Here is a 47,618-nt window from a genome sequence, read left to right as displayed (position 1 = left end):
GGTAGTGCGTAAAAAAGAAAAATACTAATATTTGTTACCACAAATAGGTAATATCAAGGGTTGCGGTCTGTTTTTGTGCTTTCAACCTTTAGTTTGATAAATAAAATTTCTATAAAATGGCTGAACTAACGAACTGTTGGTTCAGTTTTTTTAATATAATCACACAATGCAGTACTCATGACGTAGATATTGATATAAAAATGCACTTGTTTTGGTATGAAATATTAACATTAAATACATATGTAGTTGAGTATTATTAATTATTGAATTTTTTACTTGACATTTAAGAAATACTTAAAGAAAATGTAACGTATATATAAAACTAGTCTGTTGCGGTTTTATTTTGCTCTTAATTTTGTGAAAAGTTAAATTGTTATTTTATAAATCTTATTTTTTGCATTTTGTTAAAAAATTGTTTAAACTTTTTAAGTATAGATGTTACTTTGTTTGACAATTGGTTATGAACTACTTACTTTATAAAGTAGTAGCTTCAAATTTTAATTTACCGTTATGTTGAAATTAATAATTTAGAAAAATGTACCTATTAAGAGGGGAAATCATTATGATAGATGGCCAAAAAATTAAAGATACTCGAAAAAAATTAGGCATTTCACAGCAAGATCTAGCAAAAGGAATCACCACTCAGGGAACGATCAGTCTACTTGAAAGAAACTCTACTTCACCTAGAGGAGATATCTTAGCGAAAATTATTGCACGCTTAGGTTTGAAACTGGAAGACGTTGTAGTTGATAATGAGGTCTTGGCAGCCCAACGGTTCTTGGATCAAGCAGATAAATATAGTATGAATAACGAATATGATAAAGCGCTTGAAACACTTGGTAAGATCGATAAGCTCAGTGATAATGAACAGGAAGCACATTATTTGTTCTTAAAGACCAATGCTAAGATGTGGCAAACACGTGATTTTGAGGATGCTTTATTTGGCTTTAATCGAATTTTACAGATGCGTAATAAACAGGTCGACATATTTACAGTTTTAGCGACCTGTGAGTTAGGCGTGGTTTATTTGGAGCGAAAAGAAAACGATAAAGCTAGTTTTTACTTTGAACAAGTACCAGCTTTGCTAGAAAATATTAATTTGGATGATTATGTATTCTGGACACTCTTTATCTGGAAAAATTTGACATTGTATTATTACCGTATGATGGATTTTGACAAATGTGCTGAGATTTTAGAGCAGGCGGAAGAATTTTCAAATCGTCACTTTACTCCAGTGTTTATTGATTCTTTGTATTATACTAATGCCTTGGTCTTGCATGATAAGCATGGTGAATGGACTAAAGATGCCATTAAGTATTTGTTGAAGTCATGGGCATTTTCTACATTTACTGATAATAAAGAAAATATTAAAAAGACAAGTGAAATTTTAGTTGAGATCGGTTATTTACCTGAGTAGTCTAAGTAAATGAGACGATTAAATTTGAATTCTGTCTTAAATGAAGAGCTTCTGTGGTTTAACGCAACCACAGGAGTTTTTTTGTTAAAATGTTTAGGTCAGTCCCCGACCAGTTGCATATGGACAAAAACTAGTTTATTATTCAAAAGTAGGGTCAATAATGGGTCGCTATGGCCGTATGGTTAGGCTAGCGAATCTTTGCTTGAATTAGCAAGCTTTTTGCTGATAGACTCGTCGGGATCAAGAAACTGAAACTGGGATAATTTTAGCCAGTGAGGTAGCTTAATTCCTTATTTTATAAATAGAGGAGCAATATATAATGACTTCAAAATATGCTGTGATTTTGGCTGCTGGACAGGGTACACGGATGAAATCGAAATTATACAAGGTTTTACATCCGGTTTGTGGTAAGCCAATGGTTGACCATGTGTTAACACAAATTGAAAAAAATGATATGGACCAGATCGTAACTGTGATCGGACATGGGGCTGACATGGTTAAAGATACTTTAAAGGAACGAACAAATTATGTTGTTCAAGCACAACAACTAGGTACTGGACATGCTGTAATGCAGGCTGAAAGTTTATTGGGCGATAAAGATGGGATGACTTTGATCGCCTGTGGAGATACACCGTTATTTACGGCTGAGACTTTCTCTGAGTTATTTCAGTATCATCAATCAAAAGGTGCGGTGGCCACAGTTTTAACTGCACATACAGAAGCTCCTTTTGGCTATGGACGGATCATTCGGAATGATTTAGGAATAGTTGAACGGATCGTGGAACAAAAGGATGCTACAAAAGACGAAGCTGCTGTTAAAGAAATAAACACGGGTGTTTATTGTTTTAATAACCGTGAATTATTTGAAGCTTTGCATAAAATCAATAATGATAATGCACAAGGGGAATATTACTTAACCGATTTAATGGAAGTTTTCCAAAAAGAAGGCAAGGTCGTTGCAGCCTATCAGATGAAAGACTTTGAAGAATCAATGGGCGTTAACGATCGTGTTGCTTTAGCCAATGCTTCTAAGGTGATGCGTTTGCGGATCAACCACACACACATGAAAAATGGCGTTACGATCGTTGATCCAGAAAATACTTATATCGATTCCGATGTCGAAATTGGTTCTGATACAGTGATCGAGCCAGGTGTTAGTCTGAAAGGCAACACAAAGATCGGTTCAGAATGTGTGATCGGTTCTCATTCTGAAATTATTGATTCGTCTATTGGTGATCATGTTAATGTCACTTCTTCGTTGATCGAAGGTTCTGTAATGCATGATAATTCAGACATTGGACCATACAGTCATTTACGTCCGCAAGCAAATATCGGTCAGGGTGCTCACATTGGTAATTTTGTTGAAGTTAAAAAAGCTACTATCGGTGAAAATACTAAAGTTGGACACTTAACATACGTCGGTGATGCTACGCTTGGTCAAGAGATCAATGTCGGTTGTGGTACGGTATTCGTTAACTACGATGGTATCAATAAACATCACACTGACGTGGGTGATTACTCCTTTATCGGTAGCGGCAGTAATGTGGTAGCTCCCGTAAAGCTCGGTGACCATGCATATGTTGCCGCCGGTTCAACGATCACACAAGACGTTAAACCGCATGATATGGCTATTGCTCGTGGTAGACAAGTTAACAAAGATGGCTACTATGACAAATATCCAGTCGCCAAAGCTGCTCAAAAAACTGCAGATGCTAAAAAAAATAATTAATAGTTTGGACATGGAGACTTGCTTTTAACGTGGGAAATGAATTATCATTAATATGATAGAAGAATATTAAGGACTGATGGAGGCTGTTATGTCTGAACAATATAACGATTCAAAGCTAAAAATTTTTGCTTTGAACTCAAATAAACCTTTGGCACAAAAGATTGCCGACGCTGTTGGGGTACCACTTGGAAAAACGTCTGTTGATCGTTTTAGCGATGGAGAGATTCGGATCAATATTGATGAAAGTATTCGTGGCTGTGATATTTTTATCGTACAATCGACGTCTGCTCCCGTAAATGATAACTTAATGGAATTATTGATCATGATCGATGCTTTACGCCGTGCAAGTGCACATACGATCAATGCAGTGATCCCATATTATGGTTATGCTCGTCAAGACCGGAAGGCTCGTTCACGCGAACCGATCACAGCTAAATTGGTAGCGGATATGTTAGAAAAAGCAGGCTGTGACCGTGTGATCGCACTTGATCTGCATGCGGCCCAGATTCAGGGATTCTTTGATATCCCAGTTGATCATTTGATGGGAGCACCTTTGTTGGCTGATTACTTCATGACTAAGGGTGTTGATAAAGATGCTGTGGTCGTTTCACCCGACCATGGTGGTGTAACACGTGCCCGTAAACTGGCTGAGTTTTTGAAAGCGCCAATTGCGATCATTGATAAACGACGTCCTAAGGCAAATGTGGCTGAGATCATGAACATTATTGGTTCTGTAAAGGGTAAGAAATGTATTTTAGTTGATGATATGATCGATACTGCTGGTACGATCACTTTAGCAGCTCAAGCATTAATGGATGCTGGTGCAACTGAAGTGTACGCTTCAGCGACTCATCCAGTTTTGTCTGGCCCTGCGATCGAACGGATCGAAAAATCACCAATTAAGGAGTTAGTAGTTACTGATTCCATTAATTTGCCTAAGGAAAAACAAATTGATAAATTAGTTCAGATTTCAGTGGGGCCATTGATCGGGGATGCCATTGAACGGATCCACGAGAATAAACCAGTTAGTCCACTATTTAAAAATCGTTTCCACGCGAATAATTAAGTTCAGACTTATAGACAAAAAAACACAAGGCAGGTAAAATTGCCTTGTGTTTTTTTGTCCAAGTTTTTATTGACGGCCACAATAACTTTTTATTAGTCGTCGACTCTTTTAACAAGTGTGTATTCTGAATTTTCTGCTTGTTTTGATGATTGTGCGGCTTGCTCATCAAAAATGAGGTACGGTTGACCGTCTTTTTCACGGACGACTACGATAGGTTTCTTTGACTTAGTATGATAGATCTGGGCGGAGACATAAGCCTTGTTAAAGTCATAGTCACTGGAAATCGATTGGCCAGGGTTAAAGAATACATTTTCACTCATTGAAACCACCTCACAGTTTATTTTCTAACTCTATAGTCTTATTTTAGCATGCTTACCATAAGAGGCAAAGTAATTAGGAGTAGCTAGATCATTATGTTGTTGTTTTTCTGATCTTGGTGATTTCTCCAGAAGAAAAAACTTGTCCATTATCTAAAATTAGCTCACCACTATCGGTTATGTCACAGGCGATACCCGTGATAGTTTCATTTCCGCGAGTAATTGTGACTTGCTGGTCTAAAGTACTACAATATTTACGGTAATCAGCGATGAAATCGTAGCTGTTAAAATTAGGATATAATTTGAAAAATTCATTTAAAAAGGCTCCGATAAAAGCATTGCGGGACAGCCCTTTTTTTTGTACAACTTGACGTAAGGAACCTGCTCTTTGCCTGATTTCAGGTGCGTACGTTTGAGGGTCAGTTAAATAATCAATTCCTATGCCAACTACTATTTGTTTTAGATGGCCAGTTTCCATGTCGGTAATTCCTTCAGTCAAGATGCCACTGATTTTTTTATCATGCCATAAAACATCATTGACCCATTTGATACTTGGCTTGGCATCTAGTTTCTTTTCGATTGCACGGCACAAGGCAGTGGCAGTCGCAGTAGTTAACAGTCCCGCGTCAAAATATTCTTGCTGGTTTTGTAATAAGATACTTAAATAGATCCCAGTTTGTTGTGGTGACATAAAAGCTCGGCCGTAACGACCATATCCTTTGGTCTGTCGGTCACTAACTATGATTTGTGGTTCGCTGGTGGACGGAAGTGCCCCTAGTTCCTTAGCTCGAGTGTTAGTGGACGTGATACTGTCGTGTAATTCAAAGTGTAGGGGAACTTTGGTCGTTAAATTTCTGCGAATGAAAGTTTCTGATAACATTGGCGGGTCTAATAACAAATACCCTTTATGAGGTTTACTCTCAATTTTATAACCAACAGACTCTAAAGAGCGGATCGCTTTCCAAATTGCCGTTCGTGAAAGTTCGAGCTGGTCTGCTATTTGTTGTCCTGAAAGATGGTTCGTATTTTTTTCTAATAATTTTAAGACACTATCAATGGTTTTCATAATTATTTTCAGTCCTTTTTTGTCGAAAATATCGTTAACTAGATATTACTTTTTTGTTTACTTTTTGGCAAATAAAAGAAAAGTAAAATCAGAGATGCTAACCTTTAAGTTAGTGGACAATCATGCTAAGGTTAACTAATTGAAAGGAATTGATCAAATGTTGGCCAAAAACAAAAAGAGTCTGATCATTTTTATCATTTTGTCGTTGATCGGTGCGGCAATTTATTTATTTACATTAAGTGATTCTTTTATGTATCAACGTGATATCGGTAAAATCACGCATGTTTCAGAGGGTAGTTCGCAACGTACGGAAGATGAGTTTAAAAACGTTGATCACCAACATGAACAAAAAATAACCATGATCATGCTAAACGGTAAGCAGAAGGGTAAAAAAATACATACACATAACTCTTGGTCGAATTCGGGAGCTTTTGATCAAAAATTCCACTCTGGGCAGCAGGTTTTTGTTGATCTGCAAAAACAAAACGGAAGAACAACGGCTGAGATCTCCGATTATAAACGTGATACTTATTTATTGATGCTAGGCTGGGTGGTTATTTCTTTATTGATTTTGACGATGGAATTTAAGGGGCTGAAAACTTTGTTCAGCGTTGTCTTAAATTTTGTAGTGTTTTTGCTGTTTATAGAACTAGATGTCAAATTGAACCTGACTAATTTTTTCTGGCTCTTTGTGCTAAGTGCCTTTATATTTACTGCCTTGTCGCTATTGATCGTGATCGGTTGGAACAAACAGTGCGCAGTAACATTTGCTTCGATCGTCATAGGGACCACAGGTGCTTTAATGATCGGAGTATTGGTGTTGAATTATACAGGTAATGACTTACACTATGAGGCTTTAGATTTTGCGACCCAGTCACCTAAACAATTATTTTTGTCAGCGACTGTGATCGGATTATTAGGGGCTGTGATGGATGCAGCGACAGACATTGTTTCGACTGTTTTTGAAATCAAACGAAGTCATCCACAAATTGACCAAAAACAATTATTCGGTTCTGGAATCGAAGTAGGGCGGGCAATTTTAGGACCGCTGATCAATGTTTTGTTATTGATTTTTTTTGCTGAAACATTTGCGATGGGTGTTTTGTTTTTTAGGACCGGAAATAGTATTGGTTATACATTTGAATGGACGATGTCGTTGGGCATAGTTCAGTCATTGATCAGTGGCATCGGGATCACGTTGGTGATTCCAGCTGCCAGTGCTTTTGCGGCGTGGGCATTTAGAAAGGAAGGTCAAGTTGAAAACAATTAGTATTTTAACAGTGATCCTTGCTTTTTTGATGGTGTTAGTTGGTGGTAAGCAAGGTTTTTCTGCATTTTTTTCAGTTTTAATAAATTTTTTACTGCTATTTCTAAATATTATGCTGATTTCTTCAGGCTTCCCTCCATTATGGACTTCTTTATTTAGTGGTATTTGTATCTTGGCAATTACTATTTACATGGGAAATTCTGATGAAAAATCGTCTAACGTCGCCTTTTTAGCAACACTAGCTGTTATGGTAGTTATGTTATTGTTGATCGTGCCACTTGACCACTTAGTACAGGTCAAAGGTTTTGCGAATGAACAATCAGAAGAAATTGAAGCTTTCAATTTATTAGTGGGCGTTGACTTTGAAAAAATTGCGATATCAACGACTATATTGAGTACTTTGGGCGCAATCGCAGAAGCGGCGATTGCTATTGCTAGTGGTTTGAATGAGGTGATCGAACAAGACCCTCAGATCACGCCGTTGAAGTTGCGGAAAAGTGGTCAAAATATTGGTTCTCAGATCATGGGCATGACTTTTAATACGCTTTTCTTTGGAATGTTCGGCGGAGATCTAGCTTTATTTATTTTATTAAATAAATTGCATAATAGTTTTGGCTATTATCTTAATTCTAAAATATTTGTTAGTGAGTGTATGTTGGTTTTATATTCCGCAATTGCGGTTATTTTAGTTATCATAGTAACGACCTGGTTGATGAGCCGAAAGGTTAGACCACAACGATCTGCCTAAGGTACTGGCAAGTGGGATAGTGGTATTTTTGTAGGAATTGTTTAAAAATGCAGTAAATAGCGTATCTAAGTAATTTTTTCTTTTTGGACAGAGAAAAAAAGTGTTTCATGATATAATTTTTAACAGAAGGTTTAAGTAAAACTTTGTATTTTTGAGATAGTTAATTAAAAAACGTGGTGTAAATAAAATAAATGACAAATTTTAAAAGCAAGCTCATGTACAAATTAGATATGATCACAGTGATAGTTACTGTAGTACTAGCAGTAATTGGGTATTTTATGAAAAAGCTTCTGATAGTATCGGATATTTTTTTTATGATCGGTTTGATCCTTTTATGTTTAGCGATCGCTGATATTTTATTACACGCGAGTTTAATGTCAGGATGGTTTCAACATCAACGCAAAGGTGAAACTAACGAAGAATACCAAGAAAGAAAAATTGATGTTCATGAAGTCGCTGATCGTAAAAACCGTCCGGTTCATTTTGATCGTTTTTCAGTCAATAGTTTGGTGATCTCTATCTGGTTGATCATCTGTGCAGTTTTAGTCACGGGTTAGTAGATAAACTAAAATAGCAACTCAGGGACTTTTTTCCCTGGGTTGCTATTTTAATTTGGTGCGACCACTTGGTCATTATGAATGTAACGATTGAAATCAGTATAGACCGGTGAAAAAAGATCGTTTTGTTTATCGCTGGCCAGCATTTCACGTGGAAAGAATAAACGTTCATCGCCAGAAACTTTACCAGTGATCGATTTAACTAAGGGGCTGATAGCCGATAACTCTACTAAGCTCTGATCTTTTTGCATTAATTCGATCTGGGTTCGTGGTTTTTGTGAATTTGGATCATATGCGTCATAAGGTAGGTCATAACTGTCGTTAGTATCCATATAATATTCAGACAAATAGCCAGCCTGTGTAACTAAATCCTGTAAGGTCGGTACAAATTTCTTAGTTTCAGGTGCCAGCCGGACAGATTTTAATGGGTGGCGGTCTAAGAACCGGGAAGCGAGGTCACTTAATACTTCATCGCTTGAGCTACGCCAGACTGTAAAACAAGTATTAAGAACACCATCATCTAGGTTTATATAATCATTAAGAGTGTAATTACCAGTCAAGAAAGGAACTAAGAGGTCGGTAGCTCCGTTTAACTGTAACTCATTTTTGGTATATAGGTATTTAGCTCGCTTTAACAAATGGCTTAAGATCACTTCCATCGAACGTGAAACTGGGTGGAAATAAACTTGCTGGTACATTTGGAAACGGCTGACAATATAATCTTCAACCGCATGCATCCCTGAAATATCAAAAGTGATCCCTTCTTTATAAGGACGCATGACCCGTAAGATTCGTGTTAGATCAAAGTTACCATAATTAGTTCCCGTAAAGTAAGAATCACGCAGTAAGTAATCCATACGGTCGGCATCGATCTGACTGGAGATCATTTGGACGACTTGTGGATTAGGATAAGTTTTTTGTATGACACTCGCTACTTTTTGTGGAAAGCTGGGACTCACTTTTTGCAAGACATGATTGACCTCAGTTTCTGGTGAAGTAATGATATCAGTTGTCATTTGTTCATGGTCAGTTTGAAAAATGTGTTCAAAGGTGTGTGAGTACGGACCGTGTCCTAAGTCATGTAACAAAGCTGCACACAAGGCGACGATTCGTTCGTCGTCATTCCACAGACCATCATGCGCATCTTTAGTTGGGTAATTTCTAGCAAATAAGTCACAGATCTGTCTAGTGATCTCATAAACGCCGACTGAGTGAGAAAAGCGCGAATGTTCAGCACCATGGAAAGTATAGCTAGTTGTTCCAAGTTGCTTGATCCGGCGTAAACGTTGAAATTCTTTAGCATTGATCAAATCCAAGATCACTTGGTGTTGGATATAAATATGGTTGTGGATCGGATCGCGGAGGACTTTCTCCATGGGTAATTTTTGTATGTTGTAATATGTGATGTCTAAGAACCCCCAGTCCTTGTAAACAAGCTAATAATAACCCCATTTTGTCACAAAAATGAAGAATAAAATCTAACAGAGCCTCACTTGTCTATTTATTCAATAATTTTTACTTTAATTATAACATAACTAAGTTGAAAGGCTTTTGTGCTCGTAATAAAAAATATATAATGTTTATGAAAGTTAAATTTCTTTAGGAAGGGCGCTTGAATTTGTTGCGAGAATTGATAATTTAGATCAGTTATTGTGAATTTAAATCAAGTCGTGATATAGATGCAAGAATAATCAGATAGAAAGGGTTGATCAAGACGACAACGCAAAAAACTAACGTAATGATCCATTTGGAAACACAAAGTATTCAAGAAGGCGAAGTTAATAATTTAGTGCAAGATGTTCCAGGACAATTTTTTAACATGGGACGTACGATTTATTTGAGATTTCAAGAAAAATTAAGTGGCCAAGATGCAGCGATGGTCACCTTTAAAATTAATGGTAACGGGGAAGTCCAACTCACGCGACAGGCAGGTCAAATGCGTTCACGGATGTTTTTTATCGCTAATCGGAAAATAGAAGCACGTTATCAAACGCCTTATGGTATGTTACCGTTAGAGACTGTAACTCCTAAAATGAGTGTCAGCGTATCTGAACATCCGGATAGTGGTCAAATTTCGATCGATTATGAGTTACTTTCAAACGGACGAAAATTAGGACAATATAAAATTAGATTGCATTTTACGGCTTAGTGCGGTAACATGAAGGATAAACTGTGGAAAGGACGTGTACCGGTTTGGAGCTAGAAAGATTCAAAGGTGCGAATAAAACAGAATTATCAATGATCGAAGTTGCACGGGCCATTTTAAACCAAAAAGGCGATGTAATGGGCTTTGCAGATTTGACAAATGAAATTCAACAATTTCTTGGAAAAAGCGATGAAGAGATCCGTGGTCGTTTACCACAATTTTATACGGATTTAAACATTGACGGTAGTTTCATTTCATTAGGAGATAATCTGTGGGGCTTACGTTCGTGGTATCCGTATGAATCGATCGATGAAGCACTTGTTCATTCTGACGATGAAGAGGATGAAGAACGTCCAAAACGTAAAAATCGTAAAAAGGTCAATGCCTTTCTCGACGATCAAACTGACGACGATGATGTGATCGATTATGATGACGATGATCCTGAAGATCAGGACTTTGATGCAGATGAAGACGCTGAAGATGATGAAGAATCTGCAGAACTAAAAGAATACGGTAAAGATTTAAGCGACATCGATGATTCAACTGATGACGAAGATTCTGATGAATTACCTGACGGGATCGAAGGGCAGCTTTCTGAGCTTAACGAGGATGAAGACGATGATGACGAAGAATAATTTGGACTAGTTTTTTTGGTTCAGCGAAAATTATCCTTGACGTAGCGGAAATTATTCTGTATTATACTTTCTGGGCGCTTCAGTTATAAGCTGAAGTCAAATGAACGGTAAAGATAAGCTCTCTATTCATAAAATGGATAGGGAGCTTATTTCTTTTTTAAATTTCCCCATTAAATTTTCAACGAAGAGGAGAGGCATTTGTAATGACCAAATATATTTTTGTAACTGGTGGAGTTGTATCATCCTTAGGAAAGGGTATTGTAGCTGCTTCTTTAGGGCGTTTGTTGAAGAACCGTGGTTTGAAAATAACGATTCAGAAATTTGATCCATATATCAACGTAGACCCAGGTACAATGAGTCCTTACCAACATGGTGAAGTTTTTGTAACGGATGATGGTACAGAAACTGATTTAGATCTTGGACACTACGAACGCTTTATTGATATTCGTTTGAACAAGTATTCAAACGTAACGACTGGTAAAATTTATTCCGAAGTTATTAAAAAAGAACGGCGGGGAGATTACTTAGGTGGAACAGTGCAAGTTATCCCACATATCACTAACATGATCAAGGAAAAAATCATGCGTGCCGGAACATCATCTGATGCAGATGTGGTAATTACTGAAGTTGGTGGGACTGTTGGTGATATTGAATCCTTGCCATTTTTAGAAGCTTTGCGCCAGATGCGCTCTGATGTCGGTCCTGACAATGTTGTCTATATTCACACGACTTTAGTTCCTTATCTTGGTGCTGCAGGCGAAATGAAGACGAAACCGACTCAACACAGTGTTAAGGAATTACGCGGCTTAGGTATTCAGCCTAATATTCTGGTATTACGGACTGAAAAGCCAATTTCTCAAGAAATGCGCAATAAAATTTCTAACTTCTGTGACGTTGAACCAGAAGCAGTGATCGAATCGTTGGATGTACCTACTTTGTACCAGATCCCAATGAACTTAAAAGCCCAGCACATGGATGATATCGTCTGTGAAAAATTGCAATTAGATACACCACAAGCTGATATGACAAAATGGCAAAGTTTGCTTGATAAAATTGAAGATTTGTCGGGTGAGGTAAAAATTGCCTTAGTTGGTAAGTATACTTCGCTTCCTGATGCTTACATCTCAGTTAATGAAGCTTTGAAACATGCTGGCTATAAAATTGGTAAGAATGTAAAAATTGATTACTTTGATGCCGAAAATCTTGATAAGAATAATGTTGCAGATAAGTTTGCAAGTTATGATGGTATCATTGTTCCAGGCGGATTTGGTGATCGTGGTTTGGAAGGCATGATCCAATCGATCAGATATGCTCGGGAAAATAATGTGCCTTTCTTAGGTATTTGCTTAGGGATGCAGTTAGCATGTATCGAATATGCGCGTGATGTTGCTGGTTTAGAGGACAGTAATTCAGCTGAAGTTGATCCACATTGCAAAAACAACATTATTGATTTAATGGCCGACCAGGAAAACCTTGAAGAAATGGGAGGAACACAACGTTTAGGCCTGTATCCATGTAAATTACGCAAAGGTACAAGGGCTTTTGTGGCCTATGACGGTCAAGATGTTATCCAGGAACGTCATCGTCATCGTTATGAGTTCAATAATGCATACCGGCAAATATTGGCTGATAATGGTTTGACCTTTGCTGGGACATCACCTGATAATCATTTGGTCGAAGTAGTTGAATTAACTGACCATAAATTCTTTGTCGCATCACAGTATCATCCCGAATTTTTGTCACGCCCACAACGACCAGAAGGCTTATTTGCAGAATTTGTTAAAGCAAGTGCACAATAATTTTTAATATTTAAAGTGAGACAAAAAATGTTGTGAAGCCGGTTTGTAACGGTGATTGAATTATTTTGGGTCGTAGCAAAGCGAAGGACCAGAATAATTCAATCGTTGTTACAGTAAAGCTTCAATTTTTTGGAACACGTTTAAGGGCCGTCGATTCAACTCATTTAATTTGGGATAGATCGATGGCCCTTTTAGAATCACACAGCTAGTTATGTCCCAACCCCATTTATTTGACCCAAAATTAGTTAAATTTGAGTGAGATCAAGTATTTATGATATGCTGGAATTAACGGAAGATCAGTTGATCAGGAAGGATGATTAAAATGCAAAAATCTGAAGGATTCGATAACATTGCTTTGAAAATTATTGATTATCAGGGAAAGCATCATATGAGTGATGCTCAGTTTGCTTTGGCAAGTCATTTTACCGTTGAGAAGATCCATGGGTTTAAATCAATGACTGGTAATTCACCGACCCCAGAAGAAGAAAAAGAGTTGCTAAAGTTTATAGGATCTAATTCTATTCATTCTTAATAGAAAAACGTATTTTTTTACAAAATTTAGTATAACTTCTTAAAATCAATTGAAACAATTATTGGTATCTTGTATTATGAAATAAGGCACTTTTTGTGTCTCTGTACGCTGAAGCTATTAAGTGAATAAGCGTGCTTTTTGATGATATAAGACTAATAATTGTTTTTATTTTGGTGAGGACTTGTAATAATGAAAAAAATGCTTGTAAAGGGTGGACAGAAAATGTCTGGTGAGGTCACGATCGGCGGTGCAAAAAATAGTACGGTTGCGTTGATCCCAGCTGCTATTTTAGCTGATACACCAGTAACTTTTGATTCTGTTCCAGATATCTTAGATGTTCATAATTTAATGTTGATTTTGAAGTCGATGAATGTGGATTCACATTTTAGGCATGGTATTTTGAAAATCGACCCTACTCAGATTCGACCTAATCCGCTTCCAGGCGATGTTATTCGTAGTTTACGTGCATCGTATTATTTCATGGGTGCTTTATTGGGGAAATTTGGTCATGCCGCTGTCGGTTTCCCTGGTGGAGATAATATTGGTCCACGCCCGATAGATCAGCATATCAAGGGCTTTGAGGCTTTAGGAGCTCGTGTTAAAAAGAAAAAAAATTCTGTTGAGATCACAACCGGCCCAGATGGTCTGCATGGAGCACGGATTTTTTTTGACTTAGTTTCAGTTGGGGCTACGATCAACGTTTTATTGGCTGCTGTAAAAGCAAAAGGGATAACTGTCATGGAAAACGTTGCGCGTGAGCCAGAAATTATTGATCTAGCGACTTTTTTGAATAATATGGGTGCCCATATTCGTGGTGCGGGGACTAATGAGATCAGAGTTGAAGGTGTTGATCATTTAGAAGCTCGCAATACGCATACTATTATTCCTGACCGCATTGAAGCTGGGACCTACATTGCCTTTGCTGCTGCGGTGGGTGAAGGTGTTTTGGTAAAAAACGTGATCACAGAACATTTGGATCCTTTTTTGGCGAAATTACGTGAAATGGGTGTTACTTTGGAAATCGATGAGGACAGTGTTTATATCCCAGGTAATGACCAACTGGCACCGATCTCGATCAAAACAGCACCATTTCCTGGTTTTGCGACAGATCTGCAACAGCCGGTCACGCCTTTATTGATGAAAGCTCGGGGAAAATCGACGATCATTGATACTCTTTATCCTAAACGTATTAAGCATATTGGCGAAATGAACCGTATGGGTGGTAATATTAAAAGCGAAAATGGTGTGATCACCGTTGGTCCTGCTGACAAATTAGCAGGTACAACTGTCGAAGCCGATGAGATCCGCGCAGGTGTTTCTTTGGTCGGACTAGCCATGATGTCTGAAGGTCTAACTACAATCTTGAAAGCCGATAATGTTTTACGTGGATATGATCGAATCGTGGAAAAATTTCACGGTTTACATGTAGAACTGAAAGTTGTCACTACATCTGATCAATTAGAAACGAAATAAAGGAGCACAAAAAATGCCAGAAAATTTAACTTTGGCTGATCTAGAAGACAAGACTTTAAAAGAAATATATAGCTTTGCTCGTCAATTAAAGATCCCTTACTATAGCCAAATGAATAAAAAAGAATTGTCTGTTGCAATTATCCGTGCACAAGCCCAAGAAGAAGGCTTTTATTATATGCACGGGGTATTAGACGTTGTTTCTCATGAAGAAGGCTATGGTTTTTTGCGCCCGATAAATTATGGTCACTCGCAAGAGGATATTTATGTTTCAGCCTCACAGATCAGGCGTTTTGGATTAAGAAGCGGTGATCTGGTGGAAGGAAAAGTCCGTGCTCCTAAAACTAATGAGCGGTACTATGGAATGATGCATGTTGATTCAGTTAATGGTAAAGATCCCGAGGTAGCTAAAACTCGTCCACATTTCCCAGCTTTGACCCCGCTATTTCCTGATAAGCAGATGCGTCTAGAAACGAAAAGTTCTCAGTTAGCGACTCGTGTGATCGATGCTTTTGCACCGATCGGTTTTGGTCAGCGTGGGCTGATCGTGGCCCCACCAAAGACTGGTAAAACTAATTTACTGGCGCAAATTGCAAAAGGGATCGCCAAGAATTATCCTAAAACGAAGCTGATCATGTTACTGATCGACGAAAGACCTGAAGAAGTAACTGACATGGAAAGAACCATCGATGGTGAAGTTGTTTATTCAACTTTCGACCAAAAACCAGAAAATCATGTACGGGTCGCAGAACTGGTATTACAACGTGCGGAAAGATTAGTAGAGGAAAAAGAAGATGTAGTGATCTTGTTAGATTCTTTGACTCGTCTGACTCGTTCGTATAATTTGGTGGAGCCACCAAGTGGAAGAACTCTTTCAGGCGGAATCGACCCTGCTGCTTTGTTTAAGCCGAAACGTTTTTTTGGCGCTGCCAGAAATATCGAGGAAGGCGGCAGTTTGACAATTTTATCTACAGCCTTAGTTGATACTGGGAGTCGTATGGACGATTTCATTTTTGAGGAATTTAAAGGTACTGGTAACCAAGAGCTTCAATTAGATCGCAGTTTAGCGCAACGGCGGGTCTTTCCAGCGGTTGATATTAAGCGTTCTAGTACGAGAAAAGAAGAATTATTATTAGATCCAGAAGTTTTAAACAGTATCTGGAAGTTACGTAAAGTCATGAGCGGTGAACCTGAAAATGATACGCCACAAATATTGAATATATTACGTAAAACAAAAAATAATCAAGAATTTTATGAGCAAGCTGCCAAGTGGGATCTGACACCCAAAGGTAAGGGCAATCGGCGATGATCAGATAAGCTTTTGACTATGTAATAAACGATTGCGTGGCAAGTTGTTTCATGTTAACATGTTAGTTGTTGTCATAATATGAACAATATAAAATCAACTCTGTCTCAGCAAATGACTCAGGGCAAAGGAGAGTATTAATAATGAGAAAAGGAATCCATCCAGAATATCATCAAGTAGTTTTCATGGACTCAGCTACAGGTTACAAGTTTGTTTCTGGTTCAACAAAAAATTCTGATGAAACTGTTGAATTTGAAGGCGAAACATATCCATTGATCCGTGTTGAAATTTCAAGTGATTCACATCCTTTTTATACAGGACGTCAGAAGTTCAATCAAGTCGATGGTCGTATCGATCGTTTCAACAAAAAGTATGGTTTTACACAAGAATAATCGATTTTATTCGCAATCGCACTCAATTCGTTTTGAATCGAGTGTTTTTTTTGTGCTTTAATTTCTCCTGATCAAATCAAGAGGATTGCGTATTGCTTTTGTTTATAACTGAATGACGATATGATTGAGTTGAATTTTTGATTTGAAGCAAAAGGGTGGTGAAATACATTATGGCAAAAAGGAAAGAGAATTTTTCTATTAGTATGGTTTTTTTATGGGTGTATGAGATCTTGATGTTGATCGCGTTGATTTTTAGCTTAAAAGATCTTTTGGTTGCTAGTGACAAAGGTGCCCCGTTTTTAACAGTCGTTGAGATAATTGCTGGGATCTTGTTAGGTTATCTACCAGTCTTTATTGCACGAAGATTTAAGATCGAGCTTCCACAGCAATTATTTTTATTTTTCGTAGTATTTTTATTTGGTTCAATTTACTTAGGAACTTTAAGACATTTCTATAGTTTACCTTTATGGGATAAAATGCTTCATTTAGTTAGTTCCAGCTTAGAGGTATGTTTAGGATTAGTTTTATTTGGCTTCCTAGTTTCTCCAGAAGTTCAAAGCCATATCTCACGTTCCTTTGTGGTTTTATATGCTTTTTGTTTTTCAGTATTTTGTGGCATTTTATGGGAATTTTACGAATTTACCTGTGATAGCTTTGGTATGAACTTACAACGTTACTTGATACATGGACAACCTAAAGTTGGTCGTGATGCGCTGATGGATACAATGGGTGACTTGATCGCCGATGTGGTTGGTGCTTTGGTTTTTTGCTTGTATCTCTATTTTAAATTTAGGAAACAGCCTGACTCATTACAGAATTTCTTTTTTAAGAAAAGATTGCATAATTAAAAAGCTCATAAAACTGTTGTTATTGACCTAAAAGTCAAACTTACAGGCAGTTTTATGAGCTTTTACTTATTTTTCCAAAAATTTGTTAGTGCACTTTTTAGTTCCTGACTACTATAAACTGCATGGTAATTTTTCCAATGGGGTGGATAAAATCTAGTGTAACGTTGCTGATCGAAACGAGCATCGACTAACATTACTATGCCAGTATCCGTTTCGCTTCTGATCACACGTCCAGCTGCTTGAAAAACGTTATTGACACCAGGCAGTTGATAAGCATACTGAAAGCCATCTTTATTTTGGTTAAAATAATATTCTTTAAGTGCATCTAATTCAGGGTCATTGGGAGGCAAGCCGACGCTAATGATCGCGACTCCGCTGAGACGTTCTCCTTTTAAATCGATCCCTTCACTAAAAATCCCGCCTAAAACAGCAAAACCTAATACTGGCTGACTCTGATCTTTTTGAAAATTCTCTAAAAATTCTTCGCGTTGCTTTGCATCCATTTCATTTTGTTGTTGAATGATTTTTTGTTCAGGATACTTTTGTGCATAGGCTGAAGCGATGTTTTTTAAATATGAATACGAAGGTAAAAATACGAGATAATTACCTTTTTTAGACAGAGCTAAAAGATGTAATGCAGCTAATATATTGTCCTGGTTAGCAGTTCTTTTCTGATAGGTAGTCTGAATATAAGCTGGAACTAAGACGGCCAAATTTTCAGGTGGGAACGGTGAAGGTAGCCGATATGCCAGGCTATTATCTCGTCCTCCCAGTATTTCTTGGTAATAGGGCAGTGGAGACAGAGTTGCTGAAAATAAAATACTCCCTCCGCCCAACTGTAATTGTTCATCGATCAAGTCACTTGGATCTAAGCAAAATATTTTAACTGATAAATCGTCAGTTTTTTTGTCGTAGGTCAAACGAGTTTTAAATGCTGGTCCATAAAAATTACTGATTTTCAGGTAACTATGACAATTTAAAAAGTAATCAAGCATCTCTTCGGAAACTTCACTATCTGGATTTTCTTGTAGCCAGTCGTTTAAGTGATCACTAAAAGGTTGTAATTTGTCTTTTAATCCTTCAAATTCTTCGGTAATGATCAGTGAATCTTGGTGGTAGTTTTTCATGGGTCCTTTTAATTTTTCAAATTCATCCAGCAAGTCACTTATTATTTTAAGGATCTTGTCTGATGCTTTTAATTTTGTTGAGTAAGTTGTTAATAGTTGTTTTAATTTGCCAGATGAAATTTCTTTTGTGTACATATCTCTGGCGCGCTGTACTAAATTATGTGCTTCATCTACCAAAAAAATATTGCCATCATTTTTTTCAGAGAAGAATCTTTGCAAATAAACTAATGGATCAAATAAATAGTTGTAATCACAAATGATAGTATCACAGAATAAACTGACATCTAATGAAAATTCAAATGGATCTACAGTATGTTTACGTGCGTATTTTTCGATCACATTTCGTGTGAGCACCGTTTCGTTAGACAATATATCCTTTAAAGCTGGTTTAAGACGATCATAGTAACCCAAAAAATAAGGATTTTTTGTATCTGCCAGGTTTTTTTCTTCTTCAAATGTAATATGATCTTTAGCGGTCAAAGTGATCGCATGCATGGTCAGACCATTTTTTTCCATTAACGCACATGCTTCTTCAACAACATGACGTGTACTTTGTTTAGCAGTTAAATAAAAGATCCTTTCTGCATGCTTTTCTCCAAAAGCTTTGACGGCTGGAAAAAGTGTTGAAATGGTTTTTCCAGTTCCTGTTGGTGCTTCTACAAAAAGACGTTGGTGTGAATAAATCGTTTTATACACAGCTGCCGATAGTTTATATTGACTTTGACGATATTTTGGAAATGGAAAAGTTAGTTCTTGGCTAGAAAAATTTCTTTTGTTCCGCATTTTTGCTTTAAATTCGACCCACCAGGTAAATTTCTCAATTAACTGGTTATAAAAAATTGTAGCGTCTTCACGTGTATACTCGATACTTTTGACGGTTAACTTTTCCGTAGTAGTTTGAAAATAATATAAAGACAAAGTGAGATGGTCGATATTATTTTCTTCCATTAAAATATATGCATAAACCTTAGCTTGGCTAAAATAAAGGGTCAACGTATTTTCGCTGAGTTCTTCGAATGCAAGAGATGAAGTTTTGATCTCACGTACTTCATCATATGTTTTGTTTTCGGTAAGGTGTAATGCATCGGCGCGTCCATGAAGAAGCCATTCTTCGTTGCCGGCTGTGAAACTTTTTTTTAAATATACCTCTTTTTTGGTCGTTTGTTGCCACTCTTTTTGTAATTTGCGATGGATTCTTGAGCCTTCAAGCGCAGTGTTTTGTGAACCAGTAGAAGCAGGATTCAAATCACCACTACGCAAAACAAATTCAACCATTTGTCGGATACCGATCGAATTGCGGTTCATAATGGTCAACCTTTCAAGATAAAAATTTTCTTACTATAATAGATTACCATTTTTTAGAGATGTACGCAGTTGGCTCTACTTCTTAAACACGAACGATAATTTGATGTTATGTTTATTTGCATTTATTTTGGAATGTAGTATAGTGTAAGTTGTTTGTATAAAGTATTTATTTTTGGTAATGTTCGTGTTTAGCTAAAATTAGTTTACTTTAGGTTATTTAAATAATTTGAGTTATGCACAAATCAATGCGTTCGTTGATCTGCATGATGTAGTTAATTAAAGAAGGAGTTTTAAAATGAAAAAGTCTATTACTTCATTTTTTGGTATTGATAAATTGAACACGACGATCAAAAGAGAAGTGCTTGCGGGGTTCACAACATTTATTTCCATGGCTTACATATTATTTGTTAACCCTTCAATTTTGGGTGATGCCGGCATGGATAAGGGAGCTGTTTTCACTGCTACAGCTTTAGCTAGTGCGTTAGGTTGTGTTTTGATGGGTGTTTTGGCTAAATACCCGATTGCTACTGCTCCAAGTTTAGGAATCAATGCGTTCTTTGCTTATTCAGTTTGTATTGGAATGAAAATTCCATGGGAAACGGCTCTAGCGGGTGTTTTTGTAGCTGCTTTACTCTTTATTTTGATCACAATTTTTAAATTACGTGAAAAAATTATTGATTCTATTCCTGCGGACCTTAAGTCAGCGATCTCAGCAGGAATTGGGCTGTTCATTGCTTTTATTGGATTACAAGGTGGCGGATTAGTGGCTGGTGATAAGTCGACCTTAGTTACTTTAGGTTCGCTTTCTGGTTCAACTTGGGTCACGATCTTTGGTTTGATAGTGACAGTTATTTTGATGGTTACTAATGTGCCTGGAGCCATTTTTATCGGAATGTTGCTTTCATCAGTTTTTGGGATCATGACAGGTTTTATTCCAATGCCTCATGAGATCGTTTCTGGTATTCCTAGTTTAGCACCAACTTTTGGGGTTGCTTTTAAACACGTGATGGATATTAATTCTTTACAGCTGGTAGTTGTTGTACTGACATTTTTATTGGTTACTTTCTTTGATACAGCGGGTACATTAGTTGGTTTGGCACAACAGGGCGGTTTTATGAAAAACAATAAGATGCCACGAGTTGGTAAAGCCTTGATCTCCGATTCGACTGCCATGTTGGCGGGCTCTATTTTTGGTACTTCACCAGTTGGCGCGTACGTTGAGTCGTCCGCTGGTATCGCAGTGGGTGGTCGCTCAGGTTTGACCGCTGTTGTTACTGGTTTTATGTTTATCATAGGAATGTTTTTTTCTCCTCTATTGGGTGTAGTTACATCACAAGTTACCGCACCAGCCTTAATTATTGTTGGTGTTTTGATGGCACAAAATATGGCCAAGATCGAATGGAATAAATTAGAGATTGCTATCCCCGCATTCTTGATCATTAGTGGGATGCCATTGACTTATAGTATTGCTGATGGTTTAGCTTTAGGCTTTATCGCTTATCCGATCACTATGATCGCTGCCAAACGTGGCAAAGAAGTTCCTGCTTTAATGTATGTAATGTTCTTTGTCTTTTTACTATTCTTGTGGATCTTAAACGTAGAATAATAAATGTAATGCATTTTAGCTTCTAAATTAACTGAATATTCTGAGAGTGAGACAAAAGATGCTTCAATTTTTTGGAACACGTTTAAGGGCCGTCGATCTAACCCATTAATATGGGTTAGGTCAACGGCCTTTTTAGAATTCCACAGCTAATTATCTCTCAGCCCCATTGCGTTAAAAAGAAATTGATTTTTAATAAGTTGGTAGTTAAGATCCGAATTGTTCTGCATTACTATTCTTTTTGTTTTATCTAGTGTAAAATTAAGAGTGTTTTGAAGAATATTACATAATATGGGGAAGATCAATATGTCAAATGGGAAGGTAATACTGTCGATAGTGGTTAGTGTAGATGGCTATGTATGTGCGATCAACGGCAGTACGTCATTATTACAACAATATTATCAAGAATTTGTTCCAGCTGGTATGCAGTTAGTTTATCCGTCAGACTGTGACGCGGTATTTATGGGTAGAAAGACGTATGAACAATATCCAGAGCAAATCTCTGAACTTATAAATAGAGGCTTAAAGTTGATCGTTGCTTCACGTCAAAAGTTGGAGACTCTTGCTGGAGTGATCCGAGTTAAAGGTGATCTAACATTGGCGTTAAAAAAAGTACAAGAACAGTTAAAATGTAATATTTGGATCTTGGGAGGACCCTCAGTTATTAACCAATTAACTAGTGTTAATAGCGTTGATGAGATCCGTTTAACAACTGTACCGGTGCAATTAGGTAGTGGTATACCATTGTTTGATACAGATCTAAACGCACCGAATGTTTCATTAGTCGAGGTCCAGCAATACGGGGGGTTGACACATTCAGTATGGCAAAAGAAGTAGCCGGCACTGATAACTATACAATGGAATTAATTAAAAATCGTAAGGCATTAGGACATAAGGCAATGAACTTATACCAGATAGAAATGAATAATTTACAGCAGGATTCTATGCTGATCGTAGACCGACAAGACGAATCTAGTCCGTTAGGTATAAAGCCGCCCAAGATCAAAGTACGTGCAGAAAATGTGTTGTATCGGATCGCACGTGTTTCTGATCATCGTTCGCTAGGGATCATGAATTTTGCGGATCCCATTGAACCAGGTGGACGCTTTCAGGATGGTATTAATGCCCAAGAACAAACGCTATGCCGTAATTCATTTCTCTATCCTGAATTATTAAAGTTTAAGCAAACCTATTACGCAGACAACAAACGTAATGACAATGGTTTTTACTATAGTCGTTCTTTGATTTATTCGCATCATGTCAAAGTATTACGTGATGAAAAAGAAGAGGGCTTAGCTAACCATTATAAATATCCAGATATTGTTTCCATCAGTGCACCGAATATTGTTGCTATGAAACAAGAGGGGTTGCCAGTTAGTAGCCAGCATATTGAAATCGATCTTTTTGATAAAATACTCCGAACTTTACGTGCATTTAAAAATGAAAGGGTAAGAAATTTGATTTTGGGTGCATTTGGGTGTGGAACTTTTCAAAATGATCCACAATTAACGGCTCAGCTTTTTAAAGATATCTTGAGTCGCAAGGAGTTTTTGGGAGCCTTTGATGAGGTGTACTTTGATATTTATGATGATCCAAAGACACTTGGAATATATAGGAAAGTCTTAACAGCTAATGAAAAATAAAAAGGTCGGCGTGATTTGTCGGCCTTTTTTGTGCAATCAAGCACAAAAGTATAGAAATTTTTAGAATCTAATTAGTGAAGTTTTTTAGCATCTTCATCTAATTTAGCGAAGCCGGAGCCCTTGGACTCATTCGGATGTTTTGCGCGATCTTCCATCGCCTTACGGGCCATAGCTTTGCGTTCTTCTTTGCTTAACTTTTTAGCCACGTTTCTTCGCCTCTTTTCAATTTCCATAAATTGAAGCTTTCACACTTCAGTTTCATTATAGTTCTTTTTTGTAAAGTTGCCAATTATTTTGGTATCAATGTGAAATGATTGGTTTGTTGGTGATATTTTTGTGCTAACGAGATAAAATAACAACTTATTCAACTTTTAAGTTCGTAATTTTAGATATTATTTGTATAATATGAAAAAAGGAGTGATCTGATGGTAGAATTTAAACGGACTACTAATTTGAATGATCAGGTCTATCTAGATGCACTGGCTTTGCGAACTGAGGTTTTTGTCAAAGAGCAAAATGTATCCCCAGCTGATGAGATCGATCATGAACAAGGACCGTTGTACTTTGTGGGTTATTTAAATTCCCAGCCTGTGGTAACTGCACGAGTAATTGAGGAAGATGCTGGTATTTGGCATATCCAAAGAGTAGCAGTTAAAAGTGAATTTAGGAAAAGGTCCTTGGGAACTGAGGTGTTAAGAGAAATCGAAGATGTTGCTTATAGTAAGCACATTCAGTTATTAACTTTGGGTGCTCAAGATCAAGCACAGAATTTTTATTTAAAATTAGGCTATCAGGTCAAAGGATCCGGTTTTTTAGATGCAGGTATCAAGCATCACAGAATGGATAAAATTTTAGACTAAGGTAAATTGAACTTGAATTTTTTGTTTTAAGCGAGTAAAGTAAAGTCATGCGATGAGTCGAGATATAGCCGGACAAGTTAATTGTTGCGCTGTGGCGCCTAGCGGTTTGATCGAAACGGGACACGTTTTACTGCCGGAATGCAGTGTGTCTGAATCAAGACATTGTGTGGAGTGTTATTGATTCTGTTTATTTTAATAAACACCGTAGTTAGACCTAGGTAAAAGTTATCTTTTGCCTAGGTTTTTTTCTTACAAGATAATGAGAGAAAAACCGTTACTCGGTAATTTTAGTTCGTGCGATAATGACATTGTTTCGTTACTTGTAAAAACTGTGATACAATTGCCAGTGGTAAAATATCGTGGCAACTGAAGCTCACGATGATTTGAAGGGAAGAAAATATATTATGAAAATGCAATTAGCTGAAATTGCACAAGCGTTAAACATTGAACCCCAAGATGGTTGGAATGACATCACGGTGACAAGTGTCAGCTTTGATTCTCGTAAAATCAGTGCAGGTGCTTTGTTCGTGCCGTTGATCGGTGACAATGATGGTCATCACTTTGTTGAAGCGGCTAAGGATAACGGAGCAGTTGCTACTTTATGGCAGGAAGACCATTCCGATTTTCCAGAAGATCTCCCATTTTTGACTGTGGAAAATTCGTTAAAATCTCTACAACAATTAGGACGTTATTACTTACAAAAAATTAACCCACGTGTGGTTGCGATAACTGGTAGTAATGGTAAGACAACCACCAAGGATATGGTGGCGTCAATATTGAGTACTCAATTTCACGTTAAAAAAACACCTGAAAACTTCAACAATGAAATTGGTGTGCCGATGACTTGCTTGACAATGGAACCTAATACGGAAGTTTTGGTAGTTGAATTAGGAATGGACCGTTTTGGTCAATTAGACTATTTGAGTAAGTTGGTTGCGCCAGATGTCGCTGTAATCACGATGATCGGTGAAGCACATATCGAATTTTTCGGTACGCGAGATAAGATCGCGGATGCTAAGATGGAGATCACACACGGACTGACAGAAGATGGCTACTTTATTTATAATGGTGACGAACCTTTGTTGGTTAGTCGTGCCAAGGATGAAACGATGTCTCAATTAACATTTGGAAATAATGAAAGTAATGATGTTACTGCTACACAAATTGAGGGACATGATGATTCGACTTCGTTTAAGGTTGCTGCATACCCAGACATTTCATTTAGTATCCCAATGTTAGGGACTTATAATGTTAATAATGCTTTAGCGGCTATTAGTGTTGGCCAGGTTTTCCGGATATCACCAGAAAATATGGAAAAATCACTAAAAAATTTTACAATCACAAAAAATCGTGCTGAATGGGTCACTGGTAAAAAGGGTGAAAAGATTTTAAGTGATGTTTATAATTCTAATCCGACGGCTGCTAAGAAAGTTATTGAGGCTTTCAGCCAGGTCCCAACTGATGGCAAGCGTTACGTGGTTTTAGGTGATATGTTGGAATTAGGCGATAAAGCAGCGCAAATGCATGCTAGTGTAGCTGATGCAATCGATCCATCAGAAATTAGTGGTGTTTATTTATGTGGTGACTTGATGAAAAATTTAGGTAATGCATTACAAGACAAATTATCAAGTTCGCAGATCCATCAATATGGCGTAGGTCAAAAAGAGCAACTTTATTCAGATCTTGACCAAGAGCTAACTGCTAACGATATGGTCATGATCAAGGGAAGTCACGGTATCGCACTAGAAAAAGTATTAGTTTCTTTAATTGGTGATTGATTTATTTATTTAAAGGTGCTAGTATTTTATGGATACGTGTTTTAGAGAGCAACTTTGCAAGACAGAAGAAGGACAGTTCCAACTGGCTGTGTTGTGAAGTTGATTTGTTTGTAATAACAAATCAGGAACAACTGCAAGACGCAGTCTAGGAGGAAAGGTTATTTGAAATTTGATGAATTAGGTTTGGATGCTGAGATACTAAAAGCAGTCAAACGCAGTGGCTTTGAAGAAGCAACACCGATCCAGGAACAAACAATTCCGCTTGTTTTACAGGGGAAAGACGTTATTGGTCAGGCTCAAACTGGTACTGGTAAAACGGCAGCTTTTGGTTTGCCGATCATTCAAGATGTTGATACTTCAAAACGCCAGATCCAAGCAGTGATTATTTCACCGACTCGTGAATTGGCTATACAGACTCAGGAAGAATTATTTCGTTTAAGCAAAGACAAACATGGTAAAGTTCAAGTTGTTTATGGTGGTGCTGACATTAGACGTCAGATTCAAAACTTGAGGAATGCACCACAGATCTTAGTTGGAACACCTGGACGTTTGTTAGATCATATTCGTCGGAAAACGGTTGATTTAAGTCATGTTCAATCACTAGTTTTGGACGAAGCGGACGAGATGTTAGATATGGGCTTTTTAGAAGATATTGAGTCGATTATTTCTTCGCTTCCCAAGCAAAGACAAACATTATTATTTTCCGCTACGATCCCTAAGCAGATCACCAAAATTGGCGAGAAATTTATGGATGAACCAAGTGTTGTTAAAATTAAATCAAAAGAATTAACAACAGATTTAGTTGATCAATTTTACGTAAAAGCACGTGAATTTGAAAAATTTGATACAATGACACGGATCATTGATGTTCAAGCACCTGAATTAACGATTATTTTCGGTCGAACTAAACGTCGTGTGGATGAATTATCGAAGGGGCTTGAAGCACGTGGTTATAACGCTGCAGGGATCCACGGTGATTTAACGCAACAACGGCGGATGACGATCATGAATAAGTTTAAAGCTGGTAAGTTGGATATATTAGTTGCTACAGACGTGGCTGCTCGTGGATTAGATATTTCTGGAGTAACTCATGTTTATAATTATGATATCCCGCAAGACCCAGAAAGTTATGTTCATCGGATCGGTCGGACAGGCCGTGCTGGGCACCATGGAGTTTCAGTAACATTTGTAACTCCAAATGAGATGGATTATCTCCGGGTGATCGAACGCTTAACTAAGAAACGCATGCTGCCGATGAAGCCGCCGACGGAAAAAGAAGCCTTTATTGGTCAAGTTTCTGCGGCCGTTGAAAGCGTACAAGAGTTGATCGATGATCCAGAATCTGCTAAATATGAAGATCAAGCAGAACAACTGCTAGAAAAATATGATGCTAAACAAATCGCGGCTGCTTTGTTGAATGATTTGACAAAAGATGACGCGCAAAATGTGCCTGTTAAGATCACGCCTGAGCGTCCATTGCCTCATAAGAAGGGCCGTCGTTCTCACGGTGGGTATCATCATAATCGTCGTGGTGGTAAGTATAATGGACGCAAAAGACAAAATTACGGGCGTAAGGGTGGAAACGGTAATGGAAATAGCAATCGCTATAACCACAAAGACCGTGCACGTAAAAAATATGACCGTGATCAATCAGCGAAAAGAAAGTATACGATCAGAAAAAAATAGTTTAAACAGGTTATTAAAAACGTTTATGCTAATAAAAATCATCAGCGATAATTTGATTATTTTTAGCAAAAGAAGAGACTGGGACATTGTTTTGTCCCAGCCTCTTTTTTGCCTTTTTTGGGGCGGATATTAAATTTAATTTTTTAAATTTCTCTAGTTACTAAACATTGTTGCATATTTTTGATAAAATATAGTAAATCTTTGTTTTTTTATGGAGGCCGAGTTGTGGTAGTTGGAGTGGGAGTAGATATTACAGATCTTGCGCGGATCAAGCGTGCGCAAGAGAGAAGTAGTAATTTTGCGAGTCGGGTATTGACTGCTAATGAGCTAGAGATATATGAGAATCTCTCTAACAGAAGACAACTCGAGTTTTTAGGCGGAAGGTTTTCAGCTAAGGAGTCTTATAGTAAGGCTTATGGAACAGGAATTGGTTCGCAGCTTTCATTTCAGGATATTGAGCTTTTAAACGATGAATCTGGACAACCACAAGTTACACAACATCCCTTAAAAAGTGCAGTTAATGTTGCTGTTTCAATTTCGCATACTGAAAAACTTGTATTGACTGAAGTATTGATAGAAAGATAAGAAAGTTTGGTGGTGAGGTTATGGTCGTAGGAAGACATCGTGAGACTAAAGCTGTGATTGATCTAGGTGCTATTTATCATAATGTAGCAGTGGAAGTATCACGTTTAAGAAAAGGGCAGGAATTATTTGCTGTTGTGAAAGCTAATGCTTACGGACATGGCCTTCTTCCTGTTGCCAGGGTAGCGAAAGATGCAGGCGCTAGCGGCTTTTGTGTGGCTTTGATCGATGAAGGTCTTGCTTTGCGAGAAGCTGGATTTACTGAGCCAATTTTGATTTTAGGAGTTAATAATCCACTGGAAGCTGTTATAATGGCGCAAAATGATTTATCTGTTTCAGTCGGTGATGTATCCTTCTTGGATTCAGCTGCGCCTTTACTGCGTCAAAGTCAATTAAAATTAAAGGTTCATTTGGCATTAGACACGGGGATGGGGCGAATTGGTTTCCGTTGTTCGAATGATTTGCGACAGGCATTAGGCCGCCTTGATCGATATGTAGAGGAATTTGAATTTGCAGGGCTGTTTACCCATTTTGCCAGTGCAGATTCGAAAGAAACATATTATTTTGAACAGCAACTTAATAATTTAAATGAAATGCTTAAAATCGTGCCTACTTTGCCACGCTATGTTCATTGTGCAAATACCGCAACGGCGATGTGGCATTCCGGCTCTGTTGGTAATGTGGTGCGTTATGGAATTGGGATGTACGGTTTAAATCCATCAGGAACAGAACTGACTGAACCAAAGAAATTACGCCCAGCTTTAGAATTAGTTAGTCAATTGATCGCTGTTAAGCAAGTTCAAAAGGGTGCAACGATCGGATATGGTGAAACTTATCTTGCGTCAAGCGATGAATGGATCGGTACGATACCGATCGGTTATGCTGATGGCTGGTCACGTAGTTTACAAGGCTTTTCGGTTTTAGTAGACGGCCAGTATTGTGAGATCGTGGGACGAGTTTGTATGGATCAAATCATGGTCAGGTTACCGCATCAATTTAAGGTTGGAACTAAAGTCACTTTGATTGGTACGAATGGCAAAAATACTATCACTGCACAGCAAGTTGCTGATTATGTGCATACGATTCACTATGAAGTTATTAGTGCGTTGACTGAAAGAGTACAACGAGTATATGTTTGGAATGAATAGTTGTTTTCTAGCTGGTTAGTTTAATTTTTGTGAGTTTAGTGTTAATATTTAAGACACTTAACTAAGGAATAGTGGTGGGATATAATGCAAAATCAAAATAACGAAATTTCAGGTAGTTTGTTGAGTCAAGAGGAGTTACAGATGTTTTGTGATTATTTTTCAATTCCACCCCACGTTTTATTAAATGACCAGGCAGCACTTGATTATGCGGTTCAAACACGGACTAGCATGCATGCATTGGTGACTGGTTATTGTGAGATGGCAGATTTGAATAAAGAGATTTGTCATGAATTTTTATCTTGTGAAAGAGATCTTTCTAGCTTTTAAAATCAGTAGTATGGGAAGAGGGGGGCAGTGAATGTCCGATAAAGAAATAAAACGAGGCGATATTTATTATGCAGACTTATCACCAGTAGTTGGTTCAGAACAAGGTGGTATGCGTCCAGTTTTGGTAATTCAAAATAATATTGGCAACAAATTTAGTCCAACTGTTGTGATTGCAGCGATCACTTCAAAAATCGCTAAACCTAAAATGCCAACTCATGTTGGGTTAAAAAAGTCAAAGGCTGGCTTAGAAAGAGATTCCGTTGTTTTACTTGAGCAGGTCAGAACAATTGACAAACAACGGTTACGTGAAAAAATCATGCACCTGGATCCACACAATATGGGATTAGTTGATCAAGCCTTAAAAGTTAGTGTCGGCTTATCTGTTGTACATAAAAAAAAGCGTCATTAAACTTGTGAACAAAGAATTACATATTTTATTGAAAAGTGCCGCTGAAATTAAGTGGTCATAGGCTACGTTGTATTATAAGCGTGCTATTTAATAATACGATGAGGGAGGAAGCTTTATGTTTCGTGCTCAAATTAATTCTAATGCTCCAATTTCAAAGGGTTCTGGTAAAATGATGGTTGAACTTCCATTTGTGCCACATGTGGGTGATAATCTAATGCTCGGTGATAATCAAGTGGCGTGGAAGGTCATCAAGATGACTTATATCGTACATGATGAATTTCATCCTAAACGGGATTTTGTCGATTTGGTAGTGGAAGTTTGTCAAAGTTAAGATTAGGAGTTCATGTTTCTTTTTGATATAAAAAGGGGGCCGTCAGTTTATCCTATTAAATGGAGTAACTGACGGCCCTTAAATGTGTTCCAAAAGAGTGAAATCTTACTGTAATGATGCTTGCGTTATTTGGACCATAACAAAACAAGGGACCAGAATAACGCGGGCATAGTTACAAATTAGTTTCGAGGTATTTTTTCTGCAATATTAACCTTGTAGGTCTTCAATTTCTGGAACTTTGAAGTTTTTACGTTCAAGGTTGGCTACGATTTTTTCTAATTTATCGTGAGAAACATCAGCAGGTAAGGTGAACATTGTACGGTGGACAAGTTCTCCTGCTTGAACATCGAGGGTGATACAGCTTGAGATCGATGTGTATTTAGTAATAATCTTAGCCATTTCCACTAAATCTCCACGTTCATCACTTGAAACGACGGTTAAAACATAACTACCAATATTGACGTTCCACGATTGTGAAAGCATTTCTAATAGTCGGTTGTGAGTTAAGATGCCATAAAAGTTGTTTTTTTCATCAAGAACTGTGATATATGGGAGATCCCGGATCGTAAAGAAAACACTAAAGAATGCAGAGTCAAGTGATATAAATTTCGAAGCGTTTTTTAGTAAGTGAGTTACAGGTAAAGACATATCACCACCACGTGATTTATGACGGTAAATATGCATTTTATAAATATTTCCACGGAAAATTTTACCAGTTTTGTCTAAAATTGGTACACAGCGGTAGCCTGAATCTTCTAGTACATCAAGTGCTTGTTGCAAGGTAAAGTCTTCTTGAACAGTAGTTAATTCATTTTTTGGTTTGATCAAAGTTTTTAGCAGCATATAAATTCCTCACTTTTACAAAAATGGTTTATGATAATTTAATGATAACATACTATTACGTTAGAACACTATAAAATAAGAACTTTAAAATTATTGTGTCTTAATATGTGTTAGTAAATCAACATGAATTTTAATAGACAGTTAATTTTAAATACAAGATGTAATTTTGTGCGTGAAAGTCAGGACAAAGGTAAATTTTTTTTGCAAAGAAAAAAGAGCTGGGACATAACTTAGCCGTGCGATTCTAAAAGGGCCGTCGATCTATCCCATTAAAATGGAGTAAATCAACGGCCTTTAAACGTGGTTCAAAAGATTGAAGCCTGACTGTAGCAACGATTGTGTTATTCTGATCCTTCGCTTTGCGACATCCCAAAATAATGTGACCGTAGTTCCAAAATCGGCTTCAAAGCATCTTTTGTCTCACTCTCTATAAATTGATTTTAATTAGTTTTCTTGACTCTTTTTCAAGTTTTCCATACCATCTGCTAAAATCCCTCTCAAGGTTTTAGCAGAAGATGTCATTTGGTCATGTTCTTTCTTGCTTAAGGGAACTTCAACGATTTGTTTGACACCACTAGCATTGACAACTGCAGGTGTACCGATGTAAATATCGTTTAAGCCATATTGACCATCCATGCAAACTGAGACTGGCAAGACTGTATCTTCGTCACGTAAGATAGCACGTGAGATACGTGATAAAGCAGCAGCAACACCATAGAAAGTAGCACCTTTCTTTTGAATAATTGTGTAAGCTTTATTACGGACATCATTTTCCATCTTGTCTAGGTCATCTTGAGTAATATCATGTTCATTTGCCCAATCCAAGAATGGAACGCCACCAATTGTTGCAGAAGAGTATGCAGCAAATTCTGAATCGCCATGTTCACCCATGATATAAGCATGCATTGAACGAGGGTCTTTGATCCCTGTTAAATCAGACATTGCAACACGTAAACGGGCAGTATCCAGTGAAGGACCTGAACCTAAGACACGTTCTTTTGGAAAGCCAGAAAATTCCCAAGTTGCATATGTTAAGATATCAACAGGGTTAGCTGCGACCAAGAAGATACCTGAGAAACCGGAATCTACAACGGGTTTAACAATGCTAGATAGAATCTTAAGGTTCTTGTTGACAAGATCGAGACGAGTTTCACCTGGTTTTTGTGGAGCACCTGCAGTGATAACTACAAGGTCAGCATCTGAACAATCACTATATTCAGCAGAATAAATCTTCTTCGGATATGTGTAACCTGTAGCGTCGACTAGATCCAAGGCATCTCCCTCAGTACGTTCCTTGATAACATCAACGATACCAATTTCTTCAGCAATACCTTGAATAGCCATAGCATAGGCGTAGCTAGAACCAACAGCTCCGTCGCCAACTAAAATAACTTTTTGATGATTTTGTGTAATAGACACAACAAATCGTCCTTTCTCAATTAAGTGACATTTTTAACACACTTATAGTATAACATGTTTTCAGAAAGTGTGATAAATAATTTCAAAAAATGAGGCAATTTTTTCAAAAGTTATGAAAGAATGTGCTATAATTGGTTTCAAGTCAGTACACAGCAGCTGGGGTTGTTTTGAAACCTCGGCCGTTTTTGGTGCATAAGATTGGTGTAAACGTTTTAACCAGTGCGGCATAAAAGTTATGTTGCGCACAAGATAATAAAAAATAGAGGATGTAAATAAATGAAAATGATTGTTGGTTTAGGTAATATTGGACGTAAATATGAAAATACACGTCATAACGTCGGCTTTTCAGTGATTGAAAATTTAGCAGACCGCTATAACGTGGAATTTAACAAAGAAAAATTTGAGGCGTTGATTGCAACGGCTTTTATTAGCAACGAAAAAGTACTGTTAGTTAAACCGACGACTCTTATGAATGATTCTGGTCGAGCAGTCGGACCGTTAATGGATTATTTCAATATTGACGTTTCTGATTTGATCGTTGTTCATGATGATATGGATTTAAAAACTGGACGGATCCGTTTACGCCAAAAAGGTTCAGCTGGCGGACATAATGGGATCAAAAGTGTGATTGCACATACCCATACCCAGGGTTTTAAACGTATCAAGGTTGGAATCGATCACCCGCAACAGATGTCAGTTGTAAATTGGGTTTTATCACGTTTTTCTACAGATGAAAAACCAGCTATGCAAGATGCATTTAATCATGCAGCCGATGCGATCGAGTACTGGTTAGAGGGTAATACTTTTATGAATACAATGAATCATTTTAATTAGAAGGAGAAAAAACTAATGAGGATTACTGATCTATTTGAAGAGATCTCGGAGTATCATCAGTGGCAGGATAATTTACAGACTGGCCATCATCTATTAACGGGGCTGAATGGTTCGTCTAAAACGGTAATGCTAGCCGAATTATTTCTTAAAAAAAAGCAAACACAGATAGTTGTGACTGACGATTTGTATCATGCTCAGCGGTTAGTGGATGATTTGACTAATTTAGTGGATGAAAATTCAGTCTACTTATTTCCTGTCGATGAAATGATAGCTGAAGAGATCGCAACCAGCTCACCAGATTTTAAAGGTCAGCGAGTCTTAGCGCTGAATGCGTTAGTTAGTCAAGAACCTGCAATCATCGTAACTGCCGCTGCTGGCCTAACGCGGTTTTTACCTGCACCAGATGTCTGGAAAAAGAGTCAGTTTGCATTGCAAGTAGGCGCAAAGATCGATTTAGATGAAACAGTACGCTTGTTAGGTACAATGGGATATACTCGTCAGAAAATGGTCGAGCGTCCAGGTGACTTTGCTATTAGAGGTTCTATTTTAGATATTTATAGCTTAAATTCGGAATATCCATTACGCTGTGATTTATTTGATACAGAGATCGATTCACTTCGTTTGTTTGATTCTACCAACCAAAGAAGTGTCAAAAACATCGAACAAGCGGTGGTGATGCCAGCAACAGACTTCATCGCTTTTCAAAAAGACTTGCAAACAGCGTCAAAAAATATTCAAAAAGAGTATAAAAAATATTTGGCAAAGTTGGACGATCCAGAAGATAAAAAACAATTGTCAGGTAATTTTGAAGTGATAGTCAGTGACCTGCAAAAAGGTAATTTAACTGATGCTTACCATGTTTTTGCTGCAGAAATCATGCCTGATAAGAATGGATTGTTAGATTATTTACGGCCAGATGGAATAGTAGTCTTTGATGATTATTCACGTTTGTTAGATAAAGAGAATGATGTTGAAACGCAAAATGCAGAGTGGCTGACTGAAAAGTTAAAAGAACATAGCATTTTACCAGATACACAATTATCAGTTGATGTACGTACTAGGGAACAAAATGATAAGCACCCGCAGATCTTTTTGTCACTTTTTCAAAAAGGTATGGGTAATTTACGTTTTAATCAAATGCTTGATATCAAGGCACGTGCAGTACAACAATTTTTTGGTCAGATGCCATTATTAAAGACGGAATCTGACCGTTGGAGCAAACAGGGACAAACAGTCGTGATCTTTATCCCTGATAATGAACGGATCGCGAAAGTTTCGCAAACTTTAGACGATTTTGAAATTCCAAGTATTATTACTAAAGAAGATAGTTTGCAAGAAAAGATGGTTCAAGTCGTTGCTGGTTCATTACAGACGGGTTTTGAATTACCGCAAGCGAATTTGGTTGTTTTAACTGAAAATGAGTTGTTTGCTAAAGCAACTAAAAAACAGCCTAAGCGTCAAACAATGAAAAATACCGAGCGCTTAAAAAGCTATACTGACCTAAAAAAAGGTGATTATGTTGTACATGTAAATCATGGTATCGGTCGTTTTATGGGTATGCAAACTATGGAAGTCGATGGAAAACATCAGGATTATTTGACGATCGACTATCAAAATGATGCACAATTATTTATTCCTGTTAGTCAGTTAGATCGCGTACAAAAATATGTATCTTCGGAAGCTAAAACACCGCGCATTAATAAATTGGGTGGAAGTGAATGGACTAAGACTAAAAAACGTGTTGCGGGTAAAATCGAAGACATCGCTGATGATTTAGTTGATTTGTACGCTAAACGTGAGGCTGAAAAGGGATTTGCGTTTTCTAAGGATACTAGTTATCAAAAAGAATTTGAAGATGCATTTCCATATACAGAAACATCTGATCAATTACGGAGCGCAGATGAGATCAAACATGATATGGAAAAGGAAAAGCCGATGGATCGTCTTTTGATTGGTGATGTTGGTTACGGTAAAACAGAGGTTGCGATGCGGGCTGCTTTTAAGGCGATACAAGATGGTAAACAGGTTGCTTTTCTTGCTCCAACGACCGTTCTGGCACAACAACATTACGAAACTTTGGTTGAACGCTTTGCTGGTTTTCCAGTTGAAATCGGTATTTTGTCACGCTTTGTAACTAAAAAACAGTCTGATCAGACTATCAAGGATGCCCGTGATGGTATGTGTGATATTGTAGTCGGGACTCATCGCTTATTATCAAAAGATGTTAAATTTGTCGACCTTGGTCTGTTGATCGTAGACGAAGAACAGCGCTTTGGTGTCAAACATAAGGAAAAACTGAAACAATTAAAATCGAACGTTGATGTGTTAACTTTGACTGCCACACCGATCCCACGTACATTAAATATGTCAATGCTTGGTGTCAGGGATCTATCAGTGATCGAAACGGCACCAATGAATCGTTATCCGATCCAAACCTACGTGATGGAACAAAACTATGGTGTGGTCGTTGATGCGATCAGACGTGAAATGGCACGGGGCGGTCAAGCTTTTTATTTACACAACAGAGTTGCTGATATCGAAAAAGTTGCTGATGAGTTACAAGCCTTAATACCAGAGGCTAGGATCGCTTATATTCACGGTCAAATGAGTGAAAATCAAATGGAACGGATTTTATATAATTTCATCAATAGTGAGTATGATGTTTTAGTAACTACAACGATCATTGAAACCGGTGTTGATATTCCTAACGCCAATACGTTATTTGTTGAGAATGCGGATAGAATGGGGTTAGCTCAGTTGTATCAATTAAGAGGCCGTGTTGGTCGCTCTAGTCGAGTAGCGTATTCTTATTTTATGTATCAACAAGATAAAATATTAAACGAAGTTAGTGAAAAACGTCTTGAAGCTATAAAAGATTTTACAGAGTTAGGTTCGGGATTTAAAATCGCTATGCGTGATTTGTCGATCCGTGGTGCAGGGAATATTTTGGGTAAACAACAACACGGATTTATTGATTCGGTTGGTTATGACCTATACACGCAAATGCTTAATGAATCTGTTGCACGTAAGCAAGGCAAAAAAGTTCAAGAAAAGACAGATGCTGAGATCAACTTAAATGTTGAGGCGTATCTGCCAGGGACGTATATTGAAGATCCGCGCCAAAAAATCGAGATCTATAAACGTGTTAGACAGTTTCAGTCAAAAGATGAGTATGTTGAAGTGCAAGAAGATCTGATCGATCGTTTTGGTGAGTATCCTGATGAGGTCGAATCTCTACTTGATATTGGTTTGTTAAAGATGTATGCGGACCAAGCAATGGTTGAATCGATCAAGCAAAATGATAAAAAAATCAGTGTTGAACTTAGCCAAAAAGCAACTCGAACATTTCAAGCTAAACAGTTGTTAAAGGCAGTTGCACAAACCAAATTTAGCGCGACCTTAGAACCAGGGACAGATAAGATGAAGATAGTTTTAGTCATTCAACCGAAAATGAAAAATTCTGACGTGTTGTATCAATTACAAAAATTAGTACAAAGCTTAACTGAACAATTAGCTATTCCCAAGCAGAAAGCAGTTGATAAGTAGTGAAAGATGAACAAATGAAAAAAACGATGAATGGAGCATTGGTTTTAGCGGTAGCGGCTTTGGTTGCTAAAATTTTAAGTGCCATTTATCGTATTCCATTTCAAAATATCGTCGGTAATACCGGCTTTTATGTTTATCAACAAGTTTATCCAATTTATGGGATCGGCATGACTTTCGCTTTAAATGGTTTGCCAGTTTTTATTTCTAAATTAGTCGCCCAAAAAGACGATGAAAAACAGCGAATGAAAATAGTTTCGCAAGTCTTTGCCTTATTGTCATGCTTAGCAATTGTGATATTTTTGTTATTACAGGTTGATGCGAAAGTGATTGCTTCGTGGATGGGGGACATTCAATTGGCGCCATTGATTTCAAGTGTTTCTTGGATGTTTTTGTTGATGCCCTTTTTAGCGAGTGCACGGGGTTATTATCAAGGAACATTTAAAATGATGCCAACTGCAATATCGCAAGTTAGTGAACAGTTTGTACGTGTGGCTTTGATCATTGGCGTCGCATTATTATCAAGTAACTTTGGATGGGACGTGTATAAGACGGGTTCTTTAGCAATGCTTGGATCAGTTTTCGGTGCCATTGTTGCGCTCCTTACATTTTTAACTTTTTGGAGATATTTTTTGAAAAAGGCTGATTTTAGTGCAGCTAAAGCAGATTATTATCAAGTATTTCGGTTAATTTTTAAGGACGGTATGATAATTTGTTTGTTCTCAGCGTTAATGGTATTTTTACAACTTGTAGATTCTTTTACGGTGATGAATGCACTAAAAGAATTTGGCTCAAGTGTAACTTCTGCTAAATTTACTAAAGGGATTTATGATAGGGGACAGCCTTTAGTTCAACTGGGTATGACGATCGCCATTAGTTTTTCATCAACTCTTTTACCATCTTTAACTGCTGCGTTGAAACAAAAGAAAATTCATGTTTATCGAAATGTTTCATCTGGGATGTTACACATTGGCAGCGCGTTGTCAGTTGCAGCCACAGCAGGTATGATATGCTTGATGCCACAGCTCAATACTTTATTATTTGGAGATTCAAATTTAAGCCTGACGATCAGTATTTATGTTCTTAGCGTACCTTTGATTTCCATAATCAGTATCTATAATTCTATTTTGCAAAGTGTGGGTAATTTTTTTGGAACATTTCTGGCAGTTGTTACGGCTTTAGTTACTAAAATATTACTTAACGCTTGGTTAATAAAACTTTATGGTATCATTGGGGCTTCGATTTGTACGATCATCAGTTTAGGTGCAGCTTTATTGGTGTTGATCTTGATATTACCCAGAAGTGTAAGGCAACGGCCGAATGAATTTTTGGTTTTTATCTGTAAATTAGTGGTCTGCATTGTTTTGATGATCGTGGGAATTATCTTCTTAGAATATATATGGACATTATTTTTTGCATTGAATCGTGTTAACTGTTTAGCGTTTGTGCCACTGATGATCATAGTTGGTGCAGTTTTATTTATTGGATGTGCGCTCAAAAGTCATTTATTTACTCAAGAGGAGTGGGAAACACTTCCTGGTGGGAGTAAAATAATAGAAAGAAACAAATTATCTAAATAATGTTTATTACGTAGAATTTGACCGAATGAGGTGAAAAAATGAGATTAGATAAGTTTTTAAAGGTTGCACGTATTATTAAGAGACGGCCAGTTGCTAAAGAAATTTCTGACCAAAAAAGGATCACGATCAATGATAAGGTCGCTAAATCATCGACTGATGTCGCAATTAGTGATACTTTGGTCATTAATTTTGGTAATAAGACACTGACTATTAAGGTTCGTGATTTAAAAGATACAACAAAAAAGGGCGAAGCCGAAGAACTTTATGAAATTATCTCAGAAGATTATAAAAGAGATTACCGGATATAGTATAAAGAACTGTCTTTTTTTAAGGCTGCTTAAAGTACGCTTTTGTTAGCGAAATTTTAAGTGGCCTTTTTATTGTTTTTTTAAAACTAGTTAATAGAAATCTCCGGTCTTTCTTGTTACAATTAAAGTATTGTAAGCAATAAATTAAAGAGGCGGAGGGTGTTTGCTGATGGCACGTAAAAAGTCTAATGTCAAAGTTTTAAATAATGAATATTATCGTCAGCAAACTTCTGCTAGCGACTTTCAAAAAAAAGAACAGGCACTACAAAAAAGGCATCGGCATAAAATGCAGTTTTTAATTGCTTTTGCGCTAATAGTGACTTTGTTTTGTTCAGTTCGGATCGTGAAGAATTATACCCAGGCTAGTCAGATCGGTACTCAAACTGAAACGGCAAAGAAAGAGTTAACGGAACAAAAAAGTAAAAATTCAGAGTTGAATTTGCAGGTCGATCAACTTAAGGATCCTGAATATCTGCAAAAGTATATCCGAGAACGGTATTATTACTCGAAGAAAAACGAGACTATTTATAATTTACCAGAAAATCAATCCAAAAGTGTTACAAATGACAATTAAGCAGCATATTTCGCATTTAAATTGTTACAATTTTGCTTTTAATTTTAGTTGAAGTGCAGTCGCACTTCTTTTTTTGTACAAATCGGTCTAGTGTCGTGGTATACTGGTAATAGACATTTTCTTAGGAGGAACAAAAATTTTATATGTCAATTGAAGTAGGTTCAAAGGTAACTGGTAAAGTTTCAGGTATTACAAATTTTGGTGCGTTTATCGACTTAGGTGAACATAAGAATGGTTTAGTTCATATTAGCGAGATCTCAGACGGATTTGTAAAAGATATTCATGATGTTCTTTCAGTTGGCGATGAGGTGACCGTTAAGGTCTTGTCGGTTTCTGATGATGGCAAGATCGCTCTTTCGATCAGAAAGGCAAAAGAATCACATCAAAACCATGGCCATCAAGGACATTCTCACAGTGAACATGGTCCAAAATCACGTCCACATAATAATAGTGGGAAGAGTTTTAATGACCGGTCTAATAACCATAACAATAATAAAAAAAGGAGTTACAGTTCACACAAAAATGAATCACATAAAAAGGATGATTTTGATTCCTTGTTGGCTGGTTTTATGAAGCAAAGTGATGAACGTTTAACTTCATTGAAGAGAAATACTGAGGGTAAACGAGGCGGACGTGGCGGTCGCCGGAGTTAACTTAGGTTTATTAATAGTAATTTTAGGAGGCACAACGGAGCTCACTTTGTTGTACCTCCTAATTCATTAATTAAAAAATATTGTGAAAGTTGGTGGAAAATTTAGAGATGAATTTAAATTTTGACTTCCATGAGATCTATAAAAAACTTGGAATAAAGCAAGCAGCTATCTTAGTAGCAGTTTCTGGTGGTGTGGATTCAATGGTTTTGTTGGATCTATTGCAACGACTTCCAGTTACACTTAAACCTGAAATACATGTGGCAACAGTGGATCACTGTCTTCGACCTGAAAGTAAGTGGGAAACAAAATATGTTGAACAGTATTGTAAAAAACATCAATTGAAATTTCATACGGTACGATGGGAGAAAAACGACCATCCTGATCAAGGTGTTGAAGAGGCGGGACGTATTTTTCGCTATAGCTTTTTTTCAGATATTATGCAACAGTACAAGATCAAACATTTGTTAACAGCTCACCACGCTGATGATCAGATTGAAACAGTATTGATGAAATTTATTCGTGGCGGAGATTTACATCAGTTACAAGGAATCAGCTTACAACGATCTTTTATGGCTGAATTCGACTTATCACGGCCATTGCTATTTTTTTCTAAGGATAGTTTATATGAATATGCAAACAAAAATCAGATACTTTATTTCGAGGATAGCACTAATCAAACTGATGACTTTTTAAGGAACCGGCTTAGACACCATGTGATCCCTACTTTAAAAAAAGAAGCTCCTAATTTATTAGGACATCTAGTTTCCTATCAAGAGCAACTAGCCGATCTTTTAGAGGTGGCAGATTCAAAAATTCGCAAGCTAGTTGAACAATTAACTACACTAGATGGTTATCTGTTAAGTAAGTGGCGGACGTTAACATCAGCAGAGAAAAGAGCTTCTTTGCGTTTGATCTGTACGGATAATGTTGGTGAAATAAACGAAAGCCAGTTAACAGAGATGGTTTCTTTATTGAAAAATACTTCCCGTCCTCAAGGTAAAATCGATGTTAAAGGTAAATATCTTTTTTATAAGAGTTATGGAAACTTTGGATTTAGGGATAAAGCTAGTTGTTCTATTAAAATTCAGTCAGATTTTAAACGACAACTTCGTTTAAATAAATGGATCAAACTAAGCCCTTTTGAAAAGATTGGTTTGTTTCCAGTTGGAACGCCCACTGGCGAAGATGATGATGTTTTGCAGTTAAGTGCCAAAGTGAAATATTTGGATGTTCGTCATCGTCAAAATGGTGATAAGTTATTGACTTTAGCTGGTCCTCAAAAAGTAAAGAAAATTTTAATCGATCAAAAAATCCCATCTAATAAAAGAGAACAGGTGTGGGTAGTTAGTAATGGGTCACATGAATTATTATGGGTCGTAGGGCATAAGAAATCTGATTTGTCACGGCAAGACGTAAATGATAAAATTCATTACATAGTAATTTATAGGAAAATAAGCGGGGAAAAGAGGTTGCTTCATGAATGATGATATTGAAAAGGTTTTGTATAGTAAAGAAGATATAGTTCGTGTTTCGCAAAAATTAGGCAAACAGATCACACAAGATTATGAAGGGAAAAATCCGCTGGTGGTGTGTATTTTAAAGGGTGCAATTTTATTTATGTCTGATATCGTGCGCGAAATTGATACATATTGCGAGTTAGACTTTATGGACGTTTCTAGTTATGGGAATGCACAAGTTTCTTCCGGTTCTGTCAAAATTATCAAGGATCTGGATGTTTCCGTCGAAGATCGGCATGTTTTGATCATTGAAGACATTATTGATACCGGCCGAACATTGCGGACTTTAGTGGACTTATTTGAACATCGTAATGCTAAGTCCGTTAAGATCTGTACTTTGTTGGATAAAAAAGAGCGGCGTGTTGAAGGAGTAACTCCTGATTACGTGGGCTTTGATGTTCCCAATGAATTTGTTGTGGGGTATGGCTTGGATTTCTTGGGGCACTACCGTAATTTGCCGTATGTGGGTGTTTTGAAGCCAAAAATTTATGCTGATAATTAATAGTCAACATTAGTCAAATAAGGTCAAATGTGTTATTATACTTTTAACGGCCGTCTTTTGACGTGTTGAAAAGGTTTAAGGAGGAAAACTATGAAAAACAAGAAAAATGGACTACTAAAAAATAGTCTGTTTTATATTGTGATTTTCCTTGGAATAATGGGTGTGATGTACTACTTTTTCGGTAATAAATCGGATTCTAGTACAGAACAGATCCAGTCAAGCCAATTCGTAACTCAACTTCAGAAGGACAATGTTAAAGATTTTTCAATGCAGCCCTCGGGTAGCACTTATAAAATCAGTGGTAATTATAAAAAGCCGCACAAAGCTAAAGATAATTCCAATGGTTTTAATGGTCTTGGCAATGTTCAGTCTCCGAAAGTTAAGTCATTTACGACTAATGTTTTGACAAATGATTCCTCGGTTGATCAGATACAAAAGTATGCCCAGAAAAATAAAGTGAAAAATGGTGCCAAAGAAGAAGAATCTAGCAGCATTTGGATTCAATTATTAGTTTATTTGTTACCAGTTGTCTTTATGATTTTCTTCTTCTATATGATGATCGGCCAAGCAGGTCAAGGTGGCGGCAATGGCAAAGTGATGAACTTTGGTAAGTCTAAAGCTAAACCTGTTGAGAAAAAGAATAATAAGATTCGGTTTTCTGATGTCGCTGGTGAAGAAGAAGAGAAACAGGAATTGGTCGAAGTTGTCGAATTTCTGCGAGATCCACGTAAGTTCTTATCTTTAGGTGCGCGGATCCCTTCCGGTGTTTTGCTCGAAGGTCCTCCCGGTACCGGTAAAACTTTACTTGCTAAAGCTGTTGCTGGTGAAGCAGGAGTACCGTTCTTTTCCATTTCTGGTTCTGATTTTGTTGAAATGTTTGTTGGTGTCGGTGCTAGCCGTGTGCGTGATCTTTTCGAAAATGCTAAGAAAAATGCTCCATCGATCATCTTTATTGATGAAATTGATGCGGTTGGACGTCAACGTGGCAGCGGCATGGGCGGCGGTCACGATGAACGTGAACAAACCTTGAACCAGTTGTTAGTTGAAATGGATGGTTTCCAGGGCGATGAAGGTGTCATCGTGATGGCAGCTACCAACCGTTCTGATGTGTTGGACCCCGCTTTACTTCGTCCGGGCCGTTTTGACCGTAAGATCCTTGTTGGCCGTCCTGATGTTAAAGGGCGGGAAGCAATTCTAAAAGTTCATGCAAAAAACAAGCCATTAGCTAAAGATGTTGACTTGAAGATGATCGCTAAACAAACACCAGGATTTGTGGGTTCAGACCTAGAAAACTTGCTTAATGAAGCTGCTTTACTAGCTGCTCGTCGTAATAAAAAAGCGGTAGATGCCACTGATCTTGACGAAGCTGAAGACCGCGTAATTGCTGGTCCCGCTAAACGTGACCGTGTTATCAATAAACGTGAACGTGAAACTGTTGCTTACCATGAAGCTGGGCATACGATCATTGGGTTGGTCTTAAATGATGCTCGGGTCGTTCATAAAGTAACTATCGTGCCACGTGGACGTGCTGGCGGTTATGCGATTATGTTGCCTAAAGAAGATCAGGCGTTATTGTCTAAAAAAGATGCGCAAGATCAAGTTGCTGGTTTAATGGGTGGACGTGCTGCTGAAGAAATAATTTTCCACGTTCAATCTTCTGGTGCTTCTAATGACTTTCAGCAAGCTACGCAAATGGCACGTGCAATGGTTACCCAATATGGTATGAGTGATAAATTAGGCCCAGTTCAATATGAAGGGCAAAGTGGAATGACTCCTGGACAGTATGCTGGGCAACCAAATTATTCAGGTCAGATCGCTAACGTGATCGACGAAGAGGTTATTCGTATTTCCAATGAACAAATGGAACGCGCTAAACAAATTATTCAAGATCACAGAGAACAACATAAGACGATCGCTGAGGCATTGTTACAGTACGAAACTTTAGATGAAAAGCAAATCTTAAGTCTTTACAAGACAGGTAAGATGCCATCTGATGAAACAAATGAGTTTCCAAGTGAAAAAGAAGCTGCTACTTTTGAAGAATCTAAAAAGGCACTTGAACGTAAAGAAGCGGAAAAGAAAGATGAGCAGAAACAAGATTCTGATAATGAGACCTCTTTCGATCAGACGGAAACATTTTATCCTCATGAAGATGATCATGATGAGAAAAATGGTTAAAATTGCTGATTAACTTTTGATAGTGAATGGTTTTGTTGTATGACAAAACTGTTCACTATTTATTTTTATAGTAAAAATAAATATGCTACAATTTGTAGGTATATTTTTAGTGGTAGTTTTATTAGAGAGTATAATTCAGGTAAAAAAATATTGAATTATTTTTGTGAATGCTAGATTTTTAGATGCGTCACAGAAAGTTATAATTTGAGTATTTTTAGAGATAAAGGAGAAAAACATGGCTGATTATTTAGTTAAAAGTTTAGCTTACGATGGTCAATTACGTGCATATGCAATTGACGCGACACAGACGGTAGCTTATGCGCAAAAAGCACATGATACTTGGAGTGCAGCTTCAGCTGCATTAGGCAGAAGTATAGTGGGAACAGTTTTATTATCCTCTGCTTCTTTGTCAGGCAATGAAAAAATGACTGTCAAGATCCAAGGTGATGGCCCAGTTGGTGGGATTGTCGTGGATGGTAATGCCAATGGGACTGTTAAAGGTTACTTGCAGCATCCACACGTTCATTTACCATTGAATGACAACCATAAGATCGACGTTAAAGGCGCGGTTGGGACACAGGGTATGTTATCAGTCACCAAAGATATGGGATTGAAAGACCCATTTACTGGGCAAGTTCCGCTAGTGTCAGGTGAACTAGGTGAGGATTTTACTTACTATCTTGCCAAGTCAGAACAAATCCCTTCGGCAGTGGGATTATCAGTCTTTGTTAAAGATAATAATTTGATCGAGTCGGCGGGAGGTTTTATGATACAGGTTATGCCTGGCGCAACTGACGATGTTTTAGACCATTTGGAGCAACGTTTGAATGAGATACCGATGGTGTCGCAGATGATGAAAGATGGAAAAACACCTGAAGAGATTTTGTACGAGATCTTGGGTCAAGAAAACGTCAAGGTATTGGATACTTTGCCAGTGAAATATGAGTGTGATTGTAATAAGGACAGATTTGCTGAAGCCTTGTCATCAATACCTGCTTATCAAATTGATGAGATGATCGCACAAGACCATGGCGCAGAAGCCGTTTGTCATTTTTGTGGTAAAAAGTATCAATTTACGGAAGAAGAATTGCAACAGATCAAAGAAAAAGCTAATGCAAAGTAGTTATACTAACTTACAATGAGATACTGGTAGATTATTTTAAATAAGTTAGTTTATATTTAAAAGACTGGTGTGCTATACTGTTTTTGTATGTAAAAGTGGAAAGAGAGGGTAATCGATGGCTAATCAACAGTCAATGAATGATCAATTGAAGGTCCGGCGCCAAAAAGTAGATGAATTACGCGATGAAGGTATTGCGCCATTTGGACATAGATTTGATCGGGATTCATACAATGAAGATCTGCATCAAAAATATGAGGAATTAAGTAAAGAAGAATTGGGTGACTTGAATATCACCGCGACAATTGCAGGACGGATGGTTGCTAAGCGTGGTAAGGGGAAGGTTGGTTTTGCTGACCTTCAAGATCGTACTGGTAAAATGCAATTATACGTGCGTAAAGATATTTTAGGAGAAGATAATTACCATATTTTCAAACGTTCCGATCTAGGTGATTTTTTGGGTGTCACTGGTGATGTGATAAAGACTGATATGGGAGAGTTGACTTTACGTGTTACTAAATTGACTTTCTTATCTAAGGCTTTGCGCCCTTTGCCAGATAAATATCATGGTTTACAAAACGTTGAACAAATCTATCGTCAACGTTATTTAGATTTGATCACGAACCACGAGAGCTATGAACGCTTTGTTCATCGTAGTCAGATAATTGCAGCAGTTAGAAATTATTTGGATGGCGAAGGTTTCTTAGAAGTTGAAACACCAGTCTTGCATAATCAAGCTGGTGGTGCATCTGCGCGTCCATTTAAAACGCACCATAATGCATTGGATATTGAATTGTATCTGCGTATTGCTTTGGAGTTACACTTGAAGAGGTTGATCGTCGGAGGTATGGAACGTGTCTATGAAATCGGGCGAGTTTTCCGTAATGAAGGGATCGATACAAAACATAACCCAGAATTTACTATGCTTGAATCATATGCTGCTTACTTTGATTTTACCGATGTGATGGATGAGACAGAAGGAATTTTTAAGGCTGCATGTAAAGTTGTCTCTGACGATAATAAAATCACGTATCAGGGTAATGAAGTTGATTTTAATAAACCATTCCGCCGGATTCATATGGTTGATATGATTAAAGAAGTAACGGGCATTGATTTCTGGCAAGAAATGTCACTGGAAGATGCACAAAAATTGGCTGACGAAAATAATGTTCATTATGAACCCTATTGGCAAGTGGGGCATATTATCAACCAATTCTTTGAGGATTTTTGTGAAGAAAAAATAGTTGATCCGACATTTATTTATGGTCATCCTGTTGAAATTTCACCACTTGCTAAAAAGAATGCCGATGATTCAAGATTTACAGATCGATTTGAATTGTTTATTTTAGGTAATGAATATGCCAATGCCTTTACAGAATTGAATGATCCGATCGATCAACGTGGACGTTTTGAAGCTCAGGCTAAGGAACGAACAGCAGGTAATGAGGAAGCTGAAGGAATTGATGAAGATTATCTGGAAGCAATGGAATATGGAATGCCTCCTACAGGTGGTTTAGGGATCGGCATTGACCGTTTAGTTATGCTGTTGACTGATGCAGATTCTATTCGCGATGTTTTGTTATTCCCAACTTTGCGACCTGAAGAAAATAAATAGCTATTGCTGAAAAGTTACTGTTGAATGTATTTTTCGTCAGTAACTTTTTTATTTTGTCAATTTTTTAATTTTTAGTTTGTGTTTATGCTTTATATTTAGTTATAATACATGTTATAAGAACTTTAATTTTAGGAAAAAACGAACTATATTTTCTGTATTTTTATTTGAATATGGATTTTAAAAGTATGGAATTTTATAGTTTGAAAATACTACTTGACGGAATGTTTAATTGAATGTATATTTATATATGCTGATTGATTGGTTATCGGGTTTTCAGTAATCTAGTCAAGCACTTGTTGAGAGTTTTTAAAAAGACTTAAAATTTTTGGTTGACATTTTATCTGGGTATGGTAAACTAATAAAGTTGTCACCTCGACAGCACAGCATTTAAATAATGAGTAGATCTTTGAAAACTGAACAAAGTTTCGACAAATCAAATGTGTGAGGTCGCTTATCTTAATGATAAGCGCAAACAACATTTGCGAAGTCAATTCGCTAGTAAAATTTATGAGTCACAAACTTTAAAATGAGAGTTTGATCCTGGCTCAGGACGAACGCTGGCGGCGTGCCTAATACATGCAAGTCGAACGCAATCTTTTAACAATGAGTGCTTGCACTCAGCGTTTTAAGTGCGAGTGGCGAACGGGTGAGTAACACGTGGGCAATCTGCCCAAAAGTGGGGGATAACACTTGGAAACAGGTGCTAATACCGCATCAACCGACTGACCGCCTGGTCGGTCGGGTAAAGACGGCGTCAGCTGTCGCTTTTGGATGAGCCCGCGGCGTATTAACTAGTTGGTAAGGTAACGGCTTACCAAGGTGATGATACGTAGCCGAA

The 47,618-nt window shown here is 37.4% G+C and carries 43 protein-coding genes and 1 rRNA gene; 37 read left to right on the top strand and 7 right to left on the bottom strand.

Annotated features, from left to right (window positions below):
• The first annotated feature begins 562 nt into the window (after positions 1-562).
• From LACPOB_RS0100715 to LACPOB_RS0100705, 3 genes are all read left to right on the top strand, one after another.
• A complete protein-coding gene (locus tag LACPOB_RS0100715) occupies positions 563-1,417 on the top strand; it encodes a helix-turn-helix domain-containing protein (protein WP_017866932.1) in 855 nt (284 codons plus the stop codon).
• A 319-nt stretch (positions 1,418-1,736) separates the two neighbouring features.
• Entirely contained in the window at positions 1,737-3,146 is a 1,410-nt protein-coding gene (gene glmU / locus LACPOB_RS0100710; protein ID WP_017866931.1) for a bifunctional UDP-N-acetylglucosamine diphosphorylase/glucosamine-1-phosphate N-acetyltransferase GlmU, read from the top strand.
• A gap of 88 nt (positions 3,147-3,234) precedes the next feature.
• Positions 3,235-4,212 carry a ribose-phosphate diphosphokinase gene (locus LACPOB_RS0100705; protein WP_017866930.1) on the top strand — a complete coding sequence of 326 codons (978 nt, stop codon included), beginning with the start codon at positions 3,235-3,237 and terminating at the stop codon, positions 4,210-4,212.
• A gap of 92 nt (positions 4,213-4,304) precedes the next feature.
• Here the strand turns inward: LACPOB_RS0100705 and LACPOB_RS0100700 are convergent, their stop codons facing one another.
• Together LACPOB_RS0100700 and LACPOB_RS0100695 are read right to left on the bottom strand one after the other, a co-directional pair.
• Positions 4,305-4,532 carry a hypothetical protein gene (locus LACPOB_RS0100700; protein WP_017866929.1) on the bottom strand — a complete coding sequence of 76 codons (228 nt, stop codon included), beginning with the start codon at positions 4,530-4,532 and terminating at the stop codon, positions 4,305-4,307.
• Positions 4,533-4,623: 91 nt separating this feature from the next.
• A complete protein-coding gene (locus tag LACPOB_RS0100695) occupies positions 4,624-5,595 on the bottom strand; it encodes a biotin--[acetyl-CoA-carboxylase] ligase (RefSeq protein ID WP_017866928.1) in 972 nt (323 codons plus the stop codon).
• Positions 5,596-5,752: 157 nt separating this feature from the next.
• On the opposite strand from LACPOB_RS0100695, the gene LACPOB_RS0100690 reads away from it, so the two are divergent.
• The 3 genes from LACPOB_RS0100690 to LACPOB_RS11425 all read left to right on the top strand — a co-directional run bounded on the left by LACPOB_RS0100690 (position 5,753) and on the right by LACPOB_RS11425 (position 8,167).
• Positions 5,753-6,865: a YibE/F family protein gene (locus tag LACPOB_RS0100690; RefSeq protein WP_017866927.1), complete on the top strand. Its 1,113-nt coding sequence runs from the start codon at positions 5,753-5,755 to the stop codon at positions 6,863-6,865.
• Positions 6,852-7,610 carry a YibE/F family protein gene (locus LACPOB_RS0100685; RefSeq protein WP_017866926.1) on the top strand — a complete coding sequence of 253 codons (759 nt, stop codon included), beginning with the start codon at positions 6,852-6,854 and terminating at the stop codon, positions 7,608-7,610. Before LACPOB_RS0100690 ends, LACPOB_RS0100685 begins: the two co-directional genes overlap by 14 nt.
• 191 nt (positions 7,611-7,801) lie before the next feature.
• Positions 7,802-8,167 carry a DUF3899 domain-containing protein gene (locus LACPOB_RS11425; RefSeq protein WP_017866925.1) on the top strand — a complete coding sequence of 122 codons (366 nt, stop codon included), beginning with the start codon at positions 7,802-7,804 and terminating at the stop codon, positions 8,165-8,167.
• Positions 8,168-8,217: 50 nt separating this feature from the next.
• Here the strand turns inward: LACPOB_RS11425 and LACPOB_RS0100675 are convergent, their stop codons facing one another.
• Positions 8,218-9,543, bottom strand: a complete 1,326-nt coding sequence (locus tag LACPOB_RS0100675) for an HD domain-containing protein (RefSeq protein WP_017866924.1) — start codon at positions 9,541-9,543, stop codon at positions 8,218-8,220.
• A 329-nt stretch (positions 9,544-9,872) separates the two neighbouring features.
• Between LACPOB_RS0100675 and LACPOB_RS0100670 the strand changes: the two genes are divergently transcribed.
• The 8 genes from LACPOB_RS0100670 to LACPOB_RS0100635 all read left to right on the top strand — a co-directional run bounded on the left by LACPOB_RS0100670 (position 9,873) and on the right by LACPOB_RS0100635 (position 17,295).
• A complete protein-coding gene (locus tag LACPOB_RS0100670) occupies positions 9,873-10,316 on the top strand; it encodes a YwiB family protein (protein WP_017866923.1) in 444 nt (147 codons plus the stop codon).
• 44 nt (positions 10,317-10,360) lie between these two features.
• A complete protein-coding gene (rpoE, locus tag LACPOB_RS0100665) occupies positions 10,361-10,948 on the top strand; it encodes a DNA-directed RNA polymerase subunit delta (RefSeq protein WP_017866922.1) in 588 nt (195 codons plus the stop codon).
• Between the two features lie 203 nt (positions 10,949-11,151).
• Complete coding sequence (gene pyrG, locus LACPOB_RS0100660) at positions 11,152-12,747, top strand: CTP synthase (RefSeq protein ID WP_017866921.1); 1,596 nt, start codon at positions 11,152-11,154, stop codon at positions 12,745-12,747.
• A 322-nt stretch (positions 12,748-13,069) separates the two neighbouring features.
• A complete protein-coding gene (locus LACPOB_RS0100655) occupies positions 13,070-13,279 on the top strand; it encodes an LBP_cg2779 family protein (protein ID WP_017866920.1) in 210 nt (69 codons plus the stop codon).
• A gap of 189 nt (positions 13,280-13,468) precedes the next feature.
• Positions 13,469-14,752 (top strand): UDP-N-acetylglucosamine 1-carboxyvinyltransferase, encoded by a 1,284-nt coding sequence (gene murA / locus LACPOB_RS0100650; RefSeq protein WP_017866919.1) that lies wholly within the window; start codon positions 13,469-13,471, stop codon positions 14,750-14,752.
• A 13-nt stretch (positions 14,753-14,765) separates the two neighbouring features.
• The gene (rho, locus tag LACPOB_RS0100645; RefSeq protein WP_017866918.1) at positions 14,766-16,058 is read left to right on the top strand and encodes a transcription termination factor Rho; all 1,293 of its coding nucleotides are present in this window, start codon (positions 14,766-14,768) and stop codon (positions 16,056-16,058) included.
• Between the two features lie 140 nt (positions 16,059-16,198).
• Entirely contained in the window at positions 16,199-16,447 is a 249-nt protein-coding gene (locus LACPOB_RS0100640) for a type B 50S ribosomal protein L31 (protein WP_017866917.1), read from the top strand.
• Positions 16,448-16,617: 170 nt separating this feature from the next.
• Entirely contained in the window at positions 16,618-17,295 is a 678-nt protein-coding gene (locus LACPOB_RS0100635) for a DUF2238 domain-containing protein (RefSeq protein ID WP_017866916.1), read from the top strand.
• A 62-nt stretch (positions 17,296-17,357) separates the two neighbouring features.
• Here LACPOB_RS0100635 and LACPOB_RS0100630 read toward each other — a convergent pair whose 3' ends face one another.
• Positions 17,358-19,727: an ATP-dependent DNA helicase gene (locus LACPOB_RS0100630; RefSeq protein WP_017866915.1), complete on the bottom strand. Its 2,370-nt coding sequence runs from the start codon at positions 19,725-19,727 to the stop codon at positions 17,358-17,360.
• Between the two features lie 295 nt (positions 19,728-20,022).
• On the opposite strand from LACPOB_RS0100630, the gene LACPOB_RS0100625 reads away from it, so the two are divergent.
• The 3 genes from LACPOB_RS0100625 to LACPOB_RS0100615 all read left to right on the top strand — a co-directional run bounded on the left by LACPOB_RS0100625 (position 20,023) and on the right by LACPOB_RS0100615 (position 22,973).
• Positions 20,023-21,333: an NCS2 family permease gene (locus tag LACPOB_RS0100625; RefSeq protein ID WP_017866914.1), complete on the top strand. Its 1,311-nt coding sequence runs from the start codon at positions 20,023-20,025 to the stop codon at positions 21,331-21,333.
• 303 nt (positions 21,334-21,636) lie between these two features.
• On the top strand, positions 21,637-22,167 hold the full coding sequence (locus LACPOB_RS0100620) for a dihydrofolate reductase family protein (protein WP_017866913.1): 531 nt from the start codon (positions 21,637-21,639) through the stop codon (positions 22,165-22,167).
• Complete coding sequence (locus LACPOB_RS0100615; RefSeq protein WP_017866912.1) at positions 22,152-22,973, top strand: TIGR02452 family protein; 822 nt, start codon at positions 22,152-22,154, stop codon at positions 22,971-22,973. The genes LACPOB_RS0100620 and LACPOB_RS0100615 overlap by 16 nt, the downstream gene beginning before the upstream one ends.
• A gap of 71 nt (positions 22,974-23,044) precedes the next feature.
• On the opposite strand, the gene LACPOB_RS12875 is transcribed toward LACPOB_RS0100615, so the two are convergent.
• Positions 23,045-23,179: a hypothetical protein gene (locus LACPOB_RS12875; RefSeq protein WP_017866911.1), complete on the bottom strand. Its 135-nt coding sequence runs from the start codon at positions 23,177-23,179 to the stop codon at positions 23,045-23,047.
• 219 nt (positions 23,180-23,398) lie between these two features.
• On the opposite strand from LACPOB_RS12875, the gene LACPOB_RS0100605 reads away from it, so the two are divergent.
• The 8 genes from LACPOB_RS0100605 to LACPOB_RS0100570 all read left to right on the top strand — a co-directional run bounded on the left by LACPOB_RS0100605 (position 23,399) and on the right by LACPOB_RS0100570 (position 30,094).
• Complete coding sequence (locus LACPOB_RS0100605; protein ID WP_017866910.1) at positions 23,399-23,833, top strand: GNAT family N-acetyltransferase; 435 nt, start codon at positions 23,399-23,401, stop codon at positions 23,831-23,833.
• Positions 23,834-24,237: 404 nt separating this feature from the next.
• Entirely contained in the window at positions 24,238-25,611 is a 1,374-nt protein-coding gene (locus LACPOB_RS0100600; protein WP_017866909.1) for a UDP-N-acetylmuramoyl-tripeptide--D-alanyl-D-alanine ligase, read from the top strand.
• Positions 25,612-25,773: 162 nt separating this feature from the next.
• Positions 25,774-27,297, top strand: coding sequence for a degradosome RNA helicase CshA (cshA, locus tag LACPOB_RS0100595; protein ID WP_017866908.1), 1,524 nt, complete (start codon positions 25,774-25,776; stop codon positions 27,295-27,297).
• Between the two features lie 225 nt (positions 27,298-27,522).
• Entirely contained in the window at positions 27,523-27,882 is a 360-nt protein-coding gene (gene acpS, locus LACPOB_RS0100590) for a holo-ACP synthase (protein ID WP_017866907.1), read from the top strand.
• 20 nt (positions 27,883-27,902) lie between these two features.
• Positions 27,903-29,027, top strand: coding sequence for an alanine racemase (gene alr / locus LACPOB_RS0100585; RefSeq protein ID WP_017866906.1), 1,125 nt, complete (start codon positions 27,903-27,905; stop codon positions 29,025-29,027).
• Between the two features lie 84 nt (positions 29,028-29,111).
• Positions 29,112-29,354: a hypothetical protein gene (locus LACPOB_RS0100580; RefSeq protein ID WP_017866905.1), complete on the top strand. Its 243-nt coding sequence runs from the start codon at positions 29,112-29,114 to the stop codon at positions 29,352-29,354.
• Between the two features lie 31 nt (positions 29,355-29,385).
• Entirely contained in the window at positions 29,386-29,763 is a 378-nt protein-coding gene (locus LACPOB_RS0100575) for a type II toxin-antitoxin system PemK/MazF family toxin (protein WP_017866904.1), read from the top strand.
• 115 nt (positions 29,764-29,878) lie between these two features.
• Positions 29,879-30,094 (top strand): hypothetical protein, encoded by a 216-nt coding sequence (locus tag LACPOB_RS0100570; protein WP_017866903.1) that lies wholly within the window; start codon positions 29,879-29,881, stop codon positions 30,092-30,094.
• A gap of 207 nt (positions 30,095-30,301) precedes the next feature.
• On the opposite strand, the gene cbpA is transcribed toward LACPOB_RS0100570, so the two are convergent.
• Both cbpA and LACPOB_RS0100560 read right to left on the bottom strand, forming a co-directional pair.
• On the bottom strand, positions 30,302-30,937 hold the full coding sequence (gene cbpA, locus LACPOB_RS0100565; protein WP_017866902.1) for a cyclic di-AMP binding protein CbpA: 636 nt from the start codon (positions 30,935-30,937) through the stop codon (positions 30,302-30,304).
• A gap of 444 nt (positions 30,938-31,381) precedes the next feature.
• Positions 31,382-32,356 (bottom strand): L-lactate dehydrogenase, encoded by a 975-nt coding sequence (locus LACPOB_RS0100560; RefSeq protein ID WP_017866901.1) that lies wholly within the window; start codon positions 32,354-32,356, stop codon positions 31,382-31,384.
• Between the two features lie 276 nt (positions 32,357-32,632).
• Here LACPOB_RS0100560 and pth point away from each other — a divergent pair, with 276 nt between their 5' ends.
• From pth to LACPOB_RS0100500, 12 genes are all read left to right on the top strand, one after another.
• Positions 32,633-33,190 (top strand): aminoacyl-tRNA hydrolase, encoded by a 558-nt coding sequence (pth, locus tag LACPOB_RS0100555; RefSeq protein ID WP_017866900.1) that lies wholly within the window; start codon positions 32,633-32,635, stop codon positions 33,188-33,190.
• Positions 33,191-33,205: 15 nt separating this feature from the next.
• Positions 33,206-36,736, top strand: a complete 3,531-nt coding sequence (gene mfd, locus LACPOB_RS0100550; protein ID WP_017866899.1) for a transcription-repair coupling factor — start codon at positions 33,206-33,208, stop codon at positions 36,734-36,736.
• A complete protein-coding gene (locus tag LACPOB_RS0100545) occupies positions 36,736-38,313 on the top strand; it encodes a putative polysaccharide biosynthesis protein (protein WP_017866898.1) in 1,578 nt (525 codons plus the stop codon). The genes mfd and LACPOB_RS0100545 overlap by 1 nt, the downstream gene beginning before the upstream one ends.
• A gap of 38 nt (positions 38,314-38,351) precedes the next feature.
• Positions 38,352-38,621, top strand: coding sequence for an RNA-binding S4 domain-containing protein (locus LACPOB_RS0100540; RefSeq protein ID WP_017866897.1), 270 nt, complete (start codon positions 38,352-38,354; stop codon positions 38,619-38,621).
• Between the two features lie 169 nt (positions 38,622-38,790).
• Positions 38,791-39,195 carry an FtsB family cell division protein gene (locus LACPOB_RS0100535; RefSeq protein ID WP_017866896.1) on the top strand — a complete coding sequence of 135 codons (405 nt, stop codon included), beginning with the start codon at positions 38,791-38,793 and terminating at the stop codon, positions 39,193-39,195.
• A 143-nt stretch (positions 39,196-39,338) separates the two neighbouring features.
• On the top strand, positions 39,339-39,848 hold the full coding sequence (locus LACPOB_RS0100530) for a S1 domain-containing RNA-binding protein (protein ID WP_017866895.1): 510 nt from the start codon (positions 39,339-39,341) through the stop codon (positions 39,846-39,848).
• Between the two features lie 107 nt (positions 39,849-39,955).
• The gene (gene tilS, locus LACPOB_RS0100525) at positions 39,956-41,332 is read left to right on the top strand and encodes a tRNA lysidine(34) synthetase TilS (RefSeq protein WP_017866894.1); all 1,377 of its coding nucleotides are present in this window, start codon (positions 39,956-39,958) and stop codon (positions 41,330-41,332) included.
• Positions 41,325-41,867 carry a hypoxanthine phosphoribosyltransferase gene (hpt, locus tag LACPOB_RS0100520; protein ID WP_017866893.1) on the top strand — a complete coding sequence of 181 codons (543 nt, stop codon included), beginning with the start codon at positions 41,325-41,327 and terminating at the stop codon, positions 41,865-41,867. The genes tilS and hpt overlap by 8 nt, the downstream gene beginning before the upstream one ends.
• Positions 41,868-41,957: 90 nt before the next feature.
• On the top strand, positions 41,958-44,045 hold the full coding sequence (gene ftsH / locus LACPOB_RS0100515; RefSeq protein ID WP_017866892.1) for an ATP-dependent zinc metalloprotease FtsH: 2,088 nt from the start codon (positions 41,958-41,960) through the stop codon (positions 44,043-44,045).
• 235 nt (positions 44,046-44,280) lie between these two features.
• On the top strand, positions 44,281-45,168 hold the full coding sequence (hslO, locus tag LACPOB_RS0100510) for an Hsp33 family molecular chaperone HslO (RefSeq protein ID WP_017866891.1): 888 nt from the start codon (positions 44,281-44,283) through the stop codon (positions 45,166-45,168).
• Positions 45,169-45,283: 115 nt separating this feature from the next.
• Positions 45,284-46,780: a lysine--tRNA ligase gene (gene lysS, locus LACPOB_RS0100505; RefSeq protein WP_017866890.1), complete on the top strand. Its 1,497-nt coding sequence runs from the start codon at positions 45,284-45,286 to the stop codon at positions 46,778-46,780.
• A gap of 522 nt (positions 46,781-47,302) precedes the next feature.
• Positions 47,303-47,618, top strand: a 16S ribosomal RNA gene (locus tag LACPOB_RS0100500); the annotation flags it as partial.

The sequence above is a fragment of the Ligilactobacillus pobuzihii E100301 = KCTC 13174 genome, from assembly GCF_000349725.1.
Classification (GTDB): Bacteria; Bacillota; Bacilli; order Lactobacillales; family Lactobacillaceae; genus Ligilactobacillus; species Ligilactobacillus pobuzihii.
The sequence above is the reverse complement of the archived record's forward strand: the minus strand, read 5'-3'. Positions and strand labels throughout refer to the sequence as shown.

Coding starts and splice junctions, on each gene's coding strand:
- LACPOB_RS0100625 (WP_017866914.1), top strand. CDS start 20,023: ATGAAAAAGTCTATTACTTCATTTTTTGGTATTGATAAATTGAACACG.
- LACPOB_RS0100575 (WP_017866904.1), top strand. CDS start 29,386: ATGTCCGATAAAGAAATAAAACGAGGCGATATTTATTATGCAGACTTA.
- murA (WP_017866919.1), top strand. CDS start 13,469: ATGAAAAAAATGCTTGTAAAGGGTGGACAGAAAATGTCTGGTGAGGTC.
- LACPOB_RS0100695 (WP_017866928.1), bottom strand. CDS start 5,595: ATGAAAACCATTGATAGTGTCTTAAAATTATTAGAAAAAAATACGAAC.
- LACPOB_RS0100530 (WP_017866895.1), top strand. CDS start 39,339: ATGTCAATTGAAGTAGGTTCAAAGGTAACTGGTAAAGTTTCAGGTATT.
- LACPOB_RS0100675 (WP_017866924.1), bottom strand. CDS start 9,543: ATGGAGAAAGTCCTCCGCGATCCGATCCACAACCATATTTATATCCAA.
- LACPOB_RS0100570 (WP_017866903.1), top strand. CDS start 29,879: ATGTTTCGTGCTCAAATTAATTCTAATGCTCCAATTTCAAAGGGTTCT.
- pyrG (WP_017866921.1), top strand. CDS start 11,152: ATGACCAAATATATTTTTGTAACTGGTGGAGTTGTATCATCCTTAGGA.
- hpt (WP_017866893.1), top strand. CDS start 41,325: ATGAATGATGATATTGAAAAGGTTTTGTATAGTAAAGAAGATATAGTT.
- glmU (WP_017866931.1), top strand. CDS start 1,737: ATGACTTCAAAATATGCTGTGATTTTGGCTGCTGGACAGGGTACACGG.
- LACPOB_RS0100640 (WP_017866917.1), top strand. CDS start 16,199: ATGAGAAAAGGAATCCATCCAGAATATCATCAAGTAGTTTTCATGGAC.
- LACPOB_RS0100535 (WP_017866896.1), top strand. CDS start 38,791: ATGGCACGTAAAAAGTCTAATGTCAAAGTTTTAAATAATGAATATTAT.
- pth (WP_017866900.1), top strand. CDS start 32,633: ATGAAAATGATTGTTGGTTTAGGTAATATTGGACGTAAATATGAAAAT.
- cbpA (WP_017866902.1), bottom strand. CDS start 30,937: ATGCTGCTAAAAACTTTGATCAAACCAAAAAATGAATTAACTACTGTT.
- LACPOB_RS0100690 (WP_017866927.1), top strand. CDS start 5,753: ATGTTGGCCAAAAACAAAAAGAGTCTGATCATTTTTATCATTTTGTCG.
- mfd (WP_017866899.1), top strand. CDS start 33,206: ATGAGGATTACTGATCTATTTGAAGAGATCTCGGAGTATCATCAGTGG.
- rho (WP_017866918.1), top strand. CDS start 14,766: ATGCCAGAAAATTTAACTTTGGCTGATCTAGAAGACAAGACTTTAAAA.
- LACPOB_RS0100600 (WP_017866909.1), top strand. CDS start 24,238: ATGAAAATGCAATTAGCTGAAATTGCACAAGCGTTAAACATTGAACCC.
- LACPOB_RS0100620 (WP_017866913.1), top strand. CDS start 21,637: ATGTCAAATGGGAAGGTAATACTGTCGATAGTGGTTAGTGTAGATGGC.
- LACPOB_RS0100540 (WP_017866897.1), top strand. CDS start 38,352: ATGAGATTAGATAAGTTTTTAAAGGTTGCACGTATTATTAAGAGACGG.
- LACPOB_RS0100700 (WP_017866929.1), bottom strand. CDS start 4,532: ATGAGTGAAAATGTATTCTTTAACCCTGGCCAATCGATTTCCAGTGAC.
- LACPOB_RS0100715 (WP_017866932.1), top strand. CDS start 563: ATGATAGATGGCCAAAAAATTAAAGATACTCGAAAAAAATTAGGCATT.
- lysS (WP_017866890.1), top strand. CDS start 45,284: ATGGCTAATCAACAGTCAATGAATGATCAATTGAAGGTCCGGCGCCAA.
- LACPOB_RS0100615 (WP_017866912.1), top strand. CDS start 22,152: ATGGCAAAAGAAGTAGCCGGCACTGATAACTATACAATGGAATTAATT.
- ftsH (WP_017866892.1), top strand. CDS start 41,958: ATGAAAAACAAGAAAAATGGACTACTAAAAAATAGTCTGTTTTATATT.
- alr (WP_017866906.1), top strand. CDS start 27,903: ATGGTCGTAGGAAGACATCGTGAGACTAAAGCTGTGATTGATCTAGGT.
- LACPOB_RS11425 (WP_017866925.1), top strand. CDS start 7,802: ATGACAAATTTTAAAAGCAAGCTCATGTACAAATTAGATATGATCACA.
- LACPOB_RS0100655 (WP_017866920.1), top strand. CDS start 13,070: ATGCAAAAATCTGAAGGATTCGATAACATTGCTTTGAAAATTATTGAT.
- LACPOB_RS0100635 (WP_017866916.1), top strand. CDS start 16,618: ATGGCAAAAAGGAAAGAGAATTTTTCTATTAGTATGGTTTTTTTATGG.
- LACPOB_RS0100705 (WP_017866930.1), top strand. CDS start 3,235: ATGTCTGAACAATATAACGATTCAAAGCTAAAAATTTTTGCTTTGAAC.
- tilS (WP_017866894.1), top strand. CDS start 39,956: ATGAATTTAAATTTTGACTTCCATGAGATCTATAAAAAACTTGGAATA.
- LACPOB_RS0100580 (WP_017866905.1), top strand. CDS start 29,112: ATGCAAAATCAAAATAACGAAATTTCAGGTAGTTTGTTGAGTCAAGAG.
- LACPOB_RS0100630 (WP_017866915.1), bottom strand. CDS start 19,727: ATGAACCGCAATTCGATCGGTATCCGACAAATGGTTGAATTTGTTTTG.
- LACPOB_RS0100605 (WP_017866910.1), top strand. CDS start 23,399: ATGGTAGAATTTAAACGGACTACTAATTTGAATGATCAGGTCTATCTA.
- hslO (WP_017866891.1), top strand. CDS start 44,281: ATGGCTGATTATTTAGTTAAAAGTTTAGCTTACGATGGTCAATTACGT.